Origin of the sequence: Brucella sp. IR073 (assembly GCF_049065735.1) — a bacterium.
In the GTDB taxonomy this organism is placed as follows: Bacteria; Pseudomonadota; Alphaproteobacteria; order Rhizobiales; family Rhizobiaceae; genus Paramesorhizobium.
The window spans coordinates 54,222-111,892 of record NZ_JBAKHD010000004.1 but is presented as its reverse complement, the minus strand read 5'-3'; the positions used below and the strand labels follow the sequence as shown (position 1 = coordinate 111,892).

The window sequence follows — 57,671 nt, the reverse complement described above, 5'->3', positions numbered from 1 at the left end:
ACCGCGCCCTGGCTACCATCGACCAGCACCGGAATGCCGCGCGCATGGGCGATCTCGACGATCTGCTTGATCGGCGTCACCGTGCCCAGCACATTCGACATATGGGTGATGGCGACGAGCCTAGTGCGGTCTGTCAGCCGCTTCTCGAATTCCTCGATGTGGAACACGCCTTCATCATCGACAGGGACGAAGACGAGCTTCGCCCCCTGCCGCTCGCGGATGAAATGCCAGGGCACTATGTTGGAGTGATGCTCCATGATGGAAAGGACGATCTCATCGCCCTCACCGATATTGGGCATGCCATAGCCATAGGCGACCGTGTTGATCGCCTCGGTGGCCGATTTGGTGAAGACGATTTCGTCGACGGAACCGGCGTTGAGGAAGCGGCGAACGGTTTCGCGGGCCTTCTCATAGGCGTCGGTCGCGGCATTGGAGAGGAAGTGCAGGCCGCGATGGACATTGGCGTATTCGTTGGAATAAGCGTGCGTGATGGTGTCGATGACCGCCTGCGGCTTCTGTGCCGACGCGCCATTATCGAGATAGACGAGCGGCTTGCCGTGGACTTCCCGCGAGAGAATGGGGAAATCGCGGCGGATGGCGGCGATGTCGTAGGCCGGAGCCGTGTTTGTTTTCTGGTCCATGTTTACCTAACCAATGCCAGCACTGCCGCCCTCCTTCCCCCTTGCGGGGAAGGTGCCCGCGTTAGCGGGCGGATGGGGGTAGTGACGTTTGCGCCACGTTCTTCTGCAAGGGCGCAAACGTCACCACCCCCACCCGGCCCTTCGGGCCACCCTCCCCGCAAGGGGGAGGGTAAGGGCCGTGCAATCACCCATGCGCGGCCAGCCATTCTTCCAATATATGCTCCAGCGCCTCGACCAGCGGCTCGTCGTCGAGTTCTTCGATGATCTCCGCCACGAAAGCCTTCACCAGCAGCCCGCGCGCCGTCTTTTCCGGAATGCCGCGCGCCATCAGATAGAACAGATGGGCCGGATCGATCTGCGCCACGGTTGCGCCATGGCCGCAGGCCACGTCGTCGGCGAAGATTTCCAGTTCCGGCTTGGCGTCGAACTCGGCATCGTCGGAAAGAAGCAGCGAGTTGCAGGCCATGCGGGCGTCGGTCTTCTGCGCGATCTTGGCCACGCGGATCATGCCCTGGAAGGCACCGCGGGCGCGGCCGGTGACGACATTGCGCACGATCTCGGTCGAGGAGGTGTTTTCAACGAGATGGCCGACCGTCATGGTGACGTCGGTATGGCTCTCGCCGCCAAGCAGGTTGATGCCGCGCAGCTGGAAATCCGACCCCTCGCCCTTGACGAGCAGATGCACCTCCTGCCGCACCAGCTTGCCGCCGGCATTGACGATATAGAGCGTGAGCTTGGCATCCTTGCCGAGCCAGGCGTTGAACTGCCCGAGATCGGTGGATTTGTCGCCATGCTGGCGCAGGAGAACCCACGTCACCTCAGCGCCATCGCCGACGGTCAGATGGCTGATAGAGGAGGAGAAAGCCTCGCCCTCGCCGCCGGACTGGCGCTCGATGATGGTCGCCTTGGCGTTTTTGCCGACGCGGACGGGGAACCGCACATGGCCCTGCCCCGACTTCTGCAGGTTCTGTAATTCGATCGGCGCTTCGAGTTCCGCGCCCTCGGCGATATCGACATGCCAGCCATCGGTGACATAGGCGGCGTTGATCTCGCCGATTGCATCATCGGAGCCGCGTGTTTCGAGGGCCGGGGCGAAGGTACCGTCGGCCAGCTTCTCGGAGAGTTTTTCAAACGTGACGCCTTCGGCCCCGCCAGCCGTTAGCGCCGCGCCATTGGAGATGGCGGCGACCGTCGAGCCCGCAATCAGCGGCGCGATGGCTTGCGAGCCGGCAGCGGGATCGAAGGGGGCGACGGAGCGCAAGAGCGTGCGCAGATCGGTATAATGCCAGCTTTCGACGCGGCGCGACGGCAGGCCCTTGATCTTCAGCGCTTCGAGCGCCGTGTCGCGCGCGACGGCGACATCGGCATTGCCGGGCAATTCACCGACGCGTTCGCTGAACGCATCGATCAAGGCCGTCTCGGCCGGCGTTCTGTTCTGTGATGCGTGAACGTTCATGGCGCTCACCCTCAAGCCGCTTCGCCGATGACATCGGCATAGCCGTTTTCTTCAAGCTGCCGCGCCAGCGTCTTGTCGCCCGACTTGATGACCCGGCCCTTGTAGAGCACATGCACGCTGTCAGGCACGATATAGTCGAGCAGGCGCTGGTAGTGGGTGATGACGACGATGGAGCGGTCGGGCGAGCGCAGCGCGTTGACGCCTTCGGACACGATCTTGAGCGCATCAATGTCTAGGCCGGAATCGGTCTCGTCAAGCACGCAGAGTGTCGGCTCCAGGAGCTTCATCTGCAGGATTTCGGCGCGCTTCTTCTCGCCGCCGGAGAAGCCGACATTGAGCGGGCGCTTCAGCATGTTCACATCCATGGAAAGCAGGCCGGCGGCGTCCCTCACCCGCTTCATGAATTCCGGGATTTTCAGCTCTTCCTCACCGCGCGCCTTGCGCTGCGCGTTCATGGCGACCTTCAGGAATTCCATGGTGGCGACGCCCGGTATCTCCATCGGATACTGGAAGGCGAGGAAGATGCCCTTCGCGGCGCGTTCCGCCGGGTCGAGCTCTAGGATCGACTCGCCATTGTAGAGAATGTCGCCTTCGGTCACTTCATAGTCCTCGCGACCGGCGAGGATATAGGAGAGCGTCGACTTGCCCGAGCCGTTCGGCCCCATGATCGCGGCCACTTCGCCATCCTTCACCGTCAGGTTCAGGCCGCGGATGATCTCGGTGCCGTCTTCGGCGATGCGGGCGTGCAGGTTTTTGATTTCAAGCATTTCTTTTTCTTTCCAAATCCGAATTTAGTTCAGCCATTTGCTGGCGCATCACAATCATGTCCGCACGGATGGCGGCTATGTCGGCGCGGATAGCGCGGAGATGTTGGAGGATCCGCTCTGCGACCTCCGCATTCATCACCCCACGCTCCCCTCAAGGCTGATGTTGATCAGCTTCTGGGCCTCGACGGCGAATTCCATCGGCAGTTCCTGGATGACTTCCTTGACGAAGCCGTTGACGATGAGCGCGATGGCTTCCTCCTCGGGAATGCCGCGCTGCATGACATAAAACTTCGCATCCTCGGAAATCTTTGACGTCGTCGCCTCGTGCTCGATCTGGGCGCTGGCGTTCTTGGCCTCGATATAGGGCACGGTATGCGCGCCGCAGTCATTGCCGATCAGCAGCGAGTCGCAGTTCGTGAAGTTTCGGGCATTCGCCGCCTTGCGGTGGACCGAAACCTGACCGCGATAGGTGTTGTTCGAATTGCCCGCCGAGATGCCCTTGGAGATGATGCGGCTCGACGTGTTCTTGCCGAGATGGATCATCTTGGTGCCCGAGTCGATCTGCTGATGGCCGTTCGAGACGGCGATCGAATAGAACTCGCCGCGCGAATTGTCGCCGCGCAGAATGCAGGAGGGGTATTTCCAGGTGATGGCGGAGCCGGTCTCGACCTGCGTCCAGGAGATCTTCGAGTTCTTGCCCCGGCAATCGCCGCGCTTGGTGACGAAGTTGTAGATGCCGCCTTTGCCGTCCTTGTCGCCGGGATACCAGTTCTGAACGGTGGAGTATTTGATCTCCGCATCGTCGAGCGCGATGAGTTCCACCACCGCCGCGTGAAGCTGGTTTTCGTCGCGCTGCGGCGCGGTGCAGCCTTCGAGATAGGAGACATAGGCCCCCTCGTCGGCGATGATCAGCGTGCGCTCGAACTGGCCGGTGTTCTTCTCGTTGATGCGGAAATAGGTGGAGAGCTCCATCGGGCAGCGCACGCCTTTCGGCACATAGACGAAGGAACCGTCCGTGAAGACAGCCGAATTGAGCGTTGCGTAGAAATTATCCGAGGTCGGCACCACCGAACCCAGATATTTCTTCACGAGGTCCGGGTGCTCGCGGATGGCTTCCGAGATCGAGCAGAAGATGACGCCCGCCTTGGCAAGCTCCGCCTTGAAGGTGGTGACGACGGAGACGCTATCGAACACCGCATCGACGGCGACGCGGCCCGAATTATAGACATTATCAGAAGGCTCCTCGTCCGAGGGGCTGGGCTCGCCCATCTTGCGGACGCCCGCAAGAATCTCCTGCTCCTTCAGCGGGATGCCGAGCTTCTCATAGGTGCGAAGCAGTTCCGGATCGACTTCATCGAGCGATTTGGGGCCGGTCTGGTTCTTCGGCGCGGCGTAATAATGAAGGTCCTGGAAGTCGATCTTCGGGTAATCGACGCGCGCCCAGGTCGGCTCCTCCATGGTCTGCCAGCGGCGATAGGCTTCCAGCCGCCATTCCAGCATCCATTCCGGCTCGTTCTTCTTGGCGGAGATGAAGCGGATGATGTCTTCGTTCAGGCCCTTCGGGGCCTTGTCGGTTTCGATATGCGTCTCGAAACCATACTTATACTGGTCCACATCGATATTGCGGACCTGCTCAATCGTCTCCTGCACGGCAGGCATTGGCGTTCTCCATCCAGGTCGGGGTCAAGGCCCGACAGTTCGAAACGTCAAGGCAGTCATTACTGCCTCTATGTAATGCGTTTTCACGCGTTTAAAACCGGCCTAGCCGGAATTTCAAGCAACCTCCCGCTGCTTTTTCCGCTCCACGATAGCGGCAAGGAGGTCGAGGAAGCGATCGGCCACGCTCGCATCCGCTTCTGGACCGGTCGAAACCCGGAGCGCGCCGATGTTTTCGTCATATCCCATGGCGGTCAGCACATGGCTCGGCCCCACCTTGCCCGAGGAGCAGGCGGAACCGGCGGAAAGCGCGATGCCAGCCAGGTCGAAGGCGATCTGCGCCGTTTCCGCCTTCATGCCCGGAAGCGAAAAGAAGGTGGTGTTGGGCAGCCGCGGCACATCCGCGCCATGGATGATCGCGTCAGGGGCGATCCGGCGAATGCCTGCCTCGATCATATCCCTTATATCGGCGGGCCAGCCAGCAGCGTCGAGGCGCGCCCGCGCAACCTTTGCCGCCGCGCCGAAACCGGCGATGAGGGCAAGCGATTCGGTACCCGCACGGTGCCCCTTCTCCTGCCCGCCGCCGCGGACGAGCGCGCGCGGCATGATCAAATCGGACAGCGCAACAATGGCGCCGGCGCCCTTCGGACCGCCGATCTTGTGCGAGGATAGAATCAGATAATCGCCGCAAGCCTTTGTCATATCGAGCGGAATTCGCCCGGCCGCCTGCACCGCGTCCACCACCAGAAGGCCGCCCGCCTCCTTGACGATGGCGGCAATTTCGGCGGTCGGCTGGATCACGCCGGTCTCGTTGTTCGCCGCTTGCACGGCGACGAGCGGCAGACCTTCGGACTTGTCATGCGCGGCCAGCAGTTTCTTCAGCGCGGCGAGGTCGATGAGCCCATCGGCATGGACAGGAACGATGCTCACCTGCTCCGGCGCGAACTGCCCGCCGGCGAGAACACAAGGATGTTCCGTCGCGCCGGTATAAAGGCGTGAAAGGCGTAAGGCGGCCCGGCCCATCATGTAATGCGGGGTCAGCAGCGTCGATGCCGCCTCGGTCGCGCCCGAGGTAAAGACTACATGGTCGGGCCTGGCATTGACGAGCGCGGCGACATCGCGGCGGGCGGCTTCCACCAGCGCCCGGGCGGCCCTGCCCTCCCGGTGAACGGACGAGGGATTGCCGGCGACATCGAGCGCAGCCACAACCGCATCGTGCGCTTCCGCGATAAGCGGCGCGCTGGCGTTGTAGTCAAGATAGATGCGGCTGGCGCTCATATCTCGCGCTCTTTCTTCCCTGTTTGCGTCTATACGCTGCTAATAGCGCAATTTTCTTGAAATTTGGCCCCGGAACAGCCTATTAAACCGCTCCTGCTGGATGATGTCCAGTTTTGAAGAGTTCTAAAGTCTACTTTTATGAGCGATGCGCCAATCCGTCAAGGCAGCAGCGCCGAAATAGGAGACTTGTTCAGCCAGCCCCCGGCAACGAGTGGAGTACACATGCCTGAAGTCATTTTCAACGGACCAGCCGGACGCATCGAGGGCCGCTATCAGCCGTCCAAGGAAAAGAACGCGCCAATCGCGCTCATTCTTCACCCGCATCCTCAGTTCGGCGGCACGATGAATAACAAGATCGTGTACGACCTGTTCTACATGTTCCAGCAACGCGGCTTCACCACGCTGCGCTTCAATTTCCGCGGCATCGGCCGCAGCCAGGGCGAATTCGACCATGGCTCCGGCGAATTGTCGGATGCGGCAGGCGCACTCGACTGGGTGCAGTCGCTTCACCCGGATTCCAAGACCTGCTGGGTCGCGGGCTATTCCTTCGGCGCATGGATCGGCATGCAGCTCCTGATGCGCCGTCCGGAGATCGAAGGCTTCATCTCCGTCGCGCCGCAGCCCAACACCTATGATTTCTCCTTCCTCGCGCCCTGCCCTTCTTCCGGTCTCATCATCCATGGCGACCAGGACAAGGTGGCGCCGCCGAAGGATGTGCAGGGACTGGTGGACAAGCTCAAGACCCAGAAGGGCATCACCATCACGCAGAAGACCATTCCCGGCGCCAACCATTTCTTCAGCGGCAAGGTGGATGAGCTGATCACCGACTGCGCCGATTATCTCGACCGGCGCATGAGCGGCGAACTGGTGGAATCGAAGCCGAAACGGCTGAGGTAGGTTCTCAGCCGTCATCCTCGGGCTCGTCCTAGGGATATGCGACGAGAAAAAGAATAGCGATTACCGTACTGACGGATTATACGCTGTAGATCCTCGGGACGAGCCCGAGGATGACGGCGAGAACTGCCAGTACTCTTAAAACAACAGGAAAAAGGGACGATGTCCGGCTTCAAATCCGATTTTCTTCGCACGCTTTCCGAGCGCGGTTTCATTCATCAGATTTCTGATGAGGCCGGCCTCGACACGCTGTTTCAGAAGGAAATCGTGACGGGGTATATAGGCTTCGATCCCACGGCGCCGAGCCTTCATGCGGGCGGGCTCATTCAGATCATGATGCTGCACTGGATGCAGCAGACCGGGCACCGGCCCATCGCGCTGATGGGCGGCGGCACCGGCATGGTCGGCGACCCGTCCTTCAAGGACGAAGCGCGCAAGCTGATGACGGTGGACACCATCGCCGCCAATATCCAGGGCATCAAAAAGGTCTTCAGCCAATACCTGACCTTCGGTGAGGGCAAGACCGATGCCGTCATGGTCGACAATGCCGACTGGCTGCGCGACCTGAATTATCTCGAATTTCTGCGCGATGTCGGCCGCCATTTCTCGGTCAACCGGATGCTGTCCTTCGATTCGGTCAAGCTCCGACTCGACCGCGAGCAATCGCTGTCGTTCCTTGAATTCAACTACATGATCCTGCAGGCCTATGATTTCGTGGAGCTCAACAAGCGCTATGGCGCGAAATTGCAGATGGGCGGCTCGGATCAGTGGGGCAATATCATCAATGGCGTCGATCTCGGCCACCGCATGCTGGATACCCAGTTCTATGCGCTGACCTCGCCGCTGCTGACTACGGCCTCGGGCGCCAAGATGGGCAAGTCTTTGTCAGGCGCGGTGTGGCTCAATGCCGATATGCTCTCCCCTTACGATTTCTGGCAGTATTGGCGCAACACCGAGGATGCGGATGTCGAGCGCTTCCTGAAGCTCTACACCACCCTGCCCCTCGACGAGATCGCGCGGCTTGCCGCGCTGGGCGGCTCTGAAATCAACGAGACGAAGAAGATCCTCGCCACGGAAGTGACCGCGATGCTGCACGGCCGCGAGGCCGCGGAGGAAGCGGCGGAAACGGCGCGCAAGACCTTCGAGGAAGGCGCGCTTTCCGAAAACCTGCCCTCCGTGGAGATCGCCCGCGACACGCTCCACGCAGGCGTCGGCGTGCAGGCGCTGCTCGTCACCGCCGGTCTCGCCGGCTCCAATGGCGAAGCCCGGCGTCATATTCAGGGCGGCGCGGTGCGCATCAATGACGAGCCGGTAAAGGACGAGCGCGCGACGGTGGGAAGCGATCAGCTCACCGCCGATGGTGTGATCAAGCTGTCGCTGGGGCGAAAGAAGCATATTCTGGTGCGGGTGGTTTAAAGTGTGGCGCCTCCTTCCCCCTTGCGGGGAAGGTGCCCGCGTTAGCGGGCGGATGGGGGTGGTGACGTTTGCGCCAAGGTTTTCAGCAGAAGTGCAGGCGTCACCACCCCCACCCGGCCCTCCGGGCCACCCTCCCCGCAAGGGGGAGGGACACTAGAGCATCACTGAAACTCAAATATCGACCTGAAAATCCCCGGTGCCATCACTGAAATCGGGTTGACGATGATCTGCGGTTGCTTGGCATTGCCGGCGAGCTTGTAGGTGATGCCGATAAGGCCGCGGTCGCGGCCATTGCCGAGGAGCGCGCCTAAAATCGGCAACTCACCGAACAGCCGGTTGAGGCCATAGGCGGGCATGAAGGTGCCGGTGATCGACATATTGCCATGGCGGTCGTAGAGAATGCCTTGAAACGTCGTCCCGATCAGCGGCCCGCGCACGATACCGCGCTGCAGGGTGACGTAGCCCGCCCCTTTTTCGATCTGCGAATATCCACGGTCGAAATAGACGCGGCTGACATCGATGTCCCGCTTCACCGCCTCGCTGAGGCTGGCGCCGCCGCTCTGCGGCGGGGTTGAGACGATCTTCGAAAGGCGCGGCTCGTCGACAATGGTGAAATTTCTGGCGTCCACCTGCCCCTTTAAAGGACCGCCGCCCTGGGCCGTCAGGCTGATATTGATCGTGCCGCCCTGCATCTTGTCGTAGTAGTCGAAGAAACGCAGCACCGCGCCCGCGTCCGACGATTGCAGCGAGACGGATTTTGCGCCGTTCTGCACATTGTTGGTGGCGGTGAACGCCTTGCCGGAGGCCGTCTTGGCGTTAATCGACAGGCCGGAAACCTCGGGACCGACGCCTTCATAGGACACTGCCACATTGTGCAGCGTCTCGGAATTGAAGCCGGTAACCTGATCCAGCTGGGCGTTCACGACGAGGCGCGTCTTGCTGCCGCTTCCGCCATCCTCCTGCCCGTCGCTTCCGCCCGACGTGATCTGCTGCAACAGTGCCCGCGCATCGAAGGATTTTCCCGTCACATCCGCGCGGTAACCGCCGTCGATCCGGCTGATCTTTACCGCCATGTCGTCAGTGCGGTTGAGGCGAATTTGCTTGAAGGTCGCGGCGCGCAAGGCGCCATTGGCGAGCGAGAGATCGCCTTCCAGACGGAAAGCATCGCCTGAGAGAACGAGGTTCTTGATCTGCACATCCTTGTCATCGAGGCCGGCGCCGACCAGCGTCATCGTCGCCTTGGCGGGCACGCCTGCGCCCTTTTTCCAGCCGATCCAGGGAATGTTGATCGCCGTCTTCGTCAGGTCGATGCTGACAGGACGCTCATCGCCCGTCGCCGCCGAAAGGTCGACTTCCATCGGGCCCTTCAGGATGCCGCTTAGACCGGGCAATTCCTTCGCCCTGATCTTGTCGTCCATCACGAGTTTCACCATCTGCTGGCGCTTGACGGTCGAATCCTCGATGGGCTCGACCATATCCACGCTTGCCGGGATGCCGTTGAGCTTGGCATTCGCATTGATCTGCGCGGCGGTTTGCGTGATCTTCAGCGTGCCTTTCGCATCGGTTACCTCCTGACCGCCGACCGGCTTCAGAATATCCAGGTTCGAGAAATCGATGTCGGCATTCCATTTGAGGCTGCCGTCCGGCGCATCGCGGGTCACCGGAAAGGTGACGAAAATGCGCGAGGACACGTCGCCGGTGACGTCTTCCGGCTTGAAAGGCGCGTGTTTCAGCGCGTCGATGGGCTTGTAACCGGTGATTTCGGCGACAGCCGCCGCATCGCCGCTTACCGTGAGGTCGAGATCGGCCAGAACGGGCCGCTGCGGGCCCCAGGGAATCACCAGCGTCCCCTTGGAAACATCCACCTGCCGGTTGCTGGGCGTATAGGCGGTGCCTTTCTCCAGCGTGATTGTGGTGTGCGAGCCGCGGACAGTGACCGCGCCGGAGGCATCGCGCACCGGCGGCAGGTCGCCCACCACATCGAAGCGCGTGTCGGAGACGGAGAAATCAGCCTTGATCTCCTCAGAGGTCAAAGGCGCGGGCTTTCCGGGGCCATTGAAGCGCCCGGCGGGAAAGGCGATGTCGATCTGGCTGTTCATCAGCGTGCCGCCATAGAGATTGTCGAGCACCCAGCGGCGCGCGCCATCCGCCACGTCGATGGGCCAGAGCTGCTTGGCCGCCGCGACAGGCATTTCCGGAATGCGCAACAGGAAGATCATCTCCGGCGTGCCCTCGCCAAAGGTCATGCGGCCCTGGCCATAGAGTTCGCCGCCGCTTCCCGGCTTGATGCTCAGCTGATCGAAATCAAGCTGGCTGCGGTCATTGAGATAGCGGCCCGCAATGCGCAGGGCGAAGGGCAGCGGCTGCTCGGGCGAATCGCGCGGGGCGGAAACAGCGGAACTGGTGGCGATCTTGAAGCGATAGGCGGCCTCTTGCGCTGCGCCAGCCTCACCCGCCGGCTCGGGGCCGATAATTCCGCTGAATTGCATGTCCAGCCCGCCCAGCGCCAGGCTTGAGGGCGTCAATTCGACCGTTCCACTGCCGCCCATCTGGCGGAAATTCAAGGCAGCGGCGACGGGAATGCCGCTCTCGCGGCCCAGATCCATGCTGCCGCCGGTGATGTTCAACTGGCCGTCGAGTTCCATCGGCTTTCCGCTGACGGCGGCGTTGCCGCGCAGCTCAAGGTCCGCCTCGCCCCGGAAACGGAAATGAGCCGGGTTGGGCGCTCCACCGGCAACTGCTTCCGAAACCTCTGGAGGAGAATCGATATTCACCGCTATGCCGTTGATATTCATGTGAAACCTGGTGACCGCACCCTGCCCGTCATGCGCCACGCCGCCCGTCAGCGTAATCGTCTTGCCGTTCCAGATGAAGGTGCCGTCCAGCGCGATCGCGCCGTCTTTTTCCGTGAGGCTGGCCTTTTCAACTTCCAGCGTTTTCTCCTCGCCCAACAGGCGGAAATGGACGGCGGTGTTCAGGATGAGGATCGACCGTGTCGAGCGCTGGTCGAGGAGTTTCACGCGCTGCGCGATTTCCTCGAAGAGCGCACGCGAAACGGCGTCAAAATCAATGAGCCCGTGGGAATCGCGCGGCAAGGCGGCGAGGATGCCGCCTCCCTGCCCGCTGTCCGGTACTCTTATATCGGCGCCCTCCACCTCGACCTGCGCGATGCGCAGCTCACCCGTCAGCAGCGCAAGCGGCGCGAGCCCGAGGCGCACCGAGCGGATGCCCTCGACCGAAACGCCGTCGGCGGGGTTGGAGACGGCCACGTCATTGGCTTCGAGAGCGAGATGATACTTCCGGTCGATGGAAATGCTGGCGCTGGCGAGCGACGTCGCCGCATCCTTGCCCGCGACGGATTGCAGCGCCGCGCGGGCCTCGCGCGTGAGCGTATCGTTGCTCACCCCAGATCGCAGCAGAAAGAAGCCCGCCACTGCGACGACACCGAGAAGAATCAGCACCGAAAGCACAGCGCGGAAAGCGAGCCAGACGAGCGAACGGCGCCTGCGGGCGCCGGGCACCGGCGGCGCCCCCTGCTCGCAGGCCGAGGGATAAAGATGCAGATCCTTTATCTCACGCCTTCGAAAGCGGATTTTTTCTGGCTTCGCAGTCAAATTCCCACGCTGATGGTTAGAGTCACCCTCGCCCAGGAATGCCCATGGACGATTCCCGCAAGGATCATATATTGCTCTTCTCTGGAAGATAGGCCGCCGGCGCTAAAGCGCCGAATCCATCTGTCCCAGCACATCCACACAAAGAAAGGCATTGATATGGCTGCCCCTGACATTGGCGACATCGCGCCCGATTTTTCCCTCCCTCGCGATGGCGGCGAGACCGTCACCCTTTCCGGGCTCCGGGGCGAGCCGGTCGTCCTTTATTTTTATCCCAAGGACGATACCAGCGGCTGCACACAGGAGGCCATAGAATTTTCCCGCCTCAAAGGCGATTTCGACAGGATTGGCGTGCGCGTCATCGGCATGTCGCCGGATAGCGTGAAGAAGCACGACAAGTTCAAGACCAAGCACGAGCTGGCGGTCGAGCTCGTCTCCGACGAGGATAAGAGCGTGCTGCAGGCCTATGGCGTCTGGGTGGAAAAGAGCATGTATGGGCGCAAATATATGGGTGTCGAGCGCACCACTTTCCTGATCGGCCCGGATGGTATGATCACCCATGTGTGGCGCAAGGTGAAGGTGCCCGGCCACGCGGCAGAGGTGCTGAAGGCGGCGGAAGCCCTCGCTTCGGGCGTGAACTAAGCCTTCATTAACCATAATGAAGTGTAATGGGCTCGTACCTTCTCATTGAAAAAAAGCAGGGCCGAGCCCGTGACCGATCAGCGCCTCCCCATTTTCGGAAAGCGAAAAGAGCCGCACACGATCATCATCGCGCGCGGACAGAGCATCAGCCATTTCTCCATCCGCCCGTGGATGTGGCTTACGGGCGGCTCTGTCTGTGCGCTCATCGCCATTGGCTATCTGCTGGCGACCTTTTACCTCGTCATGCGGGACGATCTCATCGGCGCCAGCATTGCCCGCCAGGCACGGATGCAGCAGCTCTATGAGGACCGGATATCGGCGCTTCGCGTGCAGGTGGACAGGGTCACCAGCCGGCAATTGCTCGACCAGAGAATGATGGAGGAGAAGGTCGCCGAACTCATCGAGCGACAGAAGACCTTGAGCAGCCGCGACGGCAGGCTCGCTCCGCTTCTCAAACGGGCAAGCGATGTCGCCTTGCCGGAAAAGCCCGAAATGCCGCCGGAACAGCATACGCAGCTTTTGCCCGAGAATAACGATCCGGCCGATGCGGTCTTTCTCGGCATCGACCCCATCATCACCGGCCCGGTTCCCAGGGAAGGAGGACCTCGAAGGAGCGACATGCTGCGCCCTTCGGAGGGCCTCGCGGGGGAGTCGACGACCGAGAAGGCCGAGGGCATCCTGCGGACCATCAACCGCTCGCTCCAGCAGATCGAAACGGAACAGATCCACAAGGTGCGCAACCTGACCGAGAGCGCCTTCGAGACCGCCGATAATATCACCGGGACGCTCAACGCCGCCGGGCTGAAGATCGACGATCAGGATGAGAAAAACGGCATGGGCGGCCCGCTCATCGCCCTCGAATCCCCGGCGGAAAGCGTCGAAAACTTCGACCTTCAGCTACAGGACCTCGACACCGCGCTCGATCGGCTCGACCGGCTGAAGAAGACCGTACGCACCCTCCCTCTCGCCAATCCCGCGCCCGGCATGCCGGTGACGAGCCTCTTCGGCGTCCGGCGCGATCCCCTCATCGGAACGCCAGCCTTCCACGCCGGCATCGACTTTCGCGCGCAGAGCGGGCAGCAGGTGAAGGCCACCGCCGCCGGCATCGTCACCAAGGCGCGGCGTAACGGCGGGTACGGCAATATGGTGGAGATCGATCACGGCAACGGATTTTCCAGCCGCTATGCGCATTTGAGCCGCGTTCTGGTGCGTGAAAACCAGCGGGTGGCGTTCGGCGAAGCCATCGGCGAGGCCGGCAATACCGGACGCTCGACCGGCACCCATCTCCATTACGAAATCCGCCGCAACGGCACGGCCATCAATCCGGCGAATTTTCTGAAGACCGGACGGCAGATCGAGCAGCTGCTGTAGGCGGAACGCTTGACCCGGCGATGGTATTTTCTTACATTCACTCTATCGATATCGATTGAGTACGGCCATGAGCAAGACGGCGACCCTTTCCTCAAAATTCCAGATATCCATTCCCAAGGCGATCCGTGACGCTCAGCATTGGGAGGCGGGTCAGATCTTTGCGTTTATTCCCAAGGGAGCGGGCGTTCTCCTAATGCCGGTCCCAACGGATGAGGAGCTTGCAGGTCTCGCGAAAGGCGCTTCGCCGACCGACTATCGCGACCGCTCGGATCGCTACTGATGCGGCTCGTCGACACGTCGGCGTGGATCGAGTGGCTAATTGACTCTCCTACTGGAAAGATAATTGCCCAGCATCTTCCAGAACGAGCGGAATGGCTCGTTCCAACGATTGTCCAATTGGAACTAACAAAATGGGCCGTACGAGCGCTTGGCGACGATAAAGCGGACGCAATCATCGCCTCCACGCAAGTGCGCCTTATTGCGCCGCTCGACACTGAAATAGCATTAGCAGCAGCCGAGGCTTGCCGAACACACGGATTGGCAACGGCTGATGCCATTATATTTGCTACGGCCCGTGTCTACGGGGCCGATCTCATTACGTGCGATGCTCACTTCAAAGGATTGCCGGGCGTGCAACTGATCGAAAAGATCAAACCCCTCAACTGAAAAGCCCGGCTTTCGCCGGGCTTTGATTTTTACGCAATATCCTCGACCGGCTCGCTGCCGCCGTGGATGCGATGCGCCAGGGCGGCTTCCATGAAGGGGTCGAGCGCACCGTCGAGCACGTCCTGCGGACTGGTGCTTTCCACGCCGGTGCGCAGATCCTTCACCAGCTGGTAGGGCTGCAATACGTAGGAGCGGATCTGGTGGCCCCAGCCGATATCGGTCTTCGAGGCCGCCTCGGCATTCGCCGCTTCCTCGCGCTTCTTCAGTTCCGCCTCGTAGAGACGGGCGCGCAACATTTCCCACGCCTTGGCGCGGTTCTTGTGCTGCGAGCGCTCCTGCTGGCAGGCGACGACGATGCCGGTCGGTATGTGCGTGATGCGCACCGCGGAGTCGGTCGTGTTGACGTGCTGGCCACCCGCGCCCGACGAGCGATAGGTGTCAATGCGGCAGTCGCTTTCGTTGATGTCGATATTAATCGAGTCATCAACAACAGGATAGACCCAGACGCTGGCAAAGGAGGTGTGCCGCCGCGCGTTCGAATCGTATGGCGAGATGCGCACCAGCCGGTGCACGCCCGACTCGGTCTTGAGCATACCATAGCCATTGTGGCCCTTGACGAGGATCGTGGCGGACTTGATTCCGGCCTCTTCACCGTCATGCACTTCGAGCACTTCCACTTTCCTGCCGCTGCGCTCGGCCCAGCGCGTATACATGCGCAGGAGCATCGAGGCCCAGTCCTGACTCTCCGTGCCTCCGGCACCGGAGTGAACTTCGAGATAGGTGTCGTTGCCGTCAGCCTCGCCGGAAAGCAGCGTCTCGATCTGGCGCGTGTCGATGTCGCGCTTCAGCTGGCGGATGGTTTCTTCCGCCTCCGCGACGATCGCCTTGTCGCCCTCTTCCTCGCCCATGGCGATGAGTTCGATACTATCCTCAAGCGACTGGCTCAGGCGGCGGATTTCGTTTATTGCGTCCTCGAGCTGCTGACGCTCGCGCATCAGCTTCTGAGCTTCCTGCGCATCGTTCCACAGCGTCGGATCTTCGGCTTTGTGATTGAGATATTCCAGCCTTTTCAGTGACTGATCCCAGTCAAAGATGCCTCCTCAGCAGGCCTACGCCCTGCTGGATTTCGTCGACCAAAGATTCGATTTCGGCTCGCATTAGCGTTTCCGTTCCTTGTTGTTTATTAGCGGATTGAAATCGCGGCGGAACATAGTGACAGCGCCGCCGCGTGTAAAGGCCGCAATCAGGCTGGGTGCCGGGTTTCACCCTGGCGGACGATGGCGCCCACCGCATTGACAAGCAGACGCGCGGCGGTCAATGCCGACAGACCGTCAACGTCCGCAGGCGGGTATAGTTCGACAAGGTCGAATCCCGCGATGACGGAACGCTTGCCGACGCCCGAGATCAGATCGATCACCTGCGTGTAAGTGAGACCACCGGGCGTACGCGCCGCCACGCCCGGCATGATGCCCGGATCGAGGCCGTCGCTGTCGAGCGTGACGACAACGCGCGCACCTTCCGGAATGTGCCGGAGAGCGGCTTCGGTGCCGTAAGCGTGAACCTCCCGGGCGGTGACAAAGCGGCTACCGTAATGCTGTGCGGCCTCGATTTCGCCAAGCCGTGCGCTCCCGACGCTGCGCAAGCCCACTTGCACCATGCCTGCGACATGCGGCATCTCGCTTGCCCGTCGCATCGGGCTCGAATAGCCATGGCGTTCACCATATATCTCGTCGCGCCAGTCGATATGGGCGTCGATTTGCAAAATCCAGATCGGCCCGTGATCCGCAAAACCACCGAGAAACGGGATAACCACGGAATCGTCGCCGCCCAGCAGAATGGGCACCGCCGGCAATGCGAGAATCTCCCGCGTCTTCGCCTCGATGCGGGCGCGGTTGCCGGTATTGTCATGCATGACGGTGGGAAGATCGCCGACGTCGACGCAGGCGACCGGCTTGCCGTCGAACAGTGGTCCGCCCAGATCGAAGTCCCAGTGCTCGATGAGCGGAGCGTCGTCCTGGCTTGCCGCGCGGATGGCGTCCGGGGCCAAGGCATGGCCGCCGCTGTCCTTTCCCGGATATGTGCTGCCGTGACCGGCGCCGAATATGACCGCGCGCGGTAGACCGCCATTTGCGAGGCGGCCGGGAAAGCCAAGAAAGGAAGAACTCATACCGTCAACTCAGTAAAGCCCGCCCGAGCCTGACGTAATCGCGCGGTTGGCCTGCGGCGATTGCGGCACAACGGGCGTGCCTTCCTGGAAACTGTCCATGCCGATGACGGAATAGACATTGGCAGGGCCGGTGCCCGGCTTGAACGCTTCCATGATGATGTCAGGGCCGGTGGCGCCGGGCTCGACTTCCATGCCGTTGCGGCGGTTAATGGCGATGAGCTTCATGCCCTCGGGCACGCGGAAATCCACCTTCGGCTTGCCGGCAAGCGCCTGCTCCATGAAATCCTTGAAGACGGGCGCGGCAAGGCCGCTGCCGGTGGCGCCATGGCCGAGCGGCGTCGGCGTATCGTAGCCCAGATAGACGCCGACGACGAGGTCGGGCGTGAAGCCGACGAACCAGGCGTCCTTTTCGTCATTGGTGGTGCCGGTCTTGCCCGCCAGCGGACGGTCGAGGCTTTTCAGGACCGTTGCGGTACCGCGCTGAATCACGCCTTCCATCATGGAGGTGATCTGATAAGCCGTCATCGGATCGAGCACCTGGTCGCGCTCGTCGATCAGTTCCGGCTCCGGCTGGTTGACCCAGGCCGTGGCGGTGCAGCCGTCGCATTTGCGCTGGTCGTGCTTGAAGATCGTCTTGCCGTAGCGGTCCTGAATGCGGTCGATCATGGAGGGCATGATGCTGCGCCCGCCATTGGCGATGATCGAATAGGCCGTCACCATGCGCAGCACTGTCGTCTCGCCCGCGCCCAGCGACATGGCAAGCACCGGCAGCATCTTGTCATAAATGCCGAAGCGCTCGGCATATTCGGCGACGAGATTCATGCCCATGTCCTTGGCGAGCCGCACGGTCATCAGGTTGCGTGACTGCTCGATGCCGTAGCGCAGCGTCGAGGGGCCGGCGAACTTGCCCGAGTAGTTCTTGGGGGCCCAGATGCCGAGCTCACCGCCCTGGTCCACCTCGATCGGCGCGTCCAGGACCACGGAGGCCGGCGTATAGCCATTGTCGAGCGCAGCGGCGTAGACGAAAGGCTTGAAGGACGAGCCGGGCTGGCGCATCGCCTGGGTGGCGCGGTTGAACTCGGACTCGGAATAGGAGAAACCGCCGATCAGCGCGAGCACGCGGCCCGTATGCGGGTCCATCGCCACCATCGCGCCCTGGATCTTCGGCGGCTGGCGCAGCATATAATCGTTCTCGCTGCCTTCCTTCTTCTCGACGAACACGACATCGCCCGGCTTCAGCACGCCCTCGGGCGACTTTACCGAGGTACGCTCTCCATCGACGATGCGGCGATAGGCCCATTTCATGTCAGCGGCGGGAATGAAGCCGGTCTTGCGGTCCTTAGTGCGCGCGCCGGAAATGTCGCGCGGCGGCTGCAGGCCGATTTCGGCGCCTTCCTTGCTCACGTCGAGAACGACGGCGAGCTGCCATTCCGGCACGTCGGCGAACGCTTCGATCTGGCCCAGCGGCACGCCCCAGTCGGAGCCCATGTCGATGTGCTTGTACGGGCCGCGATAGCCCCTGCCCTCGTCATATTTGATGAGTGCCCTATGAAGCGCGGCGCGCGCCATCACCTGGGTTTTCGGGTCGAGCGTTGTGCGCACCGACAGGCCGCCCTCATAGAGCGCGTTCACGCCATATTTGTTGATGATCTGGCGGCGCACTTCCTCGGTGAAATATTCGGACGCAAAGAGATTGTTGCCATTGGCGCGCGGCTTGACGCCGAGAGGCTCGGCCTTGGCCGCGGTCCCCTCCTCCGGCGTGACATAGCCATTCTCGACCATGCGGTCGATCACCCAGTTGCGGCGCTCGATGGCGCGCTCGGCCTGGCGAAAGGGATGATAATTCGCCGGCCCCTTCGGCAGGGCCGCGAGATAGGCCGCCTCGGCGATGGTGAGGTCGTTGACCGATTTGTCGAAATAGGTGAGCGCCGCGCCCGCGACACCATAGGAGCCGAGACCGAAGAAAATCTCGTTGAGGTAGAGCTCGAGAATGCGGTCCTTGGAATAGGCCTGCTCGATGCGCAGCGCCAGGATCGCCTCCTTGATCTTGCGGTCATAGGTCTGCTTCGAGGTCAGCAGGAAGTTCTTCGCCACCTGCTGCGTGATGGTCGAGGCGCCGACCGGACGGCGGCCGGAGCCGAAATTCTTGATATTGGCCACCACCGCACGGGCGATGCCGCCGACGTCCACGCCGGGATGCTGGTAGAAATTCTTGTCCTCGGCCGAAATAAACGCCGCCTTGACGCGGTCCGGAATCACCTGGATGGGCAGGAAAAGACGCCGTTCGCGCGCAAACTCGGCCATCAGGCTACCGTCCGCGGCATGGATGCGGGTCGTCACCGGGGGCTCATATTGCGCGAGCACCTCATAGTTCGGCAGGTCCTTGCTTACATTGCCGACATAGAGGGCGACGCCGCCTGCGACCAGAAGGAAGGCCACCGCGCCGATCCCGAAGAAATATCCGATGAGTCTTATCATATGTATCCGGATTCCTGCCCTCAGATTATCTGTGATCGCCAGGGGCGCAGCTTACCTTACGAAAACGCCTCATACGCAAGCTAAAGGGTACTGGCCGTCAAATGCGACAAAGACAAGGACGTGTTGCCGTAATTCAGAACTTAACCACGTACACTGCAGATTCGCCATGCGAAATGCCGAAACCTGTTGCAGGGGAACCTCACTCCCCGCTCTTGGTCACCGCCTGCCTGCTCTTCAACGCGGCGAATGCCTTGACCGCTTCGGCGAGCCCGGCCGCGACACGCGCGCGCCAGGCCGGGTCGGTCATCAGCTTTTCATCCTCGGCGTTGGAGAGATAGCCGATTTCCACCAGCACGGACGGTACATCCGGCGCGCGCAGCACCTGAAAACCGGCGAAACGGTGCGGATTGTTGATAAGGCTCGTCTGATCCTGGAGGGCATTCACAACCTTGCCCGCAAAACTCAATGAGAAGGCATGGGTTTCGCGGCGCGTGAGGTCGGCGAGGATATCGGACACCTCCGGCGGCTCCTCATGGGTAAGCCCCGCGGCGGCGTCCGACTTATTTTCGCGCTCCGCCATGGCGCGCGCCATGGCGTCGGATGCCTTGTCGGAGAGGGTGTAGACCGTCGCGCCCCTAATATCGTGCTGGTTGATCGTGTCGGCATGGATGGAAATGAAGAGATCCGCCTCATGCTGGCGGGCGATGCGCACCCGCTCGGCCAAACGCAGGAAGGTGTCGTCCTCGCGCGTCATCAGCACCCGCATATCGCCGCTCTTCGTCAGAACATCGCGAAACTCGCGCGCGAAGGCGAGCGTCACGTCCTTTTCCTTGACGCCATGCAGGCTTTCGGCGCCGGCGTCGATGCCGCCATGGCCGGGATCGATCATGACGGTGAAGACATGGGGCGGCGAAGGCTCGGGATTCGCGCCGACGCGGTCGCCCTTGCGCTCTGCGCGCGCCGTGCCGGGGCTCGGCTTCTGCGCATCGAGCGCGGCGGCAAACTCCCGGTCCGACGTGGCGACGATATCTGCCATCAGACGGTAGCCCGGCGTGTTCTCGTTTTTGACGACGCGCACGCCTTCCAGCTTGAAAGGCCCGCGGAGGGTGAGAATCATTCTCGACCTGTTGTCGCCGACAAGGCCGTAGCGCACATGGGTTATGAGCCCGCGCGGCTCGAGCGATTTCTTGTCGAAGCCGAACGTCGCCCTCGGCAGGTCGATCACCAGCCGATGCGGATGGGCAAGAAGAAGAGTCGAAACCTCCGGCTCGCGATCGAATATCACCACAACGCGGGTGCGCAGCTCGTCGCCCGCCGCCCGAAATGTGAGCGCGGCGAGCGACGCATCGGCCCTGGCCGCGCCCATCAAGGCGACGAGAAACAGGAGGACAGCCCCCGGCACTTGCGCGAAGCGCCAGAAAATATCGTTCTTCTCCCATTTTAAGAACAGTGGCGGCATGGACCCTTCGGCATCATATCTAATCGTAAACAAGGAGTAATTCGTTATGGTTAACGAAGCCTTGCCCCTGACATTCGGTCTTGTCATCGTCTATATGAGGTCATAAAAGCAAGTCGGGTTACAAATTTGCCGTCGGAATCAATTCCGGCAATGTTGCGATAGCGCCACGTTGTGGCGGGATTGCGGGGAACGGCAAAGGCGGGGCAAAACGCTGGGTAACCGGCACGGAATTTGCGGAAAGCGACGCGTGTTTGTCCTTTCCGCTTAAACAAAGAGGTGGAGCGCGTCTCCCAGGCGGCTTCATCGGCTCCAAGCGAGCATAAAAGGTCGGTCCGGCATTTCGGACCATGTATGAGGTCGTTTCGTTCGGAACAGATAATGGGTCATATGGAATTGACCAGTGCCAGCCTGAGTACCGCGATCGCCGGAAGGCAGTTGCGTGTGCAGGCCGGTCGATCTGCCCCAGCGAACCCAAGATTATCCGGCAAGCACGCGAACCTGCGGTCGAACGCCTCCCCGGCGGGACCCTTGTCGTCCGTCGCGCGCTTCTGCGCCGGTAGGAAAAACAATAATGTCCAACAAGATGCTAATAGACGCCTCCCACCAGGAGGAGACCCGCGTTGTCGTGGTTCGCGGCAACCGGATTGAAGAATTCGACTTCGAATCCGAGCATAAGAAGCAGCTCAAAGGGAATATCTATCTGGCGCGTGTGACGCGCGTCGAGCCCTCGCTCCAGGCCGCCTTTGTCGAATATGGCGGCAACCGGCACGGCTTCCTTGCCTTCAGCGAAATCCACCCGGACTACTACCAGATCCCCGTCGCCGACCGTCAGGCGCTTCTGGAAGCGGAAGCGAAGGCTGCCAGCGAGGAAGATGAGGACGAGGACGGCAATGGCCGCGAGGACAAGTCGCGCCGCAAGCGCCGAGACAAGCGCCGCCGCCCCGAAGATTCGGGCGCGAAGGCCGAAGCCGTCGACGATGACGCGACGGAAGGCGAGATCGCGGCGGACGACGAAGGCGATGAGCCGGGCAGCATGTCCATTGCCGCGGCGGTGGAAGGCGGCGTGATCTCCGAAGCGCTTCCTGACGATGCGGACTTCGATGAAACGGACGCTGAGGGCGCGCCGGACGAAGAGGCACGGCGTCCGTCATCCAGGCGCCGCCGCAAGGAGGCCGCCGACGAGGACCAGGAAGAAAACGAGGTGGTCGAGTCGGTCGGCGCAGAGGATGCGCTGGAGGAAGTGCCGACGCACCAGCGCTTCCAGCGCCGCCAGTACAAGATCCAGGAAGTGATCAAGCGCCGGCAGATCCTGCTCGTCCAGGTGGTCAAGGAAGAGCGCGGCAATAAGGGCGCGGCGCTGACGACTTATCTTTCGCTCGCCGGGCGCTATTCCGTGCTGATGCCGAACACCGCGCGTGGCGGCGGCATTTCCCGCAAGATCACCAATCCGCAGGACCGCAAGCGCCTGAAGGAAATCGTCACCGAGCTCGAAGTGCCGAAGGGCATGGGCGTGATCCTGCGCACCGCCGGAGCGAACCGCACCAAGGCGGAGGTGAAGCGCGACTACGAATATCTGATGCGGCTGTGGGAAAATGTCCGCACGCTGACGCTGCAATCGACGGCTCCTGCCCTCGTCTATGAGGAAGGCAGCCTTATCAAGCGCTCGATCCGCGACCTCTACAACAAGGATATCGGCGAAATCCTCGTGGCCGGCGAGGATGGCTATCGCGAGGCCAAGGATTTCATGCGGATGCTGATGCCGAGCCACGCCAAGGTGGTTCAGCCCTATCGCGATCCGGTGCCGATCTTCGCCCGCAACGGCATCGAGGCGCAGCTCGACCGGATGCTGCAGCCGCAGGTGACACTGAAGTCCGGCGGCTATCTCATCATCAACCAGACGGAAGCGCTCGTCTCCATCGACGTCAATTCCGGGCGCTCGACGCGCGAGCACTCGATTGAGGACACCGCGCTCCAGACCAATCTGGAAGCGGCGGAGGAAGTGGCGCGGCAATTGCGCCTGCGCGACCTTGCCGGCCTGATCGTGATCGACTTCATCGATATGGAGGAGAAGCGCAACAACCGGGCGGTCGAAAAGCGGCTAAAGGATTGCCTCAAGGACGATCGCGCGCGCATCCAAGTGGGCCGCATCTCGCATTTCGGCCTTCTGGAGATGTCCCGCCAGCGCATCCGCGCGTCGGTGCTTGAAAGCACGATGCAGGTCTGCGCCCATTGCGCCGGCACCGGCTATGTCCGCTCCGCCTCGTCGGTCGGGCTGCATGTGATGCGCTCGATCGAGGAATATCTGCTGCGCCACTCGACGCATAATATCATCGTGCGCACCCCGGTTTCGACCGCGCTTTATGTGCTCAATCATAAGCGCAGGAATCTGGCCGATCTCGAAGCCCGTTTCGGCCTGACCATCGATATCGAGGCCGACGACAGCATCAGCGTGCAGCAGCACCTTGCCATCGACCGGGGTACCCCGGCGCTTGGCCCCGTCGCGCCCGCACCTGTCGTTGCACCCTATCCCGAGCCCGTCGAGGAAGACATCGATGAGCCGGAAATCGCCGTCGAGGACGAGGAAGAAGAGACCAGCGAATCCGCGCGTGAAGAGCGCTCCGACGAAAACGGCCGTAAGCGCCGCCGCCGTCGTCGCCGCCGTGGCGGGCGGGATCGGGAGGCGCAGGAGAACGGCGCCGCCGATGCCCAGTCGGGCGCCCGTGAGGCCGGTGAGACGGACGACGATTCAGATGAGGATGGCGAGAACGCCTCCGCCGATGCCTCGGATGAAGGGCGCGGCAAGAAGCGCCGCCGTGGACGCCGTGGCGGACGCCGCAACCGCCGCGAAGGCGAGGATGCCGTTGCCGGCGTGAAGCTGGCGCCGGTGCCGCCCGCAGAGCCGGTGGGTGACGTGGCCGCGCTGGAAGCAGCGCGCGCCGCCGCCCTCGCCGCCATCACGGAAGCAGTAGTAGCCGAAGCTCCCGCGGAGGAAGCGCCCGTCGCCGCCGCTCCGGTCGAGGCCGAAACGGTCTCGGCGCCCGTGGAAGACGTTGAGGCCGCAGCCAGCGTCGAAGGCACGGAACCGCCGAAGAAACCGACGCGCCGACGCTCTACCAAGGCCAAGCCCGTGGAGGAAGCGGTCGTGACGGCTGCCGAGGATCTGGAGGCGGCTCCGGTGGAGGAGAAACCCGCCAAGCCTGCCCGCAAGAGCCGGAAGAAGGCCGCGCCCGTGACGGAGGCCGCTGAGCCGGCTGAGACCGCCGATGGAGGCGCGCAGTCCGAACCGGCGGCGGAAACGCCCGCCGTCGCGGAGGACAAAAGCGAGGCTGCGCCGCAGGAGCCTCCTGCCCCGGCGGTTCCGCCGGTCGTCCCTCCCCCGGCGAGCGAGCCTGTCGTGACATCGAGCGCTTCTGATGAGGATTCAAAGCCGAAGCGCGCCGGATGGTGGCAGCGCAAGGGGTTCTTCTGAGAAAAAGCCTCAGCAATGTTCAAAAAACCGGCGGAAACGCCGGTTTTTTATTTGGCCCTTCACAATTTCCACGCGGCGGAACATTGGCACCACCCATTCGTTCCCGACCAATATCGATCCGGCGGCGGGGCATCCACAGCTGAAGGAGAGATTGCCATGAAAGTTGGAAACTGCATGACGAAAGAGGTCAGGATCGCCAATCCCGACCAGCCGATCCGCGAGGTCGCGCAGTTAATGGAAAAGCTCGATGCCGGAGCGGTGCCTGTCGGAGAGAACGACCGGCTGGTCGGCATGATTACCGACCGCGATATCGCGATCCGAGGCGTGGCGGCTGGCAAAGGCCCGGACACCAAGGTCCGCGACGTCATGAGCGCGGATGTCAAATATTGCTTCGAAGACGAAGATGTCGGCCATGTTCTCGAGAATATGAGCCATTTGCAGGTTCGCCGCCTGCCTGTTCTCAACCGGGAAAAACGTCTGGTCGGGATTGTCTCGCTGGGAGACCTCGCCAAGGAGAAAGATGAGCCGAAGGAGACGGCGGAAGCGTTGAAGGGCATTTCCCAACGCGGCGGGCAACATTCGCAAACCCTCCACTGACAGGCCGGGTTTACTCGCGGGAAACACACATAATCGAGAGCGTATGGATCGAACCGCCTTTATTGCGCGTTAGGCATGGCGCAGCCGTGCGACCACGGCTGGCCATTCCGACGAAAGGGCAAGGCAATGGTCCAGAATGTGAACAAATGGTCGAAAGACGTGACCGAGCATGACAATCCCCTCGGGTTGGAACCGGGCGTTTTCGCGCGGGGCGATGCCAAGGAAATCGCGGCCATGCTACAGCATTCGGCAGAGGAAAAGGGTGACGCCGATCCTTACCGCTCCGCCATGTCAATGCTGGATTTCTACATCAACCGCGCCGGCAGAAATCTTTCGCCGGAGCGCAAAGCAGTGCTGGAGAACACAAAGGGCGATCTGCGCCGGCTTTATGGCCGCGCGGACTGAACCGGCTCAGGGTGCGCGATCGACAAGCCCATCCGCGCCTTTCTTTTCCGCGCAATGGGCGCAGCAGTAAATGACGCCGTCCTGCTCCACGCCATGACCGACGATGCGGACCTCGCAATTGGGACAGACGGGCGCGAGTTTCTGGATCGCGCATTCGAAACTGTCGAATGTGTAGACCGCCTCGCCCATACTGACCTGAAAGGGCTTGTCGTAATCATTGCCGCATTGATCGCAACGGGCCATGGCAATTCTCCTTCCGGGAAACGCCCTCACGGGTTGAACCAAACAACGGACTCCCGCTCAAATCGTTCCCTCCGCTGTACCGGACTAGCTTATGCCAGCCAGTTCGCCAGCCTTTTGATGGCCTCCTCCATATCCTCCCGCGCGCCGGCGTAGGAGAAGCGCATGGTGCGGTGGCCTTCGATCGGATCGAAATCATGGCCGGGTGTCGCCGCAACATTGACCTCGGCAATCATGCGGCGGGCGAAGTCCATGCTGTCATTGGTGAAGCGCGAGACATCGCAATAGGCGTAAAACGCGCCGTCCATGGGAGCAGCAAGGGGAAAGCCGATCTCAGGCAGGCCGCGCAGCAATATCTCCCGATTGAGCCGGTAACGGGCTTTGACCGCCTCGAGCTCCTCTGTCACCCCGAACGCCTCTATCGCCGCAATCTGCGAGAGTTCGGGGGCCGAAATATAAAGGCTTTGCGCCAGCCTTTCGACAGGACGCACGGCATCCCTTGGCAGGACCATCCAGCCGATACGCCATCCCGTCATACAATAATATTTGGAGAAGGAATTGATGACCGTGACGTCGTCTCCGAGCGACAGCGCGGTTAGATCCTCACCGATATAGGAAAGACGGTGGTAAATCTCGTCCGAGATGACCCTAATGCCAAGCTCGCGCGCCGTCTCGATGATATCACGCAGATCGTCGGTCGCGATGACGGCGCCGGTCGGGTTGGCGGGGCTGGCGAAGAGCACGCCTTTCAGCGGCTTTTCTGCATGCGCGGCACGCAAGGCCTCGCCCGTGAGATGATCGGGAATCTCCACGACTTCGAGCCCGAGCGCGCGCAGGATGTTGCGATAGGCCGGATAGCCCGGCCGGGTGATCGCCACCCGGTCGCCCGCGTCGAAAAAGCTGAGGAAAGCCAGATTAAAGGCCGCCGACGAGCCTGTCGTGACGGCGATGCGCTCCGGCTCGACATTGACACCGTAATGATCAAGGTAATGGGCCGCGATGGCCTCGCGCAAGGCGATGAGCCCCAGCGCGTCCGTATAGCCGATGCGTCCGTCGCGCAAGGCGCGCTCGGCGGCGGCGCGGACGGCTCGGGGCGCCGGATCGGCGGGCTGCCCCACCGCCATGGAGATGACTGGATGCCCCGCCGCGCGCCGGCGATTCGCCTCCGCCAGCACATCCATCGCATGAAACGGCTCCACATCGCCACGGCGCGAGAAAACGGTCAACTCATCCTCCTGATTACACTTAGCTTGGGGAATCCCCGCCGCACAATTGCCCGATTGCTATAGGCTACACAACATTCGCGTTATAAGATGGCTGATCACGAAAGCACCAGTGACCGGAAATCCCATGGGCCTTGCCGCATTCCTTCCCCGCCCCGTTTCCTCTATCGCGACCTGGCCGCGGAAATTCGCTGCCGCACTGACCGGCGCGGCCGTTAGCTTCCTCCCGCTGGACGCAGCCTCCGCGCAGGGGCGCTCCGTGCCGATCGTGCGCGATGCGGAGATTGAGGCGCTCGTCTCCGATTATGCCGCGCCGATCCTGAAAGCGGCCGGGCTCAACAGCCGCGGCATCCAGATCGTTCTCGTCAACAACAACAGCTTCAACGCCTTTGTCGATGGGCGGCGCATCTTCATCAACACCGGTACGCTGCTGCAGGCGGAAACGCCCAATGAGGTGATCGGGGTCATCGCGCACGAATCCGGCCATCTGGCGGGCGGGCACCAGCAGCGCCTGCGCGAGCAATTGGAAAGCGCGCAGAACATGGCCGTCATCGGCATGCTGCTCGGCATCGGCGCAACAGCGGCGGGCGCGGCGGCGGGCAACAGTTCCGTGGCGGGCGCAGGCGGCGGGCTTGCGCTTGGCGGCACGGAGATGGCGATGCGCAATCTCTTGAGCTATCAGCGCTCGGAGGAAGTCACCGCCGACCGCTCCGCCATCACCTATCTCGACAGGACCGGACAATCGGCCAGGGGCATGCTCGCCACATTCGAGCGCTTCGCCAACGCGCTGGCGTTGACGGGCACGCGGGTCGATCCCTACCGCATTAGTCACCCCTTGCCGCGCGAGCGTATCGCCAATCTGGAGACGCTCGCCCATGCCAGCCCCAATTTCGATAAAAAAGACCCGCCGGCGCTGCAACTGCGCCATGACCTGATGCGGGCCAAGATCGCCGCCTATACCGGAAACCAGAGTGCCATCGCCGGGCTGGCGCGCAAGGACCCGCGCGGGCTTGCCGTGCGTTACGGCGACGCGATTTCCACCTATCTCAACGGCTCCGCCCGCGCGGCAGTGCCGAAGATCGACGCGCTCATCAAGGAGCAGCCGAACAATCCGTATTTTCATGAGATAAAGGGCGAAATCCTTTTGAAAATGAATGACGCGGCGGGTGCGGCGAAGGCTTTCCAGCGTGCGAGCCAGCTCGATCCGAGAAAATCGAGCCTGATACGGATGAGCTATGGCCGCGCGCTCATGCTGACGGGGTCAAAAAGCAACATGCCGACCGCCGTGCGCGAATTGAAGGCCGGCATCGCGCGCGACCCGGATTTCGCGCAAGGCTACCAATATCTTGCGCAGGCCTATGGCCAGATGGGCGATATCGGGCAGGCGGAGCTCGCCACCGCCGACATGCACTATTATTCCGGCAACATCCAGGAAGCGAAAATCTTCGCGCTGCGGGCGCAGCAGAAGCTGAAGCGCGGCTCGCCGGAATGGGTGCGCGCGCAGGACATCATCAACAGCAAAAGCAGCAAAAAGAAGCGCTCGTAACCCGCGGGGCTGGCGCGCTTCCTCTTTGCTCAATACAGATAGTGTCAAAATCCAAATCCGGGAATCGGGACGAAGCGCATGAAAAAAGCCATTACCATCACCCTCGCCAGCGGCTTCGCCGGGCTCGCCGCCCTCTTCCTGGGCGTGCAGGCAGGGCATGTGCGCCTCGCGCCGGAGGCGGTCGCCGCCTCGACGGAAGCTGCTCCGCTCGACCGCGCGGCAGTGGAGCAGATCGTACGGGACTATCTCATCAAGAACCCGGAAGTGATGCTCGAGGTGCAGAGCGCGCTCGAAGCCAAGCAGGCGGCAGCAGCGCGGGACGGTCAGCGCGAGGCGATATCAGCCAATGCGGACAAGCTGTTCAAGTCGCCCGGCGATGCGGTGTTCGGCAATCCCAATGGCGACGTCACGGTGGTTGAGTTCTTCGATTACAATTGCGGCTACTGCAAGCACGCCCTGCCCGACATGGATGCGCTGATCAAGAGCGACTCGAACATCCGCTTTGTGATGAAGGAGTTCCCCATTCTCGGACCGGATTCGGTGAAAGCGCATATCGTAGCGCAGGCTTTCAAAGCGCTGATGCCGGAGAAATATCTTGAGTTCCACCGCACGCTTCTGGGCAACCAGGGCCGCGCCACGGAGGATTCCGCCATCGCTCTGGCGGTGAAGCTCGGCGCGGATGAAGCCAAGCTGCGCGAGAAGATGAAGGCGCCCGATATCACCGAGGCGTTCCAGATCAATTACCAGCTCGCCAATGCGCTCAACATCACGGGTACGCCCTCCTATATCATCGGTAATGAGGTGGTTCCGGGCGCAATCGGCCTTGAAGGCCTTGCCGAGAAGATCGCCGAGCAGCGCAAAGGCAATGGCTGAGCCAGCCCTGCAAGCCGAAAAACTGGTGGAGAAAACACAAAAAACCTATCGTTTTCCGCCATTTTCAGGCTTTTACCTTGCGCGCATCCCTTCTATATGGAATGCGCATCCGCGTTGACGTCTTGAAATACCGATGTCTTGAAGTACCGGCAGTTCCAAAGGTCAGTAGCAGTAACCGGATATGGCCCAGACGATCCTTGTTCTCAACGGTCCCAATCTCAACATGCTGGGAAAGCGTGAGCCGGGGATCTATGGCGCGGCGACCCTCGCCGATATTGAGGCGGCCTGCCAAAGCGAGGCCAAGGCCCTTGGCGTCGAGATCGAATTCCGGCAGTCGAACCATGAGGGCGACCTCATCGACTGGATCCAGGAAGCCGGGGAAAGAGGCGCGTCGGTGCTGATCAATCCGGCCGCCTATACGCACACATCGATCGCGCTGCAGGATGCGATCCGGGCGGCGAAGGTCACGGTCGTCGAAGTGCATCTTTCAAACATCCATGCGCGGGAGGCCTTCCGGCATCATTCATTCGTTTCGCCAGTGGCAAAGGGTGTCCTTTGCGGCTTCGGCGCGGACGGCTACGTGATGGGCTTGCGCGCCCTGGCGGCATTCGCCGCGCAGAACGACACCAGCGCATGATCCCCGCAAAGCCGAGGGCTTTTCGGATGGGATCGCGCGATTAAAAGAAGAACGGGAATAGTGGGAAAGGGCCAGGCAATGGCAAACAGAAGCGCAGGTATCGATAAGGAGATCATCCGCGATCTCGCGGAAATCCTGAACCAGACGGACCTGACCGACATCGAAATCGAACAGGGCGACCTGCGCATCCGCGTTTCGCGGCAGGTAACGATCAATGCGACCGTGCCGCAGCAGGCGCCGGTCTATGCGGCGGCTCCGGCTCCCGTGGCCGCTGCGCCTGTGGCCGTGGAGGCGCCGAAGCCCGCCGATGCATCGAAGAACGCCGTTCCTTCGCCCATGGTCGGCACGGCTTATCTTGCCCCCGCCCCCGGCGCGAAGCCCTTCATCGAGGTTGGCCAGAAGGTCAAGGAAGGCCAGACCCTGATGATCATCGAGGCGATGAAGACGATGAACCAGATCCCTTCGCCCCGCGCGGGAACCGTGACGGCCATCCTTGTCGATGATGCCCAGCCCGTCGAATATGGCGAGCCGCTGGTCGTTGTCGAATAAGGACGGGCGAGACACGATGTTTCAGAAAATCCTCATCGCCAATCGCGGCGAAATCGCACTCCGGGTGCTTAGGGCGTGCAAGGAGCTCGGCATCAAGACGGTGGCTGTGCATTCCACCGCCGATGCCGACGCGATGCATGTGCGCCTGGCCGACGAAAGCGTGTGCATCGGCCCCCCGCCCTCGCGCGAAAGCTATCTGAACATCCATCAGATCGTCGCGGCCTGCGAGATAACAGGTGCGGATGCCGTTCATCCCGGCTATGGCTTTTTGTCGGAGAATGCCAAGTTCGCCGAAATCCTCGAGGCGCACGGTATCACCTTCATCGGCCCGACGGCGGAGCATATCCGCCTGATGGGCGACAAGATCACCGCCAAGACCACGGCGCTGGAACTTGGTATTCCCGTCGTTCCCGGCTCGGACGGCGAGGTCCGGACCGAGGCGGACGCGCTGAAGACGGCGGCTTCCATCGGCTATCCCGTGCTGATCAAGGCGACGGCAGGTGGCGGCGGACGCGGCATGAAGGTGGCCAAGACCGAGGCTGATCTGATCGAGGCGTGGACCACGGCCCGCACCGAAGCGGCGGCGGCCTTCGGCAATGACGCCGTCTATATGGAAAAATATCTGGAAAAGCCACGCCACATCGAAATCCAGGTGTTCGGCGATGGCGAAGGCAATGCGGTGCATCTGGGCGAGCGCGATTGCTCGCTGCAGCGCCGCCACCAGAAGGTCTGGGAAGAGGCGAACTCCCCTGCCCTCAATGCCGAACAGCGCATGAAGATCGGCCAAATCTGCGCCGACGCAATGAAGAAACTGAAATATCGCGGCGCCGGCACGATCGAGTTCCTCTACGAGAATGGCGAGTTCTATTTCATCGAGATGAACACCCGCCTGCAGGTAGAGCATCCGGTCACCGAGGCGATCACCGGCATCGATCTGGTGCATGAGCAGATCCGCGTCGCTTCCGGCGGCGGCTTGTCGGTCCGCCAGGAAGATATTCGCTTCCAGGGCCATGCCATCGAGTGCCGCATCAATGCCGAGGACCCGCGCACCTTCACCCCCTCGCCCGGCACGATCACCCATTTCCATACGCCTGGCGGTCTTGGCATCCGCGTCGACTCGGGCGTCTATAGCGGCTACAAGATCCCCCCCTATTACGACAGCCTGATCGGCAAGCTGATCGTGCATGGACGCAACCGCGTGGAATGCATGATGCGGCTGCGGCGGGCGCTGGACGAGTTCGTGGTTGACGGCATCAAGACGACGCTGCCGCTTTTCCAGGATCTGATCAGCAATCCTGACATCGCCAATGGCGATTACGACATCCACTGGCTGGAGAAATATCTCGCCCGCCAGTCCGCGGAAGCCAAGGGCGAGTAACCGGCATGGCATTGGGGAGGCAGGCGAACGATTACCGTATTTCGCCTGATCTCCTTCTGCGCGCCTATGCCTCGGGCGTCTTCCCCATGGCGGAAGACGCCGACGACCCGGAGGTGTTCTGGGTCAGGCCGCAAAAGCGCGGCATCATTCCCCTCGACAATTTCCATGTGCCGAAGAGCCTGCGGAAGGTGATCCGGCAGGGGCGCTTCGAGATCCGGCTCGACACGGATTTCGAAGGCGTTATCGAAGGCTGCGCCGGCGGCACGGGCAAGCGCGCCCGCACCTGGATCAACCAACCGATCCGCGAGGTCTATACCGCCCTCTTCAAGCGCGGCCATTGCCACACCGTCGAGGCTTGGCGCGAGGGGCAGCTCGTCGGCGGGCTCTACGGCGTGACGCTGGGCAAGGCCTTCTTCGGCGAAAGCATGTTCTCGCGCGAGACCGACGCCTCCAAGGTCTGCCTCGTCCACCTCATCGAGCACCTCAACGCCCGCGGTTTCACCCTCCTCGACACGCAATTCACCACCCAGCACCTGGAACGCTTCGGCGCCATCGAAGTGCCGCGCAAACGCTATGAGCGGATGCTGGAGGAGGCACTGTCGGGGATGGTGGAGTTTTAGCACCGGGTCGGAATGTCGGAGCTTGCGACGGGTCCGGCGCCTGAATACCCCAGTCCGACAGGAAAAGCCGCCGCGAACCTGAAGCGTGTTGCAAAGTGCCGACAGGTTCGCACCACCCACAGCTCATTGAAATCATGGATTTTATTGCTTTCTGTCCCCTCGCCTGCATTCATTGCGGCGATAGGGGCCATCAGCTTCGCGCCAGCCAACGGCTTTTCTCCGCTATAACAATCGGTTATCAGCAACCAGTCGCCTCCTTCACGGAGGCGTGGATCGAAACTGAGAGGCGGCGCGAAGATGGGTATCGGACCTCGGGTCGCCTCCTTCACGGAGGCGTGGATCGAAACGATATTCCGTCGATTTGGCCTCGTATCGGCGGGATGGTCGCCTCCTTCACGGAGGCGTGGATCGAAACGCGCCGCACAGGCGAGATGGACGCCGAAGCCGCCGTCGCCTCCTTCACGGAGGCGTGGATCGAAACCCCCCGTGCTGCGGGGTCCCGCGCGGGTTGTCGTCGCCTCCTTCACGGAGGCGTGGATCGAAACAAAGACAGGTCGAAGCCCTCGATGCGATAGGCGTGTCGCCTCCTTCACGGAGGCGTGGATCGAAACGGCAATGCCAGCGAAGGCGACCGCCTCGGCATGAGTCGCCTCCTTCACGGAGGCGTGGATCGAAACCATGCGACTGACGCGGCCTCGATACCCGAACATACGTTGCCTCCTTCACGGAGGCGTGGATCGAAACATTTTCGCCATGCCCTTGGCGTATTCTTCACCGCGTCGCCTCCTTCGCGGAGGCGCGGATAGAAACACCCCCACCGCGGACGCCAAGCGCGAGCTGGTGACATGTCCCTCTTCCACGGAGAGCGCGGGACAACGTCTCCCATCACCGCAACGCTGGGGAGAAGCGTATCATTCCCGCACGCCAATCCGTAAAAAGGAGCGCCGGTTTCCCGGCGCTCTCCAACATCAACAGGCCAGTGTCTTACTGCGGCAACTTGTCATCGATGCCGGCGACGTAGAAGTTCATGCCGAGGATGGTGGCGTCGTCGGCGGTTTCGCCTTCTTTCAGCCAGACCGAGCCGTCCTGCTTCTTGATCGGGCCGGTGAAGGGTTTCAGCTCGCCCGAGGTGATCTTCGCTTGGGTCTCTTCGGCCATCTTCTTCACGTCGTCGGGCATATTGGTGTAGGGCGCCATCACGACGAAGCCGTCATGCATGCCGTGGAAAATATTCTGCGATTTCCACGTGCCGTCGAGCACCGCTTTGGTGCGCTCGATATAGTAGGGCGCCCAATTGTCGACGATCGAGGTCAGCTGCGTCTGCGGGCCGAACTTGATCATGTCGGATGCCTGGCCGAAAGCCTTAATGCCGCGCTCAGCCGCCACCTGCATGGCCGCGGTGGAATCGGTGTGCTGGGTGATGATGTCGACGCCCTGATCGATCAGCGCCTTGGCGGCGTCGGCTTCCTTGCCCGGATCGAACCAGGAATTGACCCAGATGACCTTGACCTTGAAATTCGGGTTGACCGACTGCGCGCCCAGCATGAAGGAGTTGATGCCCTGCACCACTTCGGGCACCGGCACCGAGGCGATGTAGCCGGCGACGCCCGCCTTCGACATTTTCGCGGCGATCTGGCCCTGCACGTAGCGGCCTTCATAGAAGCGCGAATTGTAGACCGCGACATTGTCGGCGGTCTTGTAGCCGGTCGCGTGCTCGAACTTCACGTCCGGGAACTTCTTGGCGACCTTGATCGTGGCGTCCATATAGCCGAAGGAGGTTGTGAAGATCAGCTTCGCGCCCGAGCGCGCCAGACGCTCGATGGAGCGTTCGGCATCCGAACCCTCGGGTACGTTTTCCAGATAGGTGGTCTCGATCTTGTCGCCCAGCGCCGCCTCGAGCGCCTTGCGGCCCTGATCGTGCTGATAGGTCCAGCCGAAATCGCCGGGCGGTCCGATATAGATGAAGCCGACCTTCAGCTTGTCCTCGGCATGGGCCGCGCCCGCAAATGCGACACTCGCTGCAGCGGCAAGCGCCAGAAGCATTTTCCTCATGTTGACTGCTCTCCTGTTATCAAGTGTGTCTGGTTACCGGTCCGGCACGAAGGGTTTGCCAAGCGAGGCCGGGGTATTGATCATGGTCGCACGACGGTTCCGCGAGATCAGGACGAGAACCAGAATCGTCGCCAGATAGGGCAAGGCGGACAGGAACTGCGACGGCAGGCCGAAGCCAAGCGCCTGCGTGTGCAGTTGTCCGATGGTGACCGCGCCGAAGAGATAGGCCCCCGCCAGCACGCGCCATGGCCGCCAGGAGGCGAAAACGACAAGCGCCAGCGCGATCCAGCCGCGACCGGCGGTCATGTTTTCCACCCATTGCGGCACGTAAACGAGCGAGAGCTGTGCACCCGCAAGCCCGGCGCAGGCGCCGCCGAACAGAACAGCGAGATAGCGGGTGCGCACCACATGGACGCCCAGCACATGGGCCGATTTGTGGTTGTCGCCGATGGCGCGCAGCGTCAGCCCGGCGCGGGTGCGGAACAGGAACCAGTGGACGCCGACGACGAGCAGGATCGAGAGATAGAAAATCGGGGCCTGCCCGAACAGGAATTTACCGATAAGCGGTACCTCGCTGAGGTACGGGATATGGATCGCTTCCATGCGCACGCCGGGCAGGCCGACAAAGCTCTCGCCGATCATGGCGGAGGCGCCGAGCCCCAGAATGGTGAGCGCCAAGCCACTCGCCACTTGATTGGTCACCAGCGTCAGCGTGAGGAAGCCGAACAGCGCCGAGAAGGCCGCGCCCGCGAGGATGGCGGCGAACATGCCGAGCCAGGCCGATCCGGTCATCTGCGCGGCGGCGAAGGCCGTGACAGCGCCCATGATCATCATGCCTTCGACGCCGAGATTGAGGACGCCGGAGCGCTCCACTACCAGTTCGCCAATGGCGGCGATGAGTAGCGGCGTGGCGGCGGTGGCGACGGTCAACAGGATGGCCTCGGTCATCTCCATGCGTCAGCCCTCCTTCTTAACCGGCTTCGATGAGACGAGCCGGATGCGGTAATGAATGAGCGTGTCGCTCGCCAGCACGAAGAACAGGATCATGCCCTGAAAGATGCGGGCGGATTTTTCCGAAATGCCGATGGCAACCTGCGCCGCCTCGCCGCCCAGATAGGACAAAGCGAGGACGAACCCGGCGGCGACAATGCCGAGCGGGTTGAGCCGGCCCAGAAATGCGACGATGATGGCGGTGAAGCCATAGCCCGGCGAAATGCTGGGGCGAAGCTGGCCGATGGCGCCGGAGACTTCCGCGATACCCGCCAGGCCGGCACAAGCGCCGGAGACGAGGAAGACGAAGAAGGTCATCCTCCCAGCGCTGAACCCGGCGAAGCGCCCTGCCCGCGGGCTGCCGCCGAGCACCCGCACCTCGAAGCCCTTCATGGTGCGCGCAAGCACGAACCAGAGGATGAGCGCGGTGAGGATGGCCAACACGATGCCCCAATGGGCGCGGCCCGATGCGGACCACACTTCCGGCAGGACGGCAGAGGCGTTGAACTGCCGCGTCTCGGGGAAATTATAGCCTTCCGGATTGCGCCACGGGCCGCGCACGATCCAATCGAGGAAATATTGCGCGATATAGACCAGCATCAGGCTCGTCAGGATCTCATTGGTGTTGAAGCGCACCTTGAGGAAGGCGGGGATGGCGGCATAGGCCGCGCCGCCGGCCATGCCCATCAATAGCATCAAGGGCAGCACCGCCCAGAACTGGAAATCCGGGAACATCACCGGCAGCACCGACCCGGCAATCGCCCCGGCGATGAACTGCCCTTCCGCGCCGATGTTCCAGACATTGGCGCGGTAGCAAAGCGAAAGGCCGGCCGCGATCAGGATCAGCGGTGCGGCCTTGACCATCAGCTCATGCAGCGACCAAACCTCGGTCAGCGGCTCGATGAAATAGACATAGAGAGCGTGAAGCGGCGGTTTGCCCATCAGCGCGAAGAGGATTGCCCCAGCGACGAGCGTCAGCATCAGAGCGATCAGAGGGGAAAGCGCGCTGAACAGGACGGAATGTTGCGGCCGCTTGACGAGTTCGATACGCATCATGCCGCCTTGCCTGTGATCTTCCGCCCAGCGTCGGCCCCGCCCATCATCAAGCCGATCTTTTCGAGCGTCACCTCGCTTGTCGGAAGCGCTTCCGAAAGCGTGCCGTGGTTCATGACGGCAATGCGGTCGCAGATTTCGAGAAGCTCGTCCAGATCCTGGCTGATGACGAGAACGGCAGAACCACTGCGAGCAAGATCGACCAGCGACTGGCGAATATGCGCCGCGGCTCCTGCGTCCACGCCCCATGTCGGCTGATTGACCACCAGCACGGCAGGCTTGCGGGCGAGCTCACGCCCGATTATGAATTTTTGCAGATTTCCGCCCGATAGCGCGGCAGCATCGGGGTTTTCGCCGCTCTTGCGCACGTCCATCGCCTTGACGATTGCACCTACGGCGGCTTGCAGGCCGCGATGGCGCAAGATCTTCAGCGGGCCGCCCTTGAGGAAGGCCTTGCCGTCGGTGGCATGGCGGGAAAGGAGAAGATTGTCGGTCAGCGGCAAATCGGGCACCGCGCCGTGGCCCAGCCGCTCCTCCGGCACGAAGGCCGCGCCGAGGCGTCTGCGCTTCTCGATATCCGCGCGCCCGGCGGGAACCCCTGATATCAACACCATACCGGCATTGGCCTGAAGCACCTCGCCTGACACCGCCTCGAAGAACTCGCCCTGCCCGTTGCCCGCTACCCCGGCAATGCCGATGATTTCGCCCGCATGGACGGAGAGGTTCATATCGTGAAGCGCGGTGGAGAACGGCCCGCGCGGCGGCTGGCTGAGGTTCACGATCTGGAGAAGCGGTTTTGCGTGGTTCGGCAGGCTTGCCGTAAGGGCGTCGCGCTGAACCATCTTGATCTCATTGCCGACCATCATGCGGGCGAGTGAGGCGGCGGTCTGCTGTCTCGGGTCGCAATGGCCCACCACCTTGCCGTGGCGCAGGACCGTGGCGCGGTCGCAGAGGCGCTTCACCTCCTCCAGCCGATGGCTGATATAGAGGATCGATTTGCCCTCGGCGCGCAGCCGCTCCAGCGTCTCGAACAGGCGGTCGGCCTCCTGCGGCGTCAGCACGGAGGTCGGCTCGTCGAGAATGATCAGATCCGGCTCCTGCAAGAGACAGCGGATGATCTCGATGCGCTGGCGCTCGCCCACCGAGAGGTCGCCGACCACGCTGTCGGGGTCGAGCGGCAGGCCGTACGCCTCGCCAATCTCGCGCGCCTTGGCGGCAATCGTCTTGAGTGGTATGGACTTGTCGAGCGATAACGCGATGTTCTCCGCTGCGGTCAGGGAGTCGAACAGCGAAAAATGCTGAAACACCATGCCGATGCCGAGCCCGCGCGCCATAGCGGGATTGGAAATGGAAACGGGGCGGCCCTTCCAGAATATCTCGCCCGAAGCGGGTTGGAGCGAGCCGAACAGCATTTTCACAAGGGTCGACTTGCCCGCGCCGTTCTCGCCCAGCAGCGCGTGGATTTCCCCCGGCTCAATGACGAGGTCAACCGCATCGCATGCCACCAGATTACCAAAAACCTTGGTGATCCGGCGCACATCAAGAAGCGGCGGGTTGGCGGATACAGCTGACACAAGTCCCCCAAAAGCTAATCAGAGCCTGGCCGGAACGGCCAAGCCCCGCTCAAGGCGTTCTTATGACAGCACCTCTAATATTGGGAAGTGCAAAAAAGGCGCACCCGTGAAGTTTTGCACATCAATCATGCAACCAAAGCGTCAGCCTAGGGAATAAGCACCGTCGTGCCTGTTGTCTTGCGGTTTTCAAGATCGCGATGCGCCTGCGCGGCATCCTTCAGCGGATAGGTCTGGTTGATGTGGACCGACACCACACCCCTTTCGATAGCGGAGAACAAATCTTTCGCGGTGGCCTGGAGATCTTCTTGCTTGGCGATGTAGGTATTGAGGGTTGGCCGTGTGGCGAAGAGCGATCCCTTTTGCTGTAGGAGCGAAATGTCAAAAGGAGGGATGGGGCCTGAGGACAGGCCGAAGCTCACGAACATGCCGAGCGGCTTCAGGACATCGAGCGAGCCGGGGAAAGTATCCTTGCCGACCGAATCATAGACCACTTCGACGCCCTGCCCGCCCGTCAGCGCCCTCACACGCTCGACAAAATTCTCGGTGCGGTAGTTGATGACATGGTCGTAGCCATTGGCCTTGGCGAGTTCTATCTTTTCGGGCGAACTGGCTGTGCCGATGACCGTTGCACCAAGATGTTTCGCCCATTGCCCTGCGATAAGGCCGACGCCGCCCGCTGCGGCGTGGAAAAGGATCGTGTCGCCTTTTTTAACCGGAAAGGTACGCCGCAGGAGATATTGCACCGTCATGCCTTTCAGCATCACCGAGGCGGCGGTTTTGAGGTCGATACCATTGGGCACGATGACCAGCCGGTCGGCGGGGACGATGCGTTCTTCCGCATATCCGCCCAGCGTCACGATATAGGCGACGCGATCGCCGGGTTTCACGTTCGTCACGCCCGGCCCGACGGAGAGAACTACCCCTGCGCCTTCATTGCCCGGCGTGAAGGGCAGCGAGGGCGCCTTATAGAGGCCAGTGCCGGTGCGGAACAAGGTGTCGAGGAAATTGAGACCGACAGCTTCCTGCCGAATTTTGGCTTCGCCGGGGCCAGGCTCGCCAACTGCAACTTTTTCGTAAACAAGCACATCGGGTCCGCCGAGCTGATGAACACGGATGGCATGGGTCATGGCTGCACTCCGTTCCGGTTAAACGCCGGGAGCCCCCATCACGAGCAGAGCTACATCACGGCGCCGATGCAGTAAGATAGTTATTCGTGAGCGGGATGCCAATGCGCACCGCAGCGGAACGTGCAGCGCCGGAAGATTTTTACACGTCAATTGCAGGGTCAGAGCCTAGGGAATAAGCACCGTCGTGCCTGTCGTCTTGCGGCCTTCCAGATCAATATGCGCCTGATCTGCATTTTGAAGCGGATAGGTCTGGTTGATCTTGACCAATACTGCGCCGCTTTCGATGACCGAGAAGAGATCCTTCGCCGACGCCTCCAGATCTTCCCGTTTGGCTATATAAGTGTTGAGCGACGGGCGGGTGGCGAAGAGCGACCCCTTCTGCTGCAGGAGGGCGATATCGAAGGGCGGGATGGAGCCGGAAGACTGACCGAAGCTCACGAACATGCCGAAGGGGTTCAGCACGTCGAGCGAGGCCGGAAACGTGTCCTTGCCGACCGAATCATAGACCACATCGACGCCCTGCCCGCCGGTCAGCTCCTTGACTTGGCTGACGAAATTCTCGGTGCGGTAATTGATAACATGATCGTAGCCATGAGCCTTGGCGAGTTCGATCTTTTCCGGAGAACTGGCGGTGCCGATGACCGTCGCGCCCAGATGTTTCGCCCATTGCCCGGCAATGAGGCCGACGCCGCCCGCCGCCGCATGAAACAGGATCGTATCGCCCTTCTTTACCGGAAAAGTGCGGCGCAGGAGATATTGGGCGGTCATGCCTTTTAGCATCACCGAGGCGGCAGTCCTGAGGTCGATAGCGTCCGGAACGATGACCAGACGGTCAGCCGGAACGATGCGTTCCCCGGCATAGGCGCCAAGGGTCGCGACATAGGCGACGCGGTCTCCCGGCTTCACATTGGTCACGCCGGGGCCAACGGAAACGACGATGCCCGCACCTTCATTGCCGGGCGTGAAAGGAAGCGATGGCGCCTTATAGAGGCCGGTGCGGAAATAAACGTCAATAAAATTGAGGCCGATTGCCTCCTGCCGGATTTTGGCCTCCCCCGGTCCGGGTTCGCCCACCTCCACCGTTTCGTAGGCGAGCACACCAGGTCCGCCAACCTTATGAACACGGATGGCATGGGTCATCGCTACACTCCGTTCCGATTAAGCGCGGGATGCACCCAGGTTCGGGAAGAACTGCATCACGGCGCCGATGCAGTAAAGATAGAGGCCCGTCACCGAAATGCCAATGCGTACCCACAATGGCGCGTCCAGCGCATAGCAGATGGCCACGACACCCAGCGCGCACCAAGCGAGGAAAATAGTCAAATTGACCGGGCGCAAGCGCACGACGCGCACGGGATGCAGGAAGTTCAGCGGGACGAAGGAGAGAATGGCGGAGACGACGACAATGCCGAACGCCACCCACTCGCCCGGCTTGACGATAAACAGCGTGAACACCAGCATGTTCCAGACGACCGGGAAGCCCTTGAAGAAATTTTCCTTCGTCTTCATGCTCGTGTCGGCATAATAGATCGCGCTTGAAATCACGATGATCGCGCCGGAGAGGAAGGACAGCCCCTCGCCCATGAAGCCGCTTTGGTAAAGCGCGAAGGCGGGGATCAGCACATAAGTGACATAATCGATGATATTGTCGAGAAGCTCGCCGGACCAGGTGGGCAGGACATATTTGACGTCGAGCTTGCGGGCGATCGGCCCATCGATTCCGTCAACAAGCAGGGCGAGCCCCAGCCACCAGAACATGGCCGTCCAGCGCTCCTCGCTCGCCGCGACGAGGGAAAGAAACGCCAGGAAAGACCCGGATGCCGTCAGCAGATGCACAGAAAAAGCCCGGACCTGGGGCATGGTCACCCGCTTGGGCTTAAATGTCTCGGACAATTTCTCTTTCACGCGCCTTGCCAGTCTTTTTCGTTGGTCGCTCGATGGGGAGACCTTTTCGCAAATTAAGCTTAAAGAGCAAGGGAAAACGCGCGAGAGCGGCCCTTGTGACGATTTTTCCCGTGCCTTTCCTTTGGCTGAGGCCTAGATGACTAGGGAAGGTGGATGCCGTTTCGAAAGGGAATAAGCCATGGCCGTCACAATCGAGAAGCAGATCGCTATCGCGGGCAGCGGCCCGGCGGGCATGATCGCGGCGCTCGCGCTGGCGGGCCAGGGCCATGGCGTGGCGCTGATCGGCCCTCCCCCCAGCGAAAACGACCAGCGCACCACCGCGCTGATGATGCCGGCCATCGGTTTTCTTAGGGAGCTTGGCGTCTGGGAGGTCCTAGAGCCGCAGGCCGCGCCGCTTGCGACCATGCGCATCGTCGATGCCACGCGCCGCCTCGTCCGCAGCCCTACCGTCACTTTCCGCGCCGGGGAGATCGGCGAATCGGCCTTCGGCTACAACATGCCGAACACGGCCTTGAACAAGGTGCTTTTCGACGCCGTGGACGGCGAGCGGCGGATCACCCGCATCCTGGCGCCGGCCACCGGCTACCGGCATATGGCGGATCATGTCGCGGTCACGACCGATGAAGGCGAGATCGCGGCGCGGTTGCTCGTCGCCTGCGACGGGCGCGGCTCGCCTGCGCGGGAGGCGGCTGGAATCGGTGTGAAGCGCTGGACCTATCCGCAGACGGCAGTGGTGCTCTCCTTCGCTCATACGCTCGATCATGAGAATATCTCGACCGAATTCCACACAGAGGATGGCCCGTTCACGCAGGTTCCCCTGCCCGACCGCCGCTCCAGCCTCGTCTGGGTTGCCAATCCCCGCCTCGCGGGCCGGCTGATGGACCTCGACGCGGAGGCGCTTGCGGCGAAGGTAGAAATTCGAATGCATTCGATGCTCGGCAAGGTCACTATCGAGACGAAGCAACAGGCCTGGCCCCTCTCCGGGCTGGTGCCCACCGCCTTCGCCCGCAACCGCACGGTGCTTGCCGGCGAGGCCGCGCATGTGTTTCCGCCCATCGGCGCGCAGGGTCTCAATCTCGGCGTCCGTGACGTTGAGACTCTGTTGAAAGCACTAAAGGCCGATGCTTCCGACGCCGGTTCGGACCGCGTCATCCGCGCCTATGACCGCATGCGGCGGCCGGATGTGCTGGCACGTACAGGATCGGTGGACGCGCTCAACCGCTCGCTCCTCTCCGGCCTCCTGCCGGCGCAGGTGGCGCGCGGCGTCGGGCTCGAGCTTCTTCGTTCCTTCGCGCCGCTGCGCGGCTTCTTCATGCGCGAGGGACTCAAGCCCGGCAGCGGCTTCGTCAATCTCTTCTCCCCGCTTAGTGACTGGAAATTCACGCCCCGCAGCGCCAAATAGGCATTTAGAGAATGCAATGATGCGACAAGGACGATGGGCATTACTCAGATAAAACACGCGAAGTTCCAGATCGGCCAAGTCGTCAGGCATCGGCTCTTTCCCTTCCGCGGCGTCGTTTTCGACGTCGATCCGGAATTCGCCAATACGGAAGAATGGTATCAGTCGATCCCCGAGGCCGTACGGCCGCGCCGCGACCAGCCATTCTACCACCTGCTCGCCGAAAACGCGGAAAGCGAATATATCGCCTATGTCTCGGAGCAGAACCTCGTGCCTGACCTGAGCGGCGAGCCCCTGCGCCATCCGCAGATAGCGGACATCTTCGATCGCGTGGAGAATGGGATTTACAAGGTGAAGGTGCAGCACGCGAATTAGCGCGGATCATTGTTGAGGGATGCGCCCAGTCGGCGATTCAGGCTAACCGATGAACCAGCAACAAAAAAGGACGCCCGAGGGCGTCCTTTTCATTTCCTTGAAACTGAATCGGATCAGTTACCGGCCTTCGCCTTTTCCTGCTCGGCCTTCATCTTGGCCTCGAATTCCTTCTGGCGCTTCTGGACGGCTTCCTGAAGCTCCTTCTGGCGTGCTTCCAGTTCGGGCTGCTGGAGGCCGGGGCCGGTCAGCGCCTGCGAGAAGCCGGAAAGCGAAACGTTGATCGGGTTCGGCTTGTTCTGGAAATTCACCGAGGTCAGCGTCATCTTGCTGCCCTTCTGGAGCGCCTTCAAGAGGTCGTCCGACAGCACCACTTCGGCGATGCAGCGATCGGGGAAACAGATGCCGTATTCGACCTTCTGCGGCTTGTTGCTGTCGATCTGCATGCCGACGCCCGCCTGGATCAGGCGACCAGTGGGAACCGATACCTGGAAGATCTTGCGGTTGATCTTTCCCTTGATCTCGATGAGATTAACGGCGGTCAGCAACTGGCCGGAATCGGCGGTGACGATGTTCTGCGTGTTGCAGATATCGTTGTCCTCCTGCTTGGAGCATACCTTGAACCAGCCCTGCGGAGGCTGCTGCGCAAAAGCCGGGAAGGTCGCAGTTGCAAACAAAGCGAACGCGCCAGCAACAGCGGAGGCGGCAGCGAAAGTCTTCGTCATGGACATAGCGGGCAGGTTCCTTTCAGCGGTCTGGTCCATTTGGCGGTCACGTCCAGCTTGTCAGTGATGGGCGAATGCGGCAACAGCGTGACCGGATTGTTTCGAGAGGCGTGTTACACTGCTTGCCAGGTCAAATCCAGCGCCGAAAAGCCACATGTTCACAAAAACCCACCAATTGGTGCATTTAACCAACATGAAACCTTTGACTGCGAATCAGCGTTAAGCTCGGTCGATCGGAATCGGAATGCTCGGCAAATATATCATAACCCTCCTCCTCGCCGTCATGGGTCTGGGCCTCGGCTATTTCCCTCCGGCGCAAGCCGAGCCGACCCATGGCATCGCCATGCATGGCGAGCCGGACCTTCCGCCCGATTACACGCATTTTCCCTATGCCGACCCCGACGCACCGAAGGGGGGCAGCGTCCATTACGGCGTCATCGGCACGTTCGACAGTCTCAACCCCTTCGTGCTGCAAAGCATGCGCACCACGGCGCGCGGGCTCTTCCTCGACGGGGAATTCGGCAATCTGGTCTTCGAGCCGCTGATGCAGCGCTCCGGCGACGAGCCTTTTTCGCTCTATGGATTGATCGCCGAAAAGGTGGAAATGCCCGAAGACCGCAAATGGATCGAATTCACACTCAATCCGAAGGCGAAATGGTCGGACGGCCAGCCGATCACAGTGGACGACGTTATCTTCACCTACAAGATCCTCGGAGAGAAGGGGCGCCCTCCCTTCTCGACGCGCGTGAAAAGGATCGCCAGCATCGAGAAGACCGGCGAGCGAAGCGTCCGCTTCACCTTCGATGACAAGGGGGACCGCGAATTGCCCCTGCTTATCGCCAGCGCTATGCCGGTGCTGCCGAAGCATGCCATCGACCCGAACACTTTCGGCAATGCCTCGCTGAAACCGCCTGTGGGCAGCGGTCCCTATATCATCGGCCAGGTGCAGCCGGGCGCCCGTATCGTTTACAAGCGCAATCCCGATTATTGGGGAAAGGACGTGCCTTCCCGGCGCGGCTTTAACAATTACGACCAGATCATTATCGAATATTTCCGCAACGACACGGCACAGTTCGAGGCGTTCAAGAAGGGCATCGTTGATGTACAGATCGAGGGCGACCCTACCCGCTGGAACACGGAATATGATTTTCCCGCGGTCACGCAGGGCCTTGTCATCAAGGACAGTTTCAAGAAGGGCACGCCCAACAATATGCTGGGCTTCGTCTTCAACACCCGCCGGGAGAAATTCGCGGACAAGCGGGTGCGGCAGGCGCTGACGGACCTCTTCGATTTCGAATGGGCGAACCGTGCGCTCTATGCCGGGCTCTATGAGCGCACCGAAGGGTACTGGGATGGCTCAATGCTTTCCTCGGTCGGCCGCCCGGCGGACGCGCGGGAAAAGGCGCTGCTCGCCCCCTTCCCCGATGCGGTGGAGCCCGATGTGATGGACGGCACATGGCGCGCGCCTGTGACTGACGGCAGCGGACGCGACCGTGCGGCGGCGGAGCGAGCCTATGATCTTCTGTTAAAGGCCGGATTCACTTTCCACGACGAGCAGGCGTTCGACCCTTCCGGCAAGCCGTTCACCTTCGAGATCATGACGCGCGGGCCGGACGAGGAGAAGATCAGCCTCGCCTATGCACGCACACTCCGCCGACTCGGCATCACGGTCAATGTGCGTACCGTAGACGATGCGCAATATCAGCAGCGGCTGCAGACCTTCGATTACGACATGATTCTCGGCGCGCTCAGCGGAACCTTGTCGCCGGGCGAGGAACAATGGGGGCGCTGGGGCTCGATATCGCGGGATGCGCAGGGCAGCTTCAACTATGCGGGCGTCGCCGACCCTGCCGTGGATGCGATGATCACGGCGCTGCTTGCGGCGCGCAGCGAGGAAGATTTCGTCAGCGCCGTGCGCGCGCTCGATCGGGTGTTGATCTCGGGTTATTATTATGTGCCGCTCTACCATCCGCCCGCGCAATGGGTGGCACGCTGGCAGCGGATAAAGCATCCGGAAAGGACTTCCCTGTATGGGTTCCAGCTGCCAACATGGTGGCATGATCCCACATGAACCGTTCCGGAAACGCCGGAAAAGCAACGAGGTCGGAGACCGGCATAATGAACAGACAGATCACAATCGATGTCGTCTCCGACGTGGTATGCCCATGGTGCTATCTGGGCCGCAAGCGGCTGGAACGGGCGCTGGCGCTTCTGCCAGATCTGGATGTGACCGTGCGCTGGCGGCCTTTCCAGCTCGACCCAAGCATTCCGCCCGCGGGTAAAGACCGCAAGGCCTATATGAAGGACAAGTTCGGCAACCAGTCGCGCATCGACGAAATCCATGACCAGTTGATCAAGCTTGGCGAGGAAGACGGCATCGAATTCGATTTCGACGCCATCGAGGTGATGCCCAACACGCTCGACGCCCACCGTGTCATCCAGTGGGCTTCACAGGCGGGACCGGGCACGCAGGATCTGGTCGTTGGCAAGCTCTTCTCGTTCTATTTCGAGCAAGGCCTCAATATCGGCGACCATGAAGTGCTGGTGGATGCTGCATCCGCCTGCGGCATGGACGGCCAGATCGTGGCAAGCCTGCTTTCCACCGACGCCGACCGCGAAAGCGTGAAGCAGGAAATCGAAACCGCCCACCGCATCGGCGTGCGGGGCGTGCCCTGCTTTATCATCGAGCAGAAATATGCCTTGATGGGCGCGCAGACGGCGGAAGTGCTTGCAGACGCGATTGCACAGGCGGCGGATGGCTTCGAGCCTGGGCTGGCGGAGGATCGTTGAGCACCCTCCTTCTCCCTTGCGGGGAAGGTGCCCGCGGAGCGGGCGGATGGGGGTGGCGGCGATAGAGGAGGCTCCGAAGAATTACGTAACTGAGCCTACCGCCCAAATAATGCGCCTTACAGGCAGTCACACCGCGCTGCCTTTACCACCCCCACCCGGCCCTTCGGGCCACCCTCCCCGCAAGGGGGAGGGAAAGAGGCGTTACCCAATCGCAATCTTCGCCAGTTGCGTCATGATCACCGCGGCGCCATTCAGCCGCTTCTCCGGTGTGGGCCAGTCACGGATGAAGACGATGCTCTGATCCGGGCGGATCTTCGCCATCGAGCCCTGCTCGCCGATCATCTTCACCAGCGCTGCCGGGTTGGCGAAGGTCTTGTTGCGGAACTGAATGACGGCGCCCTTCGGTCCGGCGTCGAGCTTCTCGACATTGGCTTTGCGGCACAGCGCCTTGATGAAGACGATCTTGAGCAGATGCTGCACTTCTTCCGGCAGCGGGCCGAAGCGGTCAATGAGTTCCGCGCCGAAGCCGTCGATCTCCTGCGGCTCTTCCAGATCGGCCAGACGGCGATAGAGGCCCAGCCGCAATTGCAGGTCCGGCACATAGGATTCGGGGATCATCACCGCCGTGCCGATGGAGATCTGCGGCGACCAGTGCGCGTCCTCCACCTCGCCGGTGCCCTTGAGTTCAGCAACCGCCTCTTCCAGCATCTGCTGGTAAAGCTCGAAGCCAACTTCCTTGATATGGCCGGATTGCTCCTCGCCAAGCAGATTGCCCGCGCCGCGGATGTCCATGTCATGGCTCGCAAGCTGGAAGCCGGCGCCCAGCGTGTCGAGCGATTGCAGCACCTTCAAGCGGCGCTCGGCATTCGGCGTCAGCATCTTGCCCGGCGGCAGGGTGAAGAGCGCAAAGGCGCGCACCTTCGAGCGTCCAACGCGGCCGCGAAGCTGGTAGAGCTGCCCCAGACCGAACATATCGGCACGGTGGATGATGAGGGTGTTGGCGCTGGGGATATCGAGGCCGGATTCGACGATCGTCGTCGAAAGCAGCACGTCATACTGGCCGTCATAGAAGGCGTTCATGATGTCATCGAGCTCGCCCGGCGGCATCTGGCCATGCGCGACCGCGACCTTCAGTTCCGGCACATGGGTGTCCAGGAACTCCTTGATCTCCGCCAGATCGGAAATGCGCGGGACGACATAGAAGCTGTGGCCGCCACGATAGCGCTCGCGCAGCAGCGTCTCGCGGATGACCAGCGGGTCGAAGGGCGAGACGAAGGTGCGCACCGCCATGCGGTCGACCGGCGGGGTGGTGATGAGCGACAGTTCCCGCACGCCGGTCAGCGCCAGTTGCAGGGTGCGCGGGATCGGCGTTGCGGAAAGCGTCAGGACATGGATATCCGACTTCAGCTCCTTCAGCCGTTCCTTGTGCTTGACGCCAAAATGCTGCTCCTCATCGATGATGAGAAGGCCAAGATTGTTGAACTTGATCCCCTGCCCCAGCAGCGCATGGGTGCCGACGACGATATCGACCTTGCCTTCCGCGACTTCCTTCTTGGTCTCGGCAAGTTCCTTCGCGCTCACCATGCGCGAGGCATGGGCGACGCGGATCGGCAGGCCATGGAAGCGGTTCGAGAAGGTCTTGAAATGCTGGCGCGAGAGGAGCGTGGTCGGCACCACCACCGCCACCTGATAGCCGTTGAGCGCCGCGACGAAGGCTGCACGCAGCGCCACTTCCGTCTTGCCGAAGCCGACATCGCCGCAGATCAGCCGGTCCATCGGCTTGCCTTGGGCCAGATCCTCGAACACCGCATCGATGGCGGATTGCTGGTCGTCGGTCTCATCATAGGGGAAGCGCGCGGCGAATTCGCCGTAGATGCCGTCGGGCGGTGTCAGCACCGGCGCGCCACGCATCTGGCGTTCGGCGGCGATACGGATGAGATGTCCGGCTATGGCGAGAAGCTGCTTCTTGAGCTTGGCCTTGCGCGCCTGCCATGCGCCGCCGCCCAGCTTGTCGAGCGCGACATCGGTGCCTTCGGAGCCGAACCGCGACAGGAGTTCGATATTCTCGACCGGCAGGAACAGGCGGTCGTCACCGGCATAATGCAGTTCGAGGCAGTCATGCGGCGCACCGGCGGCGGTGATGGTCTTGAGTCCGACGAAACGGCCGATACCGTGATCGACATGGACGACGATATCGCCGGCTGAAAGCGCGCTCGCCTCGCTGATGAAATCCCGGTCGCGCTTGCGGCGCTTGGAATGGCGCACCAGCCGGTCGCCGAGAATATCCTGCTCCGCGACAACCACCAGATCGCCGGCATCGAAGCCGCTTTCGATGAAGAGCACCGTGGCGGTGATCTTGTCGCGCGACAGCGCCTTGACGGTGCCGAGGTTCTGCACCGTCTCCATCTTTTCCAGGCCATGCTCGGCCAGAACCTGCATGAGACGGTCGAGCGAGCCCTCGCTCCAGGCGGCGAGAAGGATCTTCTTGCCGTCCGCGCGAAGCTTGCCGAGATAGTCCACCACGCTTTCGAAGAGATTGACATCCTTCGCCGCGCGTTCCTCGGCAAAATTGCGCCCTTTATGCACATTCGCATGGATCACATGGCGGCCCGGCGTGTCGGGCTGCTCGAACGGCGTCAGGTCGATGCGGGTTCCGGCATCGACCGCGGCGCGCTCCAGCGCCTCGGGCGAGAGATAGAGCGTCGACGGCGCGACCGGCTTGTAGGGCACGGCGTCGCCCGGCTCCTTGCCGTCGCTCTGGCGCTTGCGGGCCTCATAGTGATCCAGCACCATCTTGTGGCGCTCTGCCAGCGCCTCATGCGCCAGGTGGTCGAAGACCACGGGCATGTTGCCGGCATGGTCGAAGATCGTTTCCAGTCCATCGTAAAAGAGCGGCAGCCAATGCTCCATGCCGGAGAAGCGGCGTCCCTCGCTGATGGCCTGATAGAGCGCATCGTCGCGCGAGGGCGCGCCGAAGGCTTGAACATAATTGCTGCGGAAGCGGCTGATCGCGTCGGGGCTGAGCGTCACCTCGCTCATCGGCTGGAGCGAAAACTCCTTGCGTGTGCCGGTGGTAAGCTGCGAGGCCGGGTCGAAGCTGCGGATCGTCTCCAGCGTATCGCCGAAGAAATCGAGGCGCAGGGGCTCATTCGAGCCCGGCACGTAGAGATCGAGAATGCCGCCGCGCACGGCGAATTCGCCGACATCGCGGACGGTGGAGACGCGCTCGAAGCCGTTCCGCTCCAGTCTTTGCGCCAGCTCGTTCATATCGACCCGATTGCCCGGACGCGCGACGAAGACCTGTGCGGCAATAGCCTCACGCGGCGGCAACTTCTGCACGACGGCATTGGCGGTCGCGAGAATCACGCCCGGATGCTTCTGCTCGCGCAAGCTCGCCATGCCCGCCATTGCCGTCAGACGGCGCGCCGCGGCATCGGAGCCGGGCGAAACGCGGTCATAGGGCAGACAGTCCCATGCCGGGAAGTTCAGCACCGGCAGATCGGGCCGGACGAAGCTCAGGACCTGCTCGATATCGGCGGCACGGTGGCTGTCGCGCACGATGAAGAGCACCGGGCCGCCATCGCCCTTCTCCTCGATGATGCGCGCCAGGCAGAACGCCTCATATCCATCCGCCACGCCATCGATGACGATGTGGCGCGCGAGGCTGGCTTTCAGTCCGAGTTTGGAAAAAACAGGCATGATTCTAGAACGTCATTCTCTGCCGGAAAGCGATGATGTCGCGGAAAAGCGGGGTGTCGTATTCGGGCGCGGTTTCGGCCTCGCCGGTCACCCATTTCAGGATATCGCGGTCAAGCACCTCCAGCAGCCGCTCGAACTCATCGAGCTCCGCATCGGACATTCCCGCGATATGCGCATCGGCATATTGGCCGAGGATCAGGTCCGTCTCGCGCATGCCGCGATGCCAGGAACGGAACAAAAGCTTGCGCCGCCGTGGGTCGAGATCAGCGCTGATCAGCGTGCTGCCCGTCATGCCTTATATCTCCGGATTGCCGCTTTGATATCGAAGCGAAAGGATGTTGCCGTGCATATAGCGCGGGATGATGGTTCTGTCAGCCTTGCAAGGCACAACGAACGCGGTAATGGTCAACTTATGCGCCCGTCCCTTCTCGATCCGCTCTTCGCTTCCGTCCAATCGCTTTCCGGCGTCGGGCCGAAAGTGACCGCGCTGCTGGGCAAGCTCCTCGGAACCGAGGGAATAAGCACTGAGCCGCGCATTGGCCAGCTTCTCTTTCTGCCGCCGCATAGCGTCATCGACCGGCGCAACCGGCCCGGCATCGCGTTCGCACAAGAGGGCGCGATCGTCACGCTGGAGGTGCGAGTGGACCGGCATCAGCCCGCGCCGAAAGGGCGGAACAATGTTCCGCATCGGGTATTCTGCCATGACGATACGGGCGAGATCGCACTCGTATTCTTCCATGCGCAGCAGGCCTGGCTGGAGAAGAGCATGCCGGAGGGCGAGACGATCATCGTCTCCGGCAAGATGGAATGGTTCAATGGCCGCGCCTCCATGGTGCATCCAGACCATATCGCCAGCATCGCCGACGCAGCCTCACTGCCGCTGGTCGAGCCTGTCTATCCGCTGACCGCCGGGCTTTCGCCGAAGACCCTGACGCGCGCCATGCGCGAGGCGCTGACGCGCGTTCCGGCGCTGCCCGAATGGATCGAACCGGCGCTGCTGGCCCGCGAACAATTTCCGAGTTTTTCCGAAGCGCTGAAGACGCTGCATGAGCCCGAAGACCCGGCCGACATCGCATGGGAGAGCCCGGCCCGGCGCAGGCTCGCTTATGACGAGTTTCTGGCCGGGCAACTGGCGCTGGCGCTGGTGCGGCTCAAGACGCGCAGGCTTTCCGGCAGGCCGCTGGAAGGTGACGGGCGCTTGGTCAAACAAGTGCTGGCCGCCCTGCCCTATTCGCTGACCAGCAGCCAGCAAAAGGCGGTCGCCAACATCATTGCCGACCTGAAACAGCCGGAACGGATGCTGCGGCTCCTGCAGGGCGATGTCGGATCGGGCAAGACTGTGGTCGGCCTCCTGGCTATGGCCCATGCGGCGGAAGCAGGCGGGCAATCGGCATTGATGGCGCCAACGGAGGTGCTGGCGCGGCAGCATTATGCCACCATCGCGCCCATCGCCCAAAAGGCCGGGCTGCGTGCGGGGCTTCTTACCGGCCGAGAGAAAGGGCGCGAGCGGCAGCAAATTCTCGACGATCTCAAGAGCGGCGGTATCCATATCATCATCGGCACCCATGCGCTCTTTCAGGAAAAGGTCGAGTATCATGATCTGGTGCTGACCATTATCGACGAGCAGCACCGTTTCGGCGTGCATCAGCGTCTGCAATTGTCCGCCAAGGGCACCGCGCCGGACATGCTCGTCATGACCGCGACGCCCATACCGCGCACGCTGGTGCTGACGGCATTCGGCGACATGGATGTGTCGAAACTCACGGAAAAACCGGCGGGCCGCCGCCGCATCATCACCGCCACAATCCCAATGGAGCGGATGGACGAACTGGTGGAACGGATGCGCTCGGCCATCGCCGAGGGGCAGAAAATCTACTGGATCTGCCCGCTGGTGGAAGAATCCGAGGTGGTCGAGCTCACCTCCGCCGAAGAGCGCTTTGAATCCCTGAAACCGATCTTCGGCGAGCGGCTCGGCCTTATCCATGGCCGGATGAGCGGCGCGGAGAAGGACGAGGCGATGCGCGCCTTCAAACATGGCGAGACACGCATTCTCATCGCCACCACCGTCATCGAAGTGGGGGTGGATGTGCCCGACGCGACCGTCATCGTCATCGAACATGCCGAACGGTTCGGGCTAGCGCAATTGCACCAGCTGCGCGGTCGCGTCGGGCGCGGCGACAAACCATCCACCTGCCTGCTGCTCTATAAAGGCCCGCTTGGGGAGGTCTCCCGTGCCCGGCTGCAGGTCATGCGCGAGACGGAGGATGGTTTCCGTATCGCGGAGGAGGACCTAAAGCTTCGTGGCGAAGGCGAACTCCTGGGGACGCGGCAATCGGGAACGCCCGGCTTCCGCCTCGCCTCAATCGAAGCGCATGGCGATCTATTGGAAATCGCCCGCAAGGATGCCCGGCTCATCCTGGAACGCGATCCTGACCTGGCGAGCGAACGCGGCGCGGCGTTGCGGATAATGCTTTATCTGTTCGGGCGGGATGAGGCGGTGCGGCTGTTGCGGGCGGGATGAAAACCATCACCACCGACGGCGTGGCGGAGCGACTATATCTGGCTCCGTACCGCCTAGTCTCGCTAATTCGCGCGCGCTTTTCTTCTCGACTTCGACTACTTTCCGCAACGCCTCGTTGATCCGCGACTGCCAGCCGGGACCTCCTGCTTTGAAATGCTCAAGCACATCCGGGCTGAGGCGGATTGTAGTACTCACTTTGGTAGTGAGCGCTTTCGGACGGCCACGCTGCACCTTGACCGTAGCGAACTTCTCCAGCCATTCGGGCGTGGATAAATCCGGGATTTCGTCGAAATCGGGGGGCATAGGCTTTCTGTTCGCGGTCATTGGCTTTCCTCAGGCTGATAATGCGGCACCTGTCACCGCGCGGTGTCCATACGAGAACGACCATCCGGCCAGCCAAAAATCCAACCGTGATGTAGCGGGTTTCGCCATAGTCGAACCGATCATCTTCAATCGTCAGATGCTCGCCTTCGAACACGGTGGCAGCATCGGCCATGTCGAGCCCGCGCTCGTTTAGCGTGTCTCGCCGTTTGAACGGATCGAATTCAATCTGCATTATTGTTACTACGATAAATTTTAAATGTCAATTTTCGTAGTAACAACATAATCAGCCCCCTCCCGCTATCTCCCATCCTACTCCACCGTCACCGACTTCGCCAGATTGCGCGGCTGGTCCACATCCGTGCCCATGAACACGGCGGTGTGGTAGGCGAGCATTTGCACCGGGAGGGCGTAGATCAGCGGGGCGATGATTTCGGGCATGTCGGGCAGGACGATGGTGTCGAGGGTCTTCAATCCTGCCGCCGACGCGCCTTTTTTGTCCGTAATCAGGATGATGCGGCCGCCGCGCGCCGCGACTTCCTGCATATTGGAGACGGTCTTCTCATAGAGCTTGTCATGCGGGGCGATGACGATAACCGGCATCGTCTCGTCGATGAGCGCGATGGGGCCGTGCTTCAATTCGCCCGCGGCGTAACCTTCGGCATGGATATAGGAGATTTCCTTCAGCTTCAGCGCGCCTTCCATGGCGAGCGGGAAGCTGGTGCCGCGGCCGAGATAAAGCGCGTGCTTGACGAGCATCAGCTCGCGGCAGACCGCTTCCACCTGGGAGGAGAGATGCAGCACTTCGTTGGCGAAGCGCGGGATTTCGGAGAGATGGCGGACGAGCTGTTGTTCCTGTTTTTCATCGATGGTGCCGCGCGCCCGGCCAGCGGCAATGGCGAGCGCGGCCAAGACCGAAAGCTGGCAGGTGAATGCCTTGGTCGAGGCGACGCCGATCTCCGGGCCGGCCAGCGTCGGGAACACCACGTCCGATTCCCGGGCGATGGTCGATTCCCGGACATTGACGATGGAAGCGATCTGCAAGCCTTGAGCCTTGCAATAGCGCAGGCTCGCCAGCGTGTCGGCCGTTTCGCCGGACTGCGAAACGAAAAGCGCAAGCGTGTCCTTCGACAAGGGCATTTCGCGATAACGGAATTCCGAGGCGATATCGATATCGACAGGGATGCGCGCGATCTGCTCGAACCAGTATTTGCCGATTGACGCGGCATAGAAGGCCGTGCCGCAGGCGGAAATCGCCAGCCGGCCGATCTTCGTGAAATCGACCGGAACGCTCTCGGGCTTGATCTTGCCGCTGGTGAAATCGAGATAATGGGCGAGCGTGTGGGAGATGACCTCCGGCTGCTCGTGGATTTCCTTTTCCATGAAATGGCGGTGGTTGCCCTTGCTCACCAGAAAAGCCGCGCCGGCCGATTTCTGCGCGGGGCGGGAAACTTCCTTGCCGTTTTCATCGTAGATGACAACGCTTTCGCGCGTCAGCACGGCCCAATCGCCGTCGTGGAGATAGGTGACGGTATCGGTGAAGGGGGCGAGCGCGACCGCGTCCGAGCCCAGGAACATCTCGCCCTCGCCATGGCCGATGGCAAGCGGCGGTCCTTGGCGGGCACCGATCAGCAGATCCTCGTCACCGGCAAAGAGGAATGCCAGTGCGAATGCGCCCCTCAGCTTGGCCAGGCTTTCGCGCACCGCTTCCACCGGCTTCTTTCCTCGGTCCAGTTCGCGCGTCACCAGATGGGCCACGGCCTCGGTGTCGGTATCGGTCTGAAAGGTGTAGCCATCGGCTTCCAGATCGGCACGAAGTTCCGCGAAATTCTCGATGATGCCGTTATGGACGATGGCGAGCTTGTCGGTCATATGCGGATGGGCGTTGCGCTCGGTCGGCGCGCCATGGGTTGCCCAGCGGGTGTGGCCGATGCCGATCGTGCCGGAGAGCGGATCATCCGCGAGCCGCTTTTCCAGATTGACGAGCTTGCCTTCGGCGCGGCGGCGCGTGAGCCGGCCGTCTTCCAGCGTGGCGACGCCAGCCGAGTCATAGCCGCGATATTCCAGCCGCTTCAGCGAATCGACCAGACGCGGAGCGGCAGAATTGACGCCGACGATCCCGATAATGCCACACATGCAAGCGCTTCCCTTTTTTCCGATTCAAATCAGCCGCAGATTGCTTAAACTGCGATTTGCCAGCCGGGTAATCACAATGTCTTTCGCGGCTTTAACTTATTTTCCGGCCTTCTTCCCCGCCTTGATCGCTGCATATTTTTCTCGCAGCACCGTGGCGCGGCCTTCCTTTATCACCTGCCTCGCGCGGCCGAAGGCAAGCGCATTGGCGGGGACGTTTTCGGTGATCACGCTGCCGGAGGCGACATAGGCGTTATCGCCGACCGAAACAGGGGCGACCAGCGACGTGTTGGAGCCGATAAACGTGCCCGCGCCGATCTCCGTCTTGCTCTTGTTGTAGCCGTCGTAGTTGCAGGTGATGGTCCCCGCACCGATATTGGCGCCCGCGCCGATGGAAGCGTCGCCGATATAGGAGAGGTGGTTGATCTTGGCGCCCTTCTCGACAATGGCGTTCTTGACCTCACAAAAATTGCCGACCTTTGCTTTTTCAGCGAGGTCGGCACCCGGACGAAGCCGTGCGAAGGGGCCGATCTCCACATCCGGGCCGACGCGCGCGCCCTCGATATGGCTGAAAGCATGGATCACCGCACCGGATGCGATATGGACGTCGGGGCCGAAAAAGACATTGGGCTCGATCAGCACATCCGGCTCGATTTGCGTGTCGTGCGAGAAGAATACGGTTTCCGGTGCGATCAGCGTCACGCCGGACAGCATGACGGATCGGCGCTTGCGCTGTTGCCAGATGGCTTCGGCTTCAGCCAGTTCCACACGGGTGTTGATGCCGATGACATTGTCCACGGGCACCTCGATTGCCGTTACCCGCAGTCCGTCGCGATGCGCGATTTCAACGATATCAGTGAGATAGTATTCGCCCTTGGCGTTATCGTTGCGGACCTTCTCAAGTAGAGTCAACGCATGTACGCCCTTCAGGGCCATCAACCCACCATTGCAGAAATTTATGCTTCTCTCAGAATCGGTTGCGTCCTTTTCCTCGCGTATCGCGATGAGTTTGCCGTTCTCTTCTATCAGCCGGCCGTAGCCGGTGGGATTGACCGGTCGGAAGCCCATCACCACGATATCGAAGCCTTCTGCCAGCTTGTTGCGAGCGTCGATCAGGGCACAATCCTCGATCAGGGGAGTGTCGCCGAACACCACAAGGAGATCGTCATAGCCCCGTGCGATGGCCTCGCGCGCCGCCAGCACCGCATGGGCGGTGCCGAGGCGCTCCTTCTGCTCATAGGCCGAGACATTGGGTGCCTGCTCCACCGCCGCCTTCACTGCATCCGCGCCGCGTCCGACAATAAGCGCGATATCGCCCTCGCCTGCGCCCCTGATCGCCTTGGCCACATGGCAGACGAGCGGCAGGCCTGCGATCTTGTGCAGCACCTTGGGCAGATCGGATTTCATCCGCGTCCCTTCGCCGGCAGCAAGGATGATCGAAAGACAGGTTCGGCTGGTCATGGGAATAAGTACCTGGTGAGGAACAGAGCGGGGGCTTTATAAGCTCCCTACCCTAATCGGCAAAGCCTATAAATAGGCTTACCCGAGTTGACCGAGCGCGGGAAATGTTTCCAGCAGCCAGAAGGAGAAGGACTGCATCCCGCCCGTCAGGAAAAGCAACCCGGCGACGACAAGCAGAACGCCCATCACTTTTTCCACTTTGCCCAGATGTACCCTGAATTTGGCCAGAAAACGCATGAACGCGCCGGAGAACAGCGCGGCAATGATAAAGGGAATGCCTAGGCCCAACGAATAGGTGGCAAGCAAGGTCGCTCCCTCGCCCACCGTGCTTCTCGCCCCAGCGAGCGTCAGGATGGGACCGAGCACCGGGCCGATGCACGGCGTCCAGCCGAATGCGAAGGCGAGGCCCATGACATAGGCGCCGACCGGATTTGCCGGAGCGTTCCGCGCCTGGAAGCGGGCCTCGCGGGAGAGGATCGACAGGCGGAAGAGGCCCAGGAAATTGAGGCCCATCACGATGATGGCAAGGCCGGCGATAATGGCAATCTCCTGCTGCCATGCCCGCAGAAATGCGCCGATGGACGACGCCCCCGCCCCCAGCGCGACAAACACCGTGGTGAAGCCGAGCACGAAGGCGAAGGATGCGGCAAACAGCGCCTTCCTTCGTGACGCATCGGCGGTTGCCGCTCCATCGGCCCGGAAATCCTCGACGGATACGCCCGCCATATAGCACAGATAGGGCGGGACGAGTGGCAACACGCAGGGCGACAGGAACGACAGCGCACCCGCACCAACCGCCGTTACATAGGAGACGTCGAGCGCCATGTTTCCCCCTCAGTGCTTTCCGGTTTCGTCATAACTATCAAATCTTTGATCCGATCTAATCGCACCCCGCAGCAATCCCAAGTAAAATCCGTGCTATCGTTGACGCAGGTCGAATGGACGAGGAGAATTTTTCGGCCGCTGATTATTACCACAAGTTTGCCTAGAATCGGGACCAAGCGGGCGAAGGATCAGCTTTTGCCAAAGTCTTGTCAGCCGCAAACATATCTAAAAGTTGTAGCCTTCAGGGAATATGCTCCAAGGTAGCGCCTATGAACCCAATTGATGGCCCGCAGTCATTTGCCTTCGCTCCCGGCTTTTGGCGCAGACTTAAGCGATTCCAGCCCATTGCGCTGCCGGTTGCCGGCATTGCCATCGCCCTGCTAGCGCTGTTCGTACTGCAGGATATGCTGCGGCATACCTCCCGGCATGAAACGCTGCTTGCGATCGAACATACATCGCTCCACGCCATCGGGCTCGCGCTGTTCTTCACCTGTCTCAGCTATGTGGCCGTCGCGCTCTATGACGTGGTGGCGGTCGATACCATCGCGCCGGGGCGCATACCGCACTGGCTTTCCGGGGTAGCGGGCGCGACGGGCTATGCGATTTCCAACGCGCTCGGCTTCTCTCTGTTGACGGGCGGCGCGCTGCGCTACCGCATCTATGCGGCGGAAGGCATAAGCCTTTT

General features: G+C 61.7%; 49 protein-coding genes and 1 CRISPR repeat array (2 of these 50 cut by a window edge). Of the genes, 21 read left to right on the top strand and 28 right to left on the bottom strand.

Annotated elements, in window-relative coordinates; genetic code table 11:
- From ACOWVG_RS09885 to ACOWVG_RS09860, 6 genes are all read right to left on the bottom strand, one after another.
- Positions 1-641, bottom strand: the 5' portion of a protein-coding gene (locus tag ACOWVG_RS09885) for a cysteine desulfurase (protein WP_420961828.1). Its footprint begins 604 nt before the window's first position; 641 of the gene's 1,245 nt are visible here — the first part of the coding sequence; its start codon is at positions 639-641; its stop codon lies beyond the left edge, outside the window.
- 184 nt (positions 642-825) lie between these two features.
- Complete coding sequence (gene sufD / locus ACOWVG_RS09880; RefSeq protein ID WP_420961827.1) at positions 826-2,097, bottom strand: Fe-S cluster assembly protein SufD; 1,272 nt, start codon at positions 2,095-2,097, stop codon at positions 826-828.
- Between the two features lie 11 nt (positions 2,098-2,108).
- Positions 2,109-2,864, bottom strand: coding sequence for a Fe-S cluster assembly ATPase SufC (gene sufC / locus ACOWVG_RS09875; protein ID WP_420961826.1), 756 nt, complete (start codon positions 2,862-2,864; stop codon positions 2,109-2,111).
- Positions 2,857-3,000, bottom strand: a complete 144-nt coding sequence (locus ACOWVG_RS09870; RefSeq protein ID WP_420961825.1) for a hypothetical protein — start codon at positions 2,998-3,000, stop codon at positions 2,857-2,859. Before ACOWVG_RS09870 ends, sufC begins: the two co-directional genes overlap by 8 nt.
- A complete protein-coding gene (gene sufB, locus ACOWVG_RS09865; protein ID WP_420961823.1) occupies positions 3,000-4,523 on the bottom strand; it encodes a Fe-S cluster assembly protein SufB in 1,524 nt (507 codons plus the stop codon). The genes ACOWVG_RS09870 and sufB overlap by 1 nt, the downstream gene beginning before the upstream one ends.
- 114 nt (positions 4,524-4,637) lie before the next feature.
- The gene (locus ACOWVG_RS09860; protein ID WP_420961821.1) at positions 4,638-5,798 is read right to left on the bottom strand and encodes a cysteine desulfurase family protein; all 1,161 of its coding nucleotides are present in this window, start codon (positions 5,796-5,798) and stop codon (positions 4,638-4,640) included.
- A 222-nt stretch (positions 5,799-6,020) separates the two neighbouring features.
- Between ACOWVG_RS09860 and ACOWVG_RS09855 the strand changes: the two genes are divergently transcribed.
- Together ACOWVG_RS09855 and tyrS are read left to right on the top strand one after the other, a co-directional pair.
- Positions 6,021-6,695: an alpha/beta hydrolase gene (locus ACOWVG_RS09855; RefSeq protein WP_420961819.1), complete on the top strand. Its 675-nt coding sequence runs from the start codon at positions 6,021-6,023 to the stop codon at positions 6,693-6,695.
- 159 nt (positions 6,696-6,854) lie between these two features.
- Complete coding sequence (gene tyrS, locus ACOWVG_RS09850) at positions 6,855-8,108, top strand: tyrosine--tRNA ligase (RefSeq protein WP_420961817.1); 1,254 nt, start codon at positions 6,855-6,857, stop codon at positions 8,106-8,108.
- Positions 8,109-8,269: 161 nt separating this feature from the next.
- Here the strand turns inward: tyrS and ACOWVG_RS09845 are convergent, their stop codons facing one another.
- Positions 8,270-11,671: a DUF3971 domain-containing protein gene (locus tag ACOWVG_RS09845; RefSeq protein WP_420962403.1), complete on the bottom strand. Its 3,402-nt coding sequence runs from the start codon at positions 11,669-11,671 to the stop codon at positions 8,270-8,272.
- A gap of 207 nt (positions 11,672-11,878) precedes the next feature.
- Between ACOWVG_RS09845 and bcp the strand changes: the two genes are divergently transcribed.
- The 4 genes from bcp to ACOWVG_RS09825 all read left to right on the top strand — a co-directional run bounded on the left by bcp (position 11,879) and on the right by ACOWVG_RS09825 (position 14,398).
- Positions 11,879-12,361: a thioredoxin-dependent thiol peroxidase gene (gene bcp, locus ACOWVG_RS09840; protein WP_420961816.1), complete on the top strand. Its 483-nt coding sequence runs from the start codon at positions 11,879-11,881 to the stop codon at positions 12,359-12,361.
- 69 nt (positions 12,362-12,430) lie between these two features.
- Positions 12,431-13,732 (top strand): M23 family metallopeptidase, encoded by a 1,302-nt coding sequence (locus tag ACOWVG_RS09835; protein WP_420961814.1) that lies wholly within the window; start codon positions 12,431-12,433, stop codon positions 13,730-13,732.
- Between the two features lie 67 nt (positions 13,733-13,799).
- Positions 13,800-14,012 carry an AbrB/MazE/SpoVT family DNA-binding domain-containing protein gene (locus ACOWVG_RS09830; RefSeq protein WP_420961812.1) on the top strand — a complete coding sequence of 71 codons (213 nt, stop codon included), beginning with the start codon at positions 13,800-13,802 and terminating at the stop codon, positions 14,010-14,012.
- Positions 14,012-14,398 carry a type II toxin-antitoxin system VapC family toxin gene (locus ACOWVG_RS09825; protein WP_420961811.1) on the top strand — a complete coding sequence of 129 codons (387 nt, stop codon included), beginning with the start codon at positions 14,012-14,014 and terminating at the stop codon, positions 14,396-14,398. The genes ACOWVG_RS09830 and ACOWVG_RS09825 overlap by 1 nt, the downstream gene beginning before the upstream one ends.
- A gap of 29 nt (positions 14,399-14,427) precedes the next feature.
- Here the strand turns inward: ACOWVG_RS09825 and prfB are convergent.
- From prfB to ACOWVG_RS09805, 4 genes are all read right to left on the bottom strand, one after another.
- Positions 14,428-15,556 (bottom strand): peptide chain release factor 2 gene (prfB, locus tag ACOWVG_RS09820; protein ID WP_420961810.1). Its coding sequence is split into 2 segments (ribosomal slippage): positions 14,428-15,486 and positions 15,488-15,556, totalling 1,128 coding nucleotides; the frame shifts between segments, so codons are not numbered across the junction.
- An 85-nt stretch (positions 15,557-15,641) separates the two neighbouring features.
- Positions 15,642-16,565 (bottom strand): agmatinase, encoded by a 924-nt coding sequence (locus ACOWVG_RS09815; RefSeq protein ID WP_420961809.1) that lies wholly within the window; start codon positions 16,563-16,565, stop codon positions 15,642-15,644.
- A 9-nt stretch (positions 16,566-16,574) separates the two neighbouring features.
- Positions 16,575-19,043 carry a penicillin-binding protein 1A gene (locus ACOWVG_RS09810; RefSeq protein ID WP_420961807.1) on the bottom strand — a complete coding sequence of 823 codons (2,469 nt, stop codon included), beginning with the start codon at positions 19,041-19,043 and terminating at the stop codon, positions 16,575-16,577.
- 199 nt (positions 19,044-19,242) lie between these two features.
- Positions 19,243-20,409, bottom strand: coding sequence for an N-acetylmuramoyl-L-alanine amidase (locus ACOWVG_RS09805; RefSeq protein WP_420962402.1), 1,167 nt, complete (start codon positions 20,407-20,409; stop codon positions 19,243-19,245).
- Positions 20,410-21,073: 664 nt separating this feature from the next.
- Between ACOWVG_RS09805 and ACOWVG_RS09800 the strand changes: the two genes are divergently transcribed.
- The 3 genes from ACOWVG_RS09800 to ACOWVG_RS09790 all read left to right on the top strand — a co-directional run bounded on the left by ACOWVG_RS09800 (position 21,074) and on the right by ACOWVG_RS09790 (position 24,973).
- Complete coding sequence (locus ACOWVG_RS09800) at positions 21,074-23,971, top strand: Rne/Rng family ribonuclease (protein WP_420961805.1); 2,898 nt, start codon at positions 21,074-21,076, stop codon at positions 23,969-23,971.
- Between the two features lie 156 nt (positions 23,972-24,127).
- Complete coding sequence (locus ACOWVG_RS09795; RefSeq protein ID WP_420961804.1) at positions 24,128-24,568, top strand: CBS domain-containing protein; 441 nt, start codon at positions 24,128-24,130, stop codon at positions 24,566-24,568.
- A gap of 126 nt (positions 24,569-24,694) precedes the next feature.
- Complete coding sequence (locus ACOWVG_RS09790; protein WP_420961802.1) at positions 24,695-24,973, top strand: DUF3175 domain-containing protein; 279 nt, start codon at positions 24,695-24,697, stop codon at positions 24,971-24,973.
- A gap of 6 nt (positions 24,974-24,979) precedes the next feature.
- Here the strand turns inward: ACOWVG_RS09790 and ACOWVG_RS09785 are convergent, their stop codons facing one another.
- Positions 24,980-25,216 carry a hypothetical protein gene (locus tag ACOWVG_RS09785; protein WP_420961800.1) on the bottom strand — a complete coding sequence of 79 codons (237 nt, stop codon included), beginning with the start codon at positions 25,214-25,216 and terminating at the stop codon, positions 24,980-24,982.
- A gap of 89 nt (positions 25,217-25,305) precedes the next feature.
- A complete protein-coding gene (locus ACOWVG_RS09780) occupies positions 25,306-26,439 on the bottom strand; it encodes a pyridoxal phosphate-dependent aminotransferase (RefSeq protein ID WP_420961798.1) in 1,134 nt (377 codons plus the stop codon).
- Positions 26,440-26,563: 124 nt separating this feature from the next.
- On the opposite strand from ACOWVG_RS09780, the gene ACOWVG_RS09775 reads away from it, so the two are divergent.
- The 6 genes from ACOWVG_RS09775 (at position 26,564) to aat (ending at position 32,039) form a co-directional block, all read left to right on the top strand.
- A complete protein-coding gene (locus tag ACOWVG_RS09775; RefSeq protein ID WP_420962401.1) occupies positions 26,564-27,982 on the top strand; it encodes a M48 family metalloprotease in 1,419 nt (472 codons plus the stop codon).
- A 78-nt stretch (positions 27,983-28,060) separates the two neighbouring features.
- Positions 28,061-28,855: a DsbA family protein gene (locus ACOWVG_RS09770; RefSeq protein ID WP_420961796.1), complete on the top strand. Its 795-nt coding sequence runs from the start codon at positions 28,061-28,063 to the stop codon at positions 28,853-28,855.
- A gap of 181 nt (positions 28,856-29,036) precedes the next feature.
- On the top strand, positions 29,037-29,492 hold the full coding sequence (gene aroQ, locus ACOWVG_RS09765) for a type II 3-dehydroquinate dehydratase (RefSeq protein WP_420961794.1): 456 nt from the start codon (positions 29,037-29,039) through the stop codon (positions 29,490-29,492).
- Between the two features lie 78 nt (positions 29,493-29,570).
- Complete coding sequence (gene accB, locus ACOWVG_RS09760; RefSeq protein WP_420961792.1) at positions 29,571-30,041, top strand: acetyl-CoA carboxylase biotin carboxyl carrier protein; 471 nt, start codon at positions 29,571-29,573, stop codon at positions 30,039-30,041.
- 16 nt (positions 30,042-30,057) lie between these two features.
- Positions 30,058-31,419, top strand: coding sequence for an acetyl-CoA carboxylase biotin carboxylase subunit (accC, locus tag ACOWVG_RS09755; protein WP_420961790.1), 1,362 nt, complete (start codon positions 30,058-30,060; stop codon positions 31,417-31,419).
- Between the two features lie 5 nt (positions 31,420-31,424).
- Complete coding sequence (aat, locus tag ACOWVG_RS09750; protein ID WP_420961789.1) at positions 31,425-32,039, top strand: leucyl/phenylalanyl-tRNA--protein transferase; 615 nt, start codon at positions 31,425-31,427, stop codon at positions 32,037-32,039.
- Between the two features lie 248 nt (positions 32,040-32,287).
- A CRISPR array of direct repeats spans positions 32,288-32,849; the repeat unit is 32 nt; unit sequence GTCGCCTCCTTCACGGAGGCGTGGATCGAAAC.
- A 174-nt stretch (positions 32,850-33,023) separates the two neighbouring features.
- On the opposite strand, the gene ACOWVG_RS09745 is transcribed toward aat, so the two are convergent.
- From ACOWVG_RS09745 to pcsA, 7 genes are all read right to left on the bottom strand, one after another.
- On the bottom strand, positions 33,024-34,091 hold the full coding sequence (locus tag ACOWVG_RS09745) for a BMP family ABC transporter substrate-binding protein (RefSeq protein ID WP_420961787.1): 1,068 nt from the start codon (positions 34,089-34,091) through the stop codon (positions 33,024-33,026).
- 33 nt (positions 34,092-34,124) lie between these two features.
- Positions 34,125-35,045 carry an ABC transporter permease gene (locus ACOWVG_RS09740; protein ID WP_420961785.1) on the bottom strand — a complete coding sequence of 307 codons (921 nt, stop codon included), beginning with the start codon at positions 35,043-35,045 and terminating at the stop codon, positions 34,125-34,127.
- Between the two features lie 3 nt (positions 35,046-35,048).
- Entirely contained in the window at positions 35,049-36,134 is a 1,086-nt protein-coding gene (locus tag ACOWVG_RS09735) for an ABC transporter permease (protein ID WP_420962400.1), read from the bottom strand.
- On the bottom strand, positions 36,134-37,708 hold the full coding sequence (locus ACOWVG_RS09730) for an ABC transporter ATP-binding protein (protein ID WP_420961783.1): 1,575 nt from the start codon (positions 37,706-37,708) through the stop codon (positions 36,134-36,136). The genes ACOWVG_RS09735 and ACOWVG_RS09730 overlap by 1 nt, the downstream gene beginning before the upstream one ends.
- Before the next feature lie 146 nt (positions 37,709-37,854).
- On the bottom strand, positions 37,855-38,835 hold the full coding sequence (locus ACOWVG_RS09725; RefSeq protein WP_420961781.1) for a quinone oxidoreductase family protein: 981 nt from the start codon (positions 38,833-38,835) through the stop codon (positions 37,855-37,857).
- A 165-nt stretch (positions 38,836-39,000) separates the two neighbouring features.
- The gene (locus ACOWVG_RS09720; RefSeq protein ID WP_420961780.1) at positions 39,001-39,975 is read right to left on the bottom strand and encodes a quinone oxidoreductase family protein; all 975 of its coding nucleotides are present in this window, start codon (positions 39,973-39,975) and stop codon (positions 39,001-39,003) included.
- Between the two features lie 18 nt (positions 39,976-39,993).
- A complete protein-coding gene (gene pcsA / locus ACOWVG_RS09715; RefSeq protein ID WP_420962399.1) occupies positions 39,994-40,695 on the bottom strand; it encodes a phosphatidylcholine synthase in 702 nt (233 codons plus the stop codon).
- Positions 40,696-40,918: 223 nt separating this feature from the next.
- Here pcsA and ACOWVG_RS09710 point away from each other — a divergent pair, with 223 nt between their 5' ends.
- Positions 40,919-42,142, top strand: a complete 1,224-nt coding sequence (locus ACOWVG_RS09710; protein WP_420961779.1) for a UbiH/UbiF family hydroxylase — start codon at positions 40,919-40,921, stop codon at positions 42,140-42,142.
- 33 nt (positions 42,143-42,175) lie between these two features.
- Entirely contained in the window at positions 42,176-42,514 is a 339-nt protein-coding gene (gene hspQ / locus ACOWVG_RS09705; protein ID WP_420961778.1) for a heat shock protein HspQ, read from the top strand.
- A gap of 113 nt (positions 42,515-42,627) precedes the next feature.
- Here the strand turns inward: hspQ and ACOWVG_RS09700 are convergent, their stop codons facing one another.
- Positions 42,628-43,242 (bottom strand): invasion associated locus B family protein, encoded by a 615-nt coding sequence (locus ACOWVG_RS09700; RefSeq protein WP_420961776.1) that lies wholly within the window; start codon positions 43,240-43,242, stop codon positions 42,628-42,630.
- Positions 43,243-43,519: 277 nt separating this feature from the next.
- Here ACOWVG_RS09700 and ACOWVG_RS09695 point away from each other — a divergent pair, with 277 nt between their 5' ends.
- Together ACOWVG_RS09695 and ACOWVG_RS09690 are read left to right on the top strand one after the other, a co-directional pair.
- The gene (locus tag ACOWVG_RS09695) at positions 43,520-45,307 is read left to right on the top strand and encodes an extracellular solute-binding protein (RefSeq protein WP_420962398.1); all 1,788 of its coding nucleotides are present in this window, start codon (positions 43,520-43,522) and stop codon (positions 45,305-45,307) included.
- Positions 45,308-45,354: 47 nt separating this feature from the next.
- On the top strand, positions 45,355-46,026 hold the full coding sequence (locus ACOWVG_RS09690) for a DsbA family oxidoreductase (protein WP_420961774.1): 672 nt from the start codon (positions 45,355-45,357) through the stop codon (positions 46,024-46,026).
- A 201-nt stretch (positions 46,027-46,227) separates the two neighbouring features.
- Here the strand turns inward: ACOWVG_RS09690 and mfd are convergent, their stop codons facing one another.
- Both mfd and ACOWVG_RS09680 read right to left on the bottom strand, forming a co-directional pair.
- The gene (gene mfd, locus ACOWVG_RS09685) at positions 46,228-49,725 is read right to left on the bottom strand and encodes a transcription-repair coupling factor (RefSeq protein ID WP_420961772.1); all 3,498 of its coding nucleotides are present in this window, start codon (positions 49,723-49,725) and stop codon (positions 46,228-46,230) included.
- A 4-nt stretch (positions 49,726-49,729) separates the two neighbouring features.
- Positions 49,730-50,017 (bottom strand): succinate dehydrogenase assembly factor 2, encoded by a 288-nt coding sequence (locus ACOWVG_RS09680; protein ID WP_420961770.1) that lies wholly within the window; start codon positions 50,015-50,017, stop codon positions 49,730-49,732.
- A 120-nt stretch (positions 50,018-50,137) separates the two neighbouring features.
- Between ACOWVG_RS09680 and recG the strand changes: the two genes are divergently transcribed.
- Positions 50,138-52,246 carry an ATP-dependent DNA helicase RecG gene (recG, locus tag ACOWVG_RS09675; RefSeq protein WP_420961769.1) on the top strand — a complete coding sequence of 703 codons (2,109 nt, stop codon included), beginning with the start codon at positions 50,138-50,140 and terminating at the stop codon, positions 52,244-52,246.
- 6 nt (positions 52,247-52,252) lie between these two features.
- Here the strand turns inward: recG and ACOWVG_RS09670 are convergent, their stop codons facing one another.
- The 5 genes from ACOWVG_RS09670 to ACOWVG_RS09650 all read right to left on the bottom strand — a co-directional run bounded on the left by ACOWVG_RS09670 (position 52,253) and on the right by ACOWVG_RS09650 (position 56,986).
- The gene (locus ACOWVG_RS09670; protein ID WP_420961767.1) at positions 52,253-52,477 is read right to left on the bottom strand and encodes a BrnA antitoxin family protein; all 225 of its coding nucleotides are present in this window, start codon (positions 52,475-52,477) and stop codon (positions 52,253-52,255) included.
- Positions 52,404-52,802, bottom strand: a complete 399-nt coding sequence (locus ACOWVG_RS09665) for a BrnT family toxin (RefSeq protein ID WP_420961765.1) — start codon at positions 52,800-52,802, stop codon at positions 52,404-52,406. Before ACOWVG_RS09665 ends, ACOWVG_RS09670 begins: the two co-directional genes overlap by 74 nt.
- A gap of 77 nt (positions 52,803-52,879) precedes the next feature.
- The gene (gene glmS / locus ACOWVG_RS09660) at positions 52,880-54,703 is read right to left on the bottom strand and encodes a glutamine--fructose-6-phosphate transaminase (isomerizing) (RefSeq protein ID WP_420961764.1); all 1,824 of its coding nucleotides are present in this window, start codon (positions 54,701-54,703) and stop codon (positions 52,880-52,882) included.
- Positions 54,704-54,799: 96 nt separating this feature from the next.
- On the bottom strand, positions 54,800-56,161 hold the full coding sequence (gene glmU / locus ACOWVG_RS09655) for a bifunctional UDP-N-acetylglucosamine diphosphorylase/glucosamine-1-phosphate N-acetyltransferase GlmU (protein ID WP_420961762.1): 1,362 nt from the start codon (positions 56,159-56,161) through the stop codon (positions 54,800-54,802).
- Positions 56,162-56,239: 78 nt separating this feature from the next.
- Positions 56,240-56,986: a cytochrome c biogenesis CcdA family protein gene (locus tag ACOWVG_RS09650; protein WP_420961761.1), complete on the bottom strand. Its 747-nt coding sequence runs from the start codon at positions 56,984-56,986 to the stop codon at positions 56,240-56,242.
- 269 nt (positions 56,987-57,255) lie between these two features.
- Between ACOWVG_RS09650 and mprF the strand changes: the two genes are divergently transcribed.
- A protein-coding gene (mprF, locus tag ACOWVG_RS09645) for a bifunctional lysylphosphatidylglycerol flippase/synthetase MprF (protein ID WP_420961760.1) crosses the window boundary here: on the top strand, positions 57,256-57,671 show its beginning. 2,194 nt of this gene lie beyond the right edge of the window; 416 of the gene's 2,610 nt are visible here — the first part of the coding sequence; the start codon lies at positions 57,256-57,258; the stop codon falls past the right edge of the window.

Bases quoted from the DNA above. Each gene is read 5' to 3' on its own strand.
- sufD (WP_420961827.1), bottom strand. From the start codon at position 2,097: ATGAACGTTCACGCATCACAGAACAGAACGCCGGCCGAGACGGCCTTG.
- sufC (WP_420961826.1), bottom strand. From the start codon at position 2,864: ATGCTTGAAATCAAAAACCTGCACGCCCGCATCGCCGAAGACGGCACC.
- ACOWVG_RS09870 (WP_420961825.1), bottom strand. From the start codon at position 3,000: ATGAATGCGGAGGTCGCAGAGCGGATCCTCCAACATCTCCGCGCTATC.
- sufB (WP_420961823.1), bottom strand. From the start codon at position 4,523: ATGCCTGCCGTGCAGGAGACGATTGAGCAGGTCCGCAATATCGATGTG.
- ACOWVG_RS09860 (WP_420961821.1), bottom strand. From the start codon at position 5,798: ATGAGCGCCAGCCGCATCTATCTTGACTACAACGCCAGCGCGCCGCTT.
- ACOWVG_RS09855 (WP_420961819.1), top strand. From the start codon at position 6,021: ATGCCTGAAGTCATTTTCAACGGACCAGCCGGACGCATCGAGGGCCGC.
- tyrS (WP_420961817.1), top strand. From the start codon at position 6,855: ATGTCCGGCTTCAAATCCGATTTTCTTCGCACGCTTTCCGAGCGCGGT.
- bcp (WP_420961816.1), top strand. From the start codon at position 11,879: ATGGCTGCCCCTGACATTGGCGACATCGCGCCCGATTTTTCCCTCCCT.
- ACOWVG_RS09830 (WP_420961812.1), top strand. From the start codon at position 13,800: ATGAGCAAGACGGCGACCCTTTCCTCAAAATTCCAGATATCCATTCCC.
- ACOWVG_RS09825 (WP_420961811.1), top strand. From the start codon at position 14,012: ATGCGGCTCGTCGACACGTCGGCGTGGATCGAGTGGCTAATTGACTCT.
- ACOWVG_RS09815 (WP_420961809.1), bottom strand. From the start codon at position 16,565: ATGAGTTCTTCCTTTCTTGGCTTTCCCGGCCGCCTCGCAAATGGCGGT.
- ACOWVG_RS09810 (WP_420961807.1), bottom strand. From the start codon at position 19,043: ATGATAAGACTCATCGGATATTTCTTCGGGATCGGCGCGGTGGCCTTC.
- ACOWVG_RS09805 (WP_420962402.1), bottom strand. From the start codon at position 20,409: ATGGGCGCGGCCAGGGCCGATGCGTCGCTCGCCGCGCTCACATTTCGG.
- ACOWVG_RS09800 (WP_420961805.1), top strand. From the start codon at position 21,074: ATGTCCAACAAGATGCTAATAGACGCCTCCCACCAGGAGGAGACCCGC.
- ACOWVG_RS09795 (WP_420961804.1), top strand. From the start codon at position 24,128: ATGAAAGTTGGAAACTGCATGACGAAAGAGGTCAGGATCGCCAATCCC.
- ACOWVG_RS09790 (WP_420961802.1), top strand. From the start codon at position 24,695: ATGGTCCAGAATGTGAACAAATGGTCGAAAGACGTGACCGAGCATGAC.
- ACOWVG_RS09785 (WP_420961800.1), bottom strand. From the start codon at position 25,216: ATGGCCCGTTGCGATCAATGCGGCAATGATTACGACAAGCCCTTTCAG.
- ACOWVG_RS09775 (WP_420962401.1), top strand. From the start codon at position 26,564: ATGGGCCTTGCCGCATTCCTTCCCCGCCCCGTTTCCTCTATCGCGACC.
- ACOWVG_RS09770 (WP_420961796.1), top strand. From the start codon at position 28,061: ATGAAAAAAGCCATTACCATCACCCTCGCCAGCGGCTTCGCCGGGCTC.
- aroQ (WP_420961794.1), top strand. From the start codon at position 29,037: ATGGCCCAGACGATCCTTGTTCTCAACGGTCCCAATCTCAACATGCTG.
- accB (WP_420961792.1), top strand. From the start codon at position 29,571: ATGGCAAACAGAAGCGCAGGTATCGATAAGGAGATCATCCGCGATCTC.
- accC (WP_420961790.1), top strand. From the start codon at position 30,058: ATGTTTCAGAAAATCCTCATCGCCAATCGCGGCGAAATCGCACTCCGG.
- aat (WP_420961789.1), top strand. From the start codon at position 31,425: ATGGCATTGGGGAGGCAGGCGAACGATTACCGTATTTCGCCTGATCTC.
- ACOWVG_RS09745 (WP_420961787.1), bottom strand. From the start codon at position 34,091: ATGAGGAAAATGCTTCTGGCGCTTGCCGCTGCAGCGAGTGTCGCATTT.
- ACOWVG_RS09740 (WP_420961785.1), bottom strand. From the start codon at position 35,045: ATGGAGATGACCGAGGCCATCCTGTTGACCGTCGCCACCGCCGCCACG.
- ACOWVG_RS09735 (WP_420962400.1), bottom strand. From the start codon at position 36,134: ATGCGTATCGAACTCGTCAAGCGGCCGCAACATTCCGTCCTGTTCAGC.
- ACOWVG_RS09725 (WP_420961781.1), bottom strand. From the start codon at position 38,835: ATGACCCATGCCATCCGTGTTCATCAGCTCGGCGGACCCGATGTGCTT.
- ACOWVG_RS09720 (WP_420961780.1), bottom strand. From the start codon at position 39,975: ATGACCCATGCCATCCGTGTTCATAAGGTTGGCGGACCTGGTGTGCTC.
- pcsA (WP_420962399.1), bottom strand. From the start codon at position 40,695: ATGCCCCAGGTCCGGGCTTTTTCTGTGCATCTGCTGACGGCATCCGGG.
- ACOWVG_RS09710 (WP_420961779.1), top strand. From the start codon at position 40,919: ATGGCCGTCACAATCGAGAAGCAGATCGCTATCGCGGGCAGCGGCCCG.
- hspQ (WP_420961778.1), top strand. From the start codon at position 42,176: ATGGGCATTACTCAGATAAAACACGCGAAGTTCCAGATCGGCCAAGTC.
- ACOWVG_RS09700 (WP_420961776.1), bottom strand. From the start codon at position 43,242: ATGTCCATGACGAAGACTTTCGCTGCCGCCTCCGCTGTTGCTGGCGCG.
- ACOWVG_RS09695 (WP_420962398.1), top strand. From the start codon at position 43,520: ATGGGTCTGGGCCTCGGCTATTTCCCTCCGGCGCAAGCCGAGCCGACC.
- ACOWVG_RS09690 (WP_420961774.1), top strand. From the start codon at position 45,355: ATGAACAGACAGATCACAATCGATGTCGTCTCCGACGTGGTATGCCCA.
- mfd (WP_420961772.1), bottom strand. From the start codon at position 49,725: ATGCCTGTTTTTTCCAAACTCGGACTGAAAGCCAGCCTCGCGCGCCAC.
- ACOWVG_RS09680 (WP_420961770.1), bottom strand. From the start codon at position 50,017: ATGACGGGCAGCACGCTGATCAGCGCTGATCTCGACCCACGGCGGCGC.
- recG (WP_420961769.1), top strand. From the start codon at position 50,138: ATGCGCCCGTCCCTTCTCGATCCGCTCTTCGCTTCCGTCCAATCGCTT.
- ACOWVG_RS09665 (WP_420961765.1), bottom strand. From the start codon at position 52,802: ATGCAGATTGAATTCGATCCGTTCAAACGGCGAGACACGCTAAACGAG.
- glmS (WP_420961764.1), bottom strand. From the start codon at position 54,703: ATGTGTGGCATTATCGGGATCGTCGGCGTCAATTCTGCCGCTCCGCGT.
- glmU (WP_420961762.1), bottom strand. From the start codon at position 56,161: ATGACCAGCCGAACCTGTCTTTCGATCATCCTTGCTGCCGGCGAAGGG.
- ACOWVG_RS09650 (WP_420961761.1), bottom strand. From the start codon at position 56,986: ATGGCGCTCGACGTCTCCTATGTAACGGCGGTTGGTGCGGGTGCGCTG.